The organism is Dickeya sp. NCPPB 3274 (assembly GCF_000406205.1).
Classification (GTDB): domain Bacteria; phylum Pseudomonadota; class Gammaproteobacteria; order Enterobacterales; family Enterobacteriaceae; genus Dickeya; species Dickeya fangzhongdai.
Map to the genome: position 1 here is coordinate 3,200,850 of NZ_CM001979.1, position 57,671 is coordinate 3,258,520.

Sequence of the window (57,671 nt, forward strand, 5' to 3'; positions counted from 1 at the left end):
TCGCGCCTGGGTTTAGGTACCTACCCCGATGTATCGCTGGCCGATGCGCGTCAACAGCGTGACGGCATCCGTAAACTGCTGGCGCAGAATATCAACCCCGCACACCAGCGGGCGGCTGAAAAAGCGCCCCGTTCACCAGAAAAATCATTCAAGGTTGTGGCGCAGGACTGGCACAAGAGCAACCGGACATGGTCAGAGAACCATGCCGCCCGTCTGCTTGCCAGCATGAACAACCATATCTTTCCGGTTATCGGGCACCTGCCTGTTGCGGAGCTGAAACCCCGTCATTTCATCGACCTGCTGAAAGGCATAGAGAAAAAAGGTTTACTGGAAGTGGCAGCCCGTACCCGGCAGCACCTGTGCAACATCATGCGTCATGCTGTGCATCAGGAACTGATAGAACACAATCCGGCGGCCAATCTGGACGGTATTATCGCCCCGCCAGTTAAACGTCACTACCCTGCCCTGCCGCTGGAGCAACTACCGGAATTGTTGACGCGCATTGAGGACTACCGGCAAGGACGGGAATTAACCCGACTGGCCGTATCACTCACCCTGCATCTGTTCATCCGCTCCAGCGAATTGCGCTTCGCGCGATGGTCAGAAATTGATTTCAGAAACCACATCTGGACTATTCCCGCTACCCGCAAAGCCATCCCCGGCGTACGTTATTCCGGGCGTGGCGCGAAGATGCGTACCCCGCATATCGTTCCCCTCTCCCGGCAGGCCATCGCTATTCTGAGACAGATACAGGAAATCTCCGGACATCAGGTGCTGATATTTCCCGGCGCTCACAATCCGTATAAACCGATGTGCGAAAACACGGTCAACAAGGCGTTGCGCCTGATGGGCTATGACACAAAAAATGATATCTGCGGTCACGGGTTCCGGGCTATGGCCTGTAGTGCGCTGATGGAATCCAGCCTGTGGTTACAGGATGCGGTTGAGCGCCAGATGAGCCATCAGGAACGCAATAGCGTGCGGGCGGCTTACATCCATAAAGCGGAATACCTTGATGCCCGAAAAGCGATGATGCAATGGTGGTCGGATTATCTGGATATGAACCGGGAAAATTACGTTGCGCCCTATGTTTATGCGCAAGTGACGCTGCTGACCCCTCAAGAGCAGTAAAAACGCAATGAGCCACGGGTTCATTGCCGGAGTAAACAGTGTGCGCCCCGCCGTGACTGGCGGGGCGAGGTGTCTGGCTGTCAGGCCGACGGTTTGCTGCGCGACCAGATCAAGTGGTGCTTGCCATTCTCTTCTTCGATAAGGCGAGCATAGAGGGTTGCCGGGAAGGAAGGGTCGTCGAGCGTCACCGACAGATAAGGCCGTTCGGCCTGGCTGATTTTCCGCCAGGCTGCGCCGATGTCGTAACCACCGATGGTCTGAATGCGGAAGTCAGGGGCGTGCTCGCTGCTTTTGTCGCAGGGGATAAACCTAACCTTGACATTCAGGGTCAGGGTGCGGACGGTGCCAGTGAAGCCGTTGTTTTGTGCGGTGAAGGTGCCGATGTTAGCCATGATGTTGCTCCTTTCGGATTTTTAAGGTCGCGCCTGTCGCGTCCTTTGTGGTGATCCGAATGGCAGGAGCCGAGCTGGCCGCATCGCTTGCGACCGTAACACCGTGAAGGACCGGAAGAGGCAAAGAATTTGCTGCGCGAGGAAGGCGTTTGCGCCGGGGAAATTGTTTGCTTCTTCCGGTTGCGTCCATAAAGCCCGGCTCCTGCAAGGATTCACAACGTGCTCAAGGACGCATAGGCTGACCAAGCCGAAAGGCGCATTGGCTGACCCGGCTTCCCCGCACGACGGCTTTACCGGCTCCTCTCCTGATTCGGTCAAGGCCATCATCCCCGCGACAGGCGACATGCCCTGCTGCCAGTCCCTCGGTGCAAACAGCCTATGGCGTCAACCCGGTCATCAGGCCGGACGGTATATTGGTGACGCATTCTTCATGACCGCAACACCATCATCGCCAGTGTCAAAAACGGCAAGCATCCATGCAACCTGACGCAGCAAGCTATGGCAAACGAAAACGCCCCGTCAATTACGCTGGGGCATCCTTTTAATACTGAAGGGATGCCAATTACCCTTTCTATACACTCAAAGACACCTGAATTAACACGTAATAACCAATAATGACAGCAGCACATATATTTTCATGACAAACTGCATCACCTTAAGTAAAAATTTCATTCTATAAATTCAATCTGACAGAGCAGTTCTGGGCTGTTCAGGCCAGTATGAAACGATTTGATGGCATCCATTCATAAAACTAAAGAGTGCATATCTCAGATGCTGTGGTGGTGCTGCCACAGCAGGCGGTAGCCCAATTGTGATACAGGCTACATCACTCCTTGTGGATTTGTTATTTTATTTACTGAAAAAACAAAAATAACATAAACCAGGTCATTCTAAACAACTTTTTTCATCCTATTGATTTACATATAAAATTTTAACGTCATACCCGGCAACTTTATTAACCAATAGTGACTCGCTACACACAGGAAAGGTTGTCATGCTGAGGAGATTACATCATGCAAAAACAGACCTTCCTTTTAAACACGAAAAGCAGTATGCCTGAATGGATGACGATACAAGAGGCAATCAGAATAGCTAAAAGAACAATAAAAATAGAACTGACAGACAGTGATATTTATCGCCATGCTTTATATGGCGACATCAACCTTTCCATCTACTTCCAATCACCGATCGTTTTACGAAAAATACGAACATTAGATAATAAATTGAAGCTACGGCCAGTCGGGCACTCATTCATCGACCGACTCTGTTTGCTTGATCGAAACAGTTTCCTTAGCAAAGGAAATCTTATTCTCAGTACTGAGGGAAGATATATTATCCCCTCCCAGCCAATTATCGATACGCTATTAGCGGGACATGAGTACGTTATGGTACAACGCTTGCTTGCTCGCTCCCTGCACATTCCATTGCCACACATCGGTGAGAATGAGATCAATTACGGTATATCAGTAACCCTTTCAGGAGAGATATTTCAGGTATTCGAAAAGCTCACATGGCAGGAAAGAATAAACCAGAAAATCATGCTGCTCCCTGAAAAAATGTCGACTGATATTTATCAAAGAATTTTACAACAAGGCGTGAATCCAGACCTCCGAAAGGCTTACTTTCCGGTTCATGACCTACCGCAAGATGCCTGCTTTGTCATCCGGCATACTGAACTGGAAAAGTTAATCAACATGCCGACCAAAAACCAAGCATCCTCGTCGTCTTCCACGCGGATATCCACGCCGTTATCCCGATTATTCTGGCTCGCCTGTAAACATAATGAGGCTATTAGCCCATTAATTAGGCAGCCCTATAAACTGTTGTCCATTTTTGAGCAATGGGCATCAACTGATGGTATCACCGACCATCTGAGTGGTGACACACTAAAAACGGCGCTGGAGCGCGGATCCCCCACATCCATTTCGGGATCTGGTTAATAGAGTCCGTCCTCATTCAATCCAGGCTGTGTCTCTTAATCACCTGCGTGGTGGAAAATCACATAGCGCTTACAGGTGATGGCAGTGGCAATGTACGAAATCGGCTCATAAATAAACGAATTTAATGCATTTTTCACCATCAATCAGTGAATATGAATTAAGAGACACAGCCTAATATCTGATCGTTGAATTAAACAGCATAAAAAAGCAGCCGGAGGATCGTTAGAACCGCTTCCGACCTTACATTCTGAGATTCTCCTGCCTACCGGGATTTATTTCTGCATTATGAGGTTTGAATCTCAATGGAAAAATCAAATCCAATCAAGTTCGCCTCTTCAACACGCTGTTTAAACTTATCTGTTACGAAAACTCTCCCTATATCTTCTTCTATAGAAAAAAGATAATCATCAGTAATATTTGATGAAATAAGGATTGGCTTCTCAATTATGAGGCCGTTTTTAGCTTCACGATATATAGAACGTTCCCTATCAAAACACCCATGCAAACCATTGGTGGGATAATAGCCAAAAAAATCTTTTTTCTTGCTTTCTGTTAACACCCTCAATATTTCCCCTCTCGGCCTCAATATATCATCCAGCACCTTTATAGCTGCATCACTAAATACAAAAAAAGGACTCAAGGCTCCACTAAAATCAAATTGATAATTTTTTTTACCTTTGTCATTCTTTCTCAGCTCCAACCTTACTTCGCTGTAGTCGTTAGAAAATGCTTTCCAGCGTCTCATCATTGCCCTGCCAATAATGCTGCTTTCTCCATCTGGATAGTCCTGGATAAATGAACAAGATTCCATGGAGCTTGAATGCAATAAATATATCTTCATAGTAGAACATTACTCCAACTTGCATCTCGATTAGCGGAGGAAAGAATGTCTCTAATCTTTCCGAGCTCATTAATAACTTCGTCCTTACCACCCAAGATATCAGCCTGTATAATCCTTTTATTTACCGCTGCCAAATAGTCATCTGGATGTCTGCCATTGTGAAGTATCCCTGATAATCCATCTGTATTATTTCTGTTTGGCAGGAAAACTCCGTTATCAGCTCCATTTATATCTATTTTATGCTTATTCAAAACATCTCTGGCTGGCTTAGCACCTTTGGAGGTTTCTCCAACAATATGATGCGCTGCTGAATTTACAGGCCTCGGGGTCCCTGCGTTTTCCATTTTTTTCGCCAGTTCACAGCTGGTTAGCCCAAACGGATCAACCCAAGTATTGGGGTTCGGCACATACGCATAGTTCTGCTCACCACCCAGGATGCTCAGTGGGTCTGGCGAGACATAGCACCCACCGGCCGGGTCGTAGTACCGAAAGCGGTTATAGCACAGCCCGCTTTCGCTGTCACGGAGCTGCCCGGCGAAGGCCAGGCCGGGGTCCGGACTTTCCGATTTTTCTGTTTGCCGACGCCTCTGGTCCACTGCCGGTGCGTCTAGCATGACACCGATTCTGGAACAAGTTGATAAGAAATAAAAGATTCGGTACGCGATACTGTTAATACCAATGAGATAATCTATATTATCTCATTGGTAATGATTGATTTTTTAAATTTTAATCTACCATCGAAAGAAAAGCGTTTATCATGGTTTTTTAAGCGGTTTGAATAAAGAAAAAACCAGCGTCGGTATGTTCTGAGATATCTTTTTTCAGAAAAAGATATCCTATGGCATCGGATAATCCTAATGCTCCTCCATCTTTGGATGGAATGTCTGAAGAATATATTTGGCAGATAAAATAATACTCACTCAACAATTCATTACAGCCATTAACGCCGTTTGGTAATTCCTTTGAGAAAAAGGAGAATGCAGGGAAAATATCGCTTTCTAGTTCTCTGGGTTTGAGCGAAAAACGGTTGGTTTGGCTCCCATTATCAGCTTTAAGAAATGGGTTTTCGCTGACTATTACTTTTGTGAATCCTTTTTTTATATAGTTAAATTCGACCTGGTCACCAGAGTAAATGATATCATCTAGAAAATATCTTTCTTCAGAATAAGTTGAAAAAACAGAAGTGAATTTATCTTCAGGAAGTATTACTTCGCTAATATTTTCATTAAAACGGTTATTATCAATCGTCATCAACAGTTTTAGATCTTCTCCAAGCGGATTCTGTGGCCAATCCAAGTCGGTGTTTTTATCACCTCCGAGTATAATCCCAAAATCATTATCATTTGTTGCATGCTGAAATTGATAAACAGTTTTCATCTTAGCCTCATTTTTTTGCGCATTTGCTGAGTTTTGAATAAAAGCTCTCAGATTTTTTTCTTAACTGCTCAACCCGTTCTGCTGGTACGCCAGCCCTTTTCATGGCTTCCGATGTAATATCCAACTCTCCCTTTATTGTTGATGCAAATTGGTTTGGTCCCAAACCTTTTTCAGCTCTGACTACACTCTCATGATAATGAACACCACCAATACCACGAGTATCTTTTAATGGCCCTCTGGTATGATGGTCGAGATCTAACGCTATAGAGGGATTTCCACTTAGCCGGGCATCGCCTGCTAATCCTGATTGCTTTAAAAACTCATGCCTAATAAGCTCATGTGCCTGTAATCCATCGCCAACATGGATAGAACCATTTAGGCTTCCATATGTACCAATGTCAAACAAGCCTGCTAAGCCGAAAGGATCGATCCAACTAATTGGGTTGTGTACATACCCGTAGTTACTCTCCCCCCCCAGCTATCCCTATCGGGTCTGGCGAGACATAGCACCCGCCGGCCGGGTCGTAGTACCGAAAGCGGTTATAGCATAGCCCGCTTTCGCTGTCACGGAGCTGCCCGGCGAAGGCCAGGCCGGGGTCCGGACTTTCCGATTTTTCTGTCTGCCGATGTCCCCACAGCGTGGCTTTCGGTGCCTGCCAGCGCAGTGCGCCGTCCTGTGCGAACAGTGCCTGCGGTGCGCCGTTCTGGCTGCTGGTCGACAAAATCCGTTTCCCAGTCGCCGCCGGTGTGCTGGCGCTGTTGTACCACCAGCTCCCAGCCGTTGTAGACCCAGTGACGACGGGCCACCAGTTGGCCGTGGCGGTAGTGGCGGATTTCTGCTATCTGGTCGCCGTCCCACAGGTAGCGAATTTCTTCGGCTTTCTGGTCGCAGCGTTTGCCCACCCGGCGGCCAAACGGGTCGTAACGGTACAGCCAGCGTTCGCCGTTTGGGGTATCCACCACCCGCAGCTGGTTGCGGCTGTCCCAGCGGTACTGCCACACCTGTGGGCGGTAACCCGGCTGCAGCACCTGTTTACGGCTAAGCCGTCCGGCCCTGTCGTACTGGTAGTGGGTATCATCGTGCTGAATCAGTCTGCCCGGCCTGCCATTCGGTAAGCCGTCCCGCCTCCTGCGGCAGGCCGCTGCGGGTGTAGTGGTAGCGGGCGGTGGTGTCCACGATTTTGCCCGCGCCGCCGCTCAGCACTGCCTGCACCCGGCCGGTGGCGTCCAGCCGGTAGCCTTCAGCCTCGCGGTTGTGGCGTACCCCGGTCAGGTTGCCCGCGCCGTCGTAGCGGTATTCCCGCGTCTGGGCCGCCAGCAGGCGACCGTCGTGCTGCGCGCCGCTTTGCTCTCGCGTCAGCCAGCCCATCACGTCGTATTCCCGCCGCTGCACAAACCCGCTGCCGCCGGTGCGGAGCGACTCCCGGCCCGCTGCATCCTGGGTCAGCGTCAGCTCGGCACCGTCCGGCAACTGCACCTGCCGCAGTTCGCCGGTGCGGGTGTAATGGAACAGGCTGGTGAGCGGCGCAAGGGCGTGTGTGCTGTCGTCCGCATCGCCGTCCCAGGTCAGGGTGCGGGTGACGGTGCGGGCCGCGTCATCGTACTGGCGGGTGAGCAGCGTGCCGTTGTGCCACTCGCGCACCACCCGGTCGCGCAGGTCGTAGTCCAGCTGTACGTGACTGACCGACGAGGTGATTTCCGTCAGCCGACCCACCGCGTCATAGCGGTAGTGCAGGCTGTCATCCGGCGCGGTTTCACGCAGCAGCAGGCCGCGGGCGTCGTAGAGGAAGTGGCGGGTGTCGCCTTCGCCATTGCGCACGCTGATGCACAGACCGTCTTCGTCGTAGTCGTAATGGGTGTCGGTGCCGGTCATGTCGCGCTCGCGGATGACCCGCCCGTCGGCGTCCAGCCACCACTGCCAGCGGCTGCCGTCCGGGGCGATAACCGTTGTCAGCTGCTGGCTCTCTTTATCGTACTCGTAGTGCCAGGTGCGACCTTCGGCATCGGTGCGCGCGGTCAGCAGGTCGAACGGCCCGAAGGTCTGACGCCACAGCGCACCGTTGCCGTCCACGTAGCTCAGCAGGTTGTTGTGGCGGTCGTACTGGCGCCGCTCTTCCCTGTCGTCCGGGCGCATCAGCTGCTCCGGCAGTTTCCAGCTGGCCCGGCGGTAACCGAGCCCAAAGCGAGCGCCGTCCGCCCGTTGCCACTGCACCACCCGGTCCTGCCTGTCGTAGCGTAACTGCTGGGTGCGGCTCTCGGCGTCGGTGGCGCTCAGCAACCGCTGACGGTGGTCATACTGCAACCGCGCCTGCACCTCGCCGGCGGCGTCGCTTACCTGCGTCAGCAGGCCGTAGCGGTTCCAGGTAAATCGCACTTCGCTGGCATCCGGCCCGGTCAGCCGCTCCGGGTTGCCTTCGGCGTCATACACCCAGCCCCATTCGCGCCCCAGCGGGTCGGTGACGCCGCACAGCCGCTGCGCCTCATCATAGTCGTACTGCCACTGGTGGCCGCTGGCGTCGGTAAAGGTGCTGACCCGCCCGGTATCGTCCCGATAGCCGAACTCGACCACCCGACCGGCGGGCGAGATTTCCCGCAGCAGGTTGCCGTCATCGTCGTAGTCGTAGCGGGTGACGTGACCGAGCGGGGATTTTTCCCAGCTCATCAGATGCAGGTCGTTAAAGCCGAATTCGCTGCGCTGGCCGAGGCCATCGGTCATCACCACCCGGTCGGGGTGGTAGTCGAAGCGGGCGGTCAGAAAACCGTCGGCGCAGGTGGTGTAGACGCAGCGCCCCTGTGCGTCGTATTCGTAGCGCGCCCAGGTCTGGTCGTGGTCGTGCCAGCGGGTCAGCCGATGGACGGTGTCGTACTCGTAGTACAGGTGATAGGCCTGGGTGGCGTTGGCCTCAATCAGCCGGCCCTGTTCGTCCTGACGGTATTCGGCCAGCAACGTTTTCTGGCTGCCGTCGGTGCGCTGAATCTGGTGCAGGAATTCACCCTGCCATACCAGCAGCAGGGTAACGCCGTCGCTGTGGCGCAACTGGCGCAGGTAGCCTTTCGGGTCGCGCACCAGCTCGATGCGGTTGTCGTGGGTATCGCGCAGGGCGGACAGCAGCCGGCGCTCGCCCTGTACCACGCTAAAATCGCGCCAGGTCTGCTGGTCGCGGTGCCACAGGCTGAAACCGTCGCCCCGGCGGTGCAGGGTAAATTCCGGGTAGTGCGGGCAGTACACCGCCTGCACGTCCTGATGGAAGGTAAAATCAATGTCGTAGCCCTGTGCCAGCGTGATGACCACGTGGGTGTTGAGGCCGTCGCGCGTCACCGTCGCCACCTCGCTCCCGCTGTCGTGCCAGCCGCGGCCCAGCAGCCCGACATGCACGGAGGCGGAGCGGTAGGTGCGCTGGAACACCAGCGGCAGCGTCTGACCCAGTTCGATATCGGTACGGGATTCAATCACCTCGCCGCTGGCGATGTAGACCGGGTCTTTGAGGAAGCCGCGCACCGCTTCCGTGACACGCGACAGCCCCTTGTTGCTGCGAAACCCCTCACTGGCACATTTAACGGCGCTTTTCAGTCCTTCCAGCGTTTTCAGCGCCCCGACACGCATCCCCCGCAGCACCGCCATCGGCCCGCGGGTGAACAACTTGCCCAGCCCTCTGAACATGCCGCGGCTGGGCGGCACCAGAAACTCCACCGCAATCAGCAGCGCTCGTTGCAGTGCGGTAAATTCTTCGGCTATCTCCAGATAGGTGCCCTGACCCGAGCCGAAGAATACCGTCGAGGCGCCTTCCTTGAGGGTGGCGCCGCACACCGTCTTGTCGTCAATGCGGGCGGCCGGCGCGTCGTTCACAAATACCGACTCGCTGCCCTGGGCTATCAACTGCGGACCACTGTGCCGGGTGCAGGCGACGGCATCCTGGGTGGCGCGGGCCACCGGCTGCTTTTCGACAAACACGTTGCCGGAGCCGGACGCCACCGGCCCGAACGACGGCGAGCCGCTGTCCACCATCGCCGAGACCTTGCTGGATACCGAGTCTATCAGGCCGCCCAGCAAACTGACCGCACCAAACCCGGCGGCCAGTTTCACCACCCCCACCACCAGCGCCGCGCCCATACCGCCGGTGCCGATGACGGCGACCGCCACCGCCGCCGCCGCTGCCGCTGCCACGGCAAACACGGCCGCCGCCACCAGCGCCCCGGCAATCGCCCCGAAGATGGCGCCTTTAAAACTCTTGTGCTTGATGGTCTTGCCCGGCGAGGTCGGCGGCTTGCCCTGACAGGGCTGTGGCCGGTCGGCGGGCGGGTTGGGTCGATTACCGGCGTGCATGGCCCCCACCCGGGCCACCCGGCTCAGAATATCGTTCAGCATCGTGACTCCCTTCAGGACGCGGCGGTAAACGTCTCAATCACCGCCAGCAGGGCGGTTTTCTGTTCATCCTTCAGTTCGCCGGCGGCGGTAAGGGTAAAGGTCAGCAACAGCTCGCCGCGTACCTGCATCACCACCACCTGATGCATGGGGCCTTCCGGCGAGCGCCAGCTGTACTCCAGCCCGCGTGCAGGTTGACCATCCAGCGTCAGTTCCCAGGCGGCACGCTCCTGATAGCCCTTCAGGTGGGCGGAAAACTGTGACAGCGTCTGTTCATAGACGGTGTCCGGCGACAGGCCGAACTCAATCGGCGTGCGGTTGACCACCAGATTGGCGGTATCGCCCGGCAGCACAAACACGTGCAGCGACTCGTCGCGCCAGCCCGTCGGAATAGCCAGGGTGCCTTCGTTCATCTGATACATACGTTGCGTTTCCCTTAGTTCAAATCGATACGGGTGCCGTTCAGCACCAGTCCTTTACCGGTAATGGCAATGTTGCCGTCCTTATCAATGGCGATGTAGCCGCCGGCGGTGGCAATCAGGATGTCGCCGCTCTGGGACTGGATGGCGATATTGTTTTTCACCTGCAGCGACTCGTTGTCGTTGACGGTGGTGTTGCGGTTTTGGGTGACGGCGACGGTCTGCTCGCCCTGAATCTCGGTGACCTGATTTTCCTTCACCGACACCGTCTGGTTGTGCTGCACCACCACGGTCTGGTCGCCGCCCACGTTCTCGCTATGATTGGCATTCACCGCCGTGCTGCGGTTGTTCAGCACCACGGTGTTCATGTCCTTCTGGGCGTGGATGAATACCTCTTCCTGCCCGGCCTGGTCTTCAAAACGCAGTTCGTTGAACCCGGCGCCCTTGTGGGTACTGGTGCGCAGCGAGGTGCGGGTCTTGTTCGCCGGCAGCGGATACGGCGACGGGTTGGTGGCGTGAAAGGTGCGCCCGGTGACGATGGGCTGGTCCGGGTCGCCTTCCAGAAAGCTCACCACCACTTCATGACCGATGCGCGGAATGGCAATCAGCCCGTACTGGCCGCCGGCCCAGCCCTGGCTCACCCGCACCCAGCACGAACTCTGGTCGTCGCTGGCGCCGTAGCGGTCCCACGGGAACTGCAGTTTCACCCGGCCAAATTCGTCGCAGTAAATCTCTTCGCCCGCCGGGCCGACCACCGTCGCAATCTGCGGGCCGTCCACCATCGGCTTGTACGGCATGGCCGCCCGCCAGGTGGTGGTGGCTTTTACCACTTCGAAACTGTTGCTGAGCGTGGTCGGTTCGCCGCCGCTCTCTTCTTCCAGCGCCTGCGGCTGCTGCCCGCTGTGGGTCACCGCCACCACCTGCCAGGCCAGGTTAAACGCCGGGTTCGGGTGTTCGGTGAGGGTAAAGGTGCTGCCCGGCATCAGTTCGGCGGCGTTGGATTCGCCGCTGCCGGTCATCGCCCCGGCGCGCAGTGCGTCCAGCCGGTAGCCGGTAAACGCCTTGCCGCTCGGGTCCTGCTTGAAGCGGCCGGGGTAGTCGAAGTGCTGGTAGGATTCGCGCTGATGGCCCAGCTCGCTGCTCATCCTGTTGTGCAGCAGCCCGTAGGCCGGGGTTTTGAAGCTGTAATCCTTCAGCGCCACCTCGGCGGTGCTCACCGCTTCGGCGTAGCGGAAACGGCGCACATAGGCGCCTTCGGTCAGCCCCTGCGTCGCCAGGTTGAAGAACAGTTCCGGACCTTTGGACAGCGCGCCGGCGTCGTCGGCGAACACCACCCGGTGCTTGCCGGCGTCGAACTCGTGGAAGTAGAACATCCCTTCTTCTGCCGCCAGCCGGTTGATGAACGCCAGGTCGCTTTCGCGGTACTGCACGCAGTATTCGCGCACCGCGTGGTCGTGGCGCAGGGCGAAGGCGTAATCGGTAATCCCGGCTTCCTCCAGCAGGGCGCTGATAATCGCGTCCGGTTTTTGGGTCTGGAAGATACGGGCGTTGGTGCGCAGCCCCAGCCGCCACAGCGCCGGGCGCACCTCGGCCTGATAGCGGGTGCGGCGAAAGCCGGTGTCGCCCTGGGCAAAGCGGCTGACGATGCCGCTGACCCGGCGCTGCAATTCGCCTTCGTACCACACCAGCAGCTCGCACGGCTGGTCCAGCACCGCGCCGAAGTCGATGCCGGGCTGGCTGCTGGCCAGATTCAGCGACAGGGCGAACGGCTGGTTCAGCGCCTCGCCGAGTTCAAAATCCACCACCGCGAAGGTACTCTCCGGCAGCGCGCCGATTTTTACGGTGAACTGCAATCCTGTACTGTTGGCCACCTTGCTTCCTCCTTACGTCCCCGACCTGCGTCCGCACTCAGCGATGGCTGCCGCCACGGCTCAGTACAGACTGAACACAGCACAACCCGGACCGAAGTCCGGGTTAAGGCATCATTACGCTTCGATCGGCGCGCGCCAGTCATCAGAGCCGGAGGTGCCGGCAACGGTATGTTCCCAGTCCACCTTGCGGTAGGCCAGCGACACTTCGATAAGCTGGGTGTAGTCCTGCTTGGACGGGTCCTGGCAGTGCGGCATCTGGTTGTTGATGTCGACGATGGTGGCGTCGGTCAGGGTGGTAGTGAAGAAATGCTCCTGCTTGCCTTCGACAGACGTGCGGAACCACTTCAGGGTCACGGTCGGCAGCATTTCGCCAGAGGCCAGCGCGTTATACAGCAGCGGCACGGCTTTGTTCAGCGCGACGGTGAACTTGAACGGTTTGTGCACACGCTGGCCTGAAGGCTGGCCGGACTGCGGGTCGGTCGGTACGGTAACGACGTGGTTGAATTCCTGCACCAGCATCTCGTCTTCGTGGCCCTGCACGTAGATGTTGCCGACGGAGTCGGAAGTGAAGGCACCGGCGGTGATATTGCCCTGGGTTTTCCCTTCGATGCTGATATAGCATGGAGTTGGCATAGTCTTGCTCCTTGTTGTTGAACGGTTAGTATGACTTCGCCGTTTATAAAGCAACTTCCATGCCAATTAATATATTATTGTTTTTAAACACAATTCACTTAAGTCAAATTTTCCCTAAGTCAAATTTGAGCAAAAAATTGCGCAGACCTCCCGAAAAAACGGCATCCATTGCGCAAACAGGGATTTATGCTGGAAAGTGAGCAAGAAGTTGCGCAGATTTTGTGATCATTCTGTGGAAGGATGTTTTATGAACTATTGGCGTTCAGTTTTTTGTGATTTAAATCACATTTTTTTGTGCAATCGTTGTGGGAGAGTGTTAACGAGGAAGCGAGATGATAACTAAATGCAAAGAGTTTCCGGAAAAAACGATCCTGCTCACGCCTTGCCACTTTTGGGACAAACTATCCGTCAGCGGAGAGAACTTCTTGGTTTGTCGCAGGAAAATCTGGCAAGCGCTACAGGTATTGATCGCAGCCACATGGGCCGAATCGAGCGGGGTGAACGCAACGTTACCCTGCTGAATTTGTTACGCATTGCAGATGCGCTTGAGTGGAGTCTGGAGCAGCTTTTTGCTGCCGCTAAACTCTGAAATTACAGTTGATGGCACAAGTACAACCTTAATCTGTATCCCAGCAAGGTCAACGTAGTAGCGAAGAGTGATACAGGTGGCTGAGTTAAAAAGTCACTCTCCCCTACCCTACCTGTCTTGCGTCATCCACTCCTCGACTTATGCGTTCGACGAAAACCAACCGGTACATCTATGCTCTATGAACGAAGACAGGCCCGATAACATCGGGCCACAGAGCACAAAAGACAAACCAGGTAAAAGACTAAAAAATCAAACATATAAGTGTGATTCGGACATTAATAAAGGGACACGCCTATTGCTGCCCTTCTCTACCCGGTTCGGCACAGGCGTGGCTAACTGTCGGCCGGGGGATATTTTTCCTGATCAGACCGGAGACGAGAACGTGGGGTGCGTGGAATTAACCGCCCCTGTTCGTCAAAATAGCGGCTCGGCCAAATCTCATAGGCCGGCACGCCCAGCGCCTCGGCAATTAGCAGCTCCCCTTTGGGCCACGGACGGATAAGCGCATTCCCCAGCGTGGAGGAATTCAGTCCGGCCGCCCGCGACACGGCAGCCAGCGTGGTTCCCCGTTTGTGAAGCCTGGCAATGATGTCGGCAGAATGCCAGTCGATTTTGTTCATGTCTGTTGCCCCTCCTGATAACAAGATGATGTAATTATCCCGTTTTGGGATAATTACACGAACAACTGATATTCGATCTTGGGATATTAGTCAAGGTTAACGGCATGGCATCTATTTATTCATTTGAATATCAGATAATTATAAAAACACTACGCGAGGCCAGAATTAGAAATGGCATAACCCAGGAAAATCTGGCCAGGTCTTTAGGTCGACCTCAATCCTTTGTCGCTAAAATCGAGAATGGAGAACGCAGGCTCGATGTGGTTGAGTTTGTCCACATCGCACATTTGCTGTCCGTAGATCACACCGCTGTTTTAGAGAAAATAACTCTTAAAATACATAAAGATAAATTTAGATAACCAAAACCCGCCAACCATGAAATCCCATTTTGGGATAAATCAATAAGCGACGGATATTTGATCCTAAATTTTGTGGGATCAAATAAATGGCTTCCATTTACTCGGATGAATACCAACTTGTTATCAAGACATTACGTGAAACGCGTATTGCCAGAGGGATCACACAGGAGAGCTTAGCGCAGGCGCTGGAGCGCCCTCAATCATTTATCGCCAAGGTTGAGAATGGAGAAAGAAGGCTAGACGTTGTGGAATTTATTCACATTGCCCGCTTACTTTCACTGGAGCCAGTCAGCATCATTGCCAAAATCCCGACGAAACATAAACCTCTTGGCTGAGAACTGGGCTGCTCCGCAACAGGATAAACGCGGTGCAGGCTGTAACATTCCCCGGCGGACGCCGGGCACCCCCTATCACCAACGTGCAAATAGCATTCGCTGCTAAGGGTGGTATGCGGGGTAACCCGGCAGAAACAGGCGGCCCGATGGCATCGGGCCACAGAGTACAACGTGTAGGATAACCGTTTAAAAACAACGTTGAACGGCACTCACACTGATAAGACGATCAGGTACTATCGGGACATTCCTATAACAGCCCCTTATCGCCCCGGTGAACACATGCGCAGCTAACTGTCGGCAGGAGGGTATTTTTCCTGAGTATGCCGAAGCTGAGAACGTGGGGTGCGTGGGATTAACTGTCCCTGTTCGTCAAAATAGCGGCTCGGCCAAATCTCATAGGCCGGCACCCCTAGTGCCTCGGCAATCAGCAGTTCCCCTTTGGGCCACGGACGGATAAGCGCATTCCCCAGCGTTGAGGAATTCAACCCCGCTGCCCGCGACACGGCGGCCAACGTGGTCCCACGTTTGTGAAGCCTGGCAATGATGTCGGCAGAATGCCAGTCGATTTTAACCATTTTATTTACCTCATTCAAAGACTTGAAGTCCGACAAGGATAAGTGGATGCATAATATCTTTAGTAAGTCTAAAGATGATTCATCTTAAGGAATGCTAAAGATGATGTCAATATAACCAATAACAGGAAGAGTTATGGTGCCGAAGCGTCTGAAGGCAGCAAGAGAGCGTGCAGATATTTCACAGGAAGAACTGGCGATAGCCGCCGGGATTTCTGAGGATACGGGCTACTCAAGAATGTCACATTATGAGAATGGCAGGCACAGACCAAAATTTGAGCTGATATGCACGTTTGCCAAAATATTGGATGTGCCGGAAGGATACTTCTACACGCTGGATGACAGCTTTGCTGAAGCGATGCTTGAGCTGCATGCTGGCGAATTGGTTCAGTGGAGAAAAGACACATCTAATTAATTGAAAAAATTAGCGATCCCTATAAATACCGATCATCATCTTTATGAACTCTAAAGATAAATTTTATTGAGCAATGCTAAAGATCTCCGTGAAATCCTCATTGGGAACACGGCATGATCCCCAAAAGACTCAAAGAAGCACGCTTGCACGCTAAACTCACTCAGGAAAAACTGGGTGTACTGGCTGGGCTTGAAGAAGCTACGGCTTACTCACGCTTGTCTCATTATGAAAACGGTACGCACAAGCCGACCTTTGAGCTGGTGTGCGAGTTTGCTCGCGTACTGGACGTACCTGAGTGCTATTTCTATATAGTGGATGATCAGTTTGCGCAAGACGTGCTTGAGTTATTTCGCAGCAAGAGGAGTGGTTAGGATTAGGCTCTGTCTTTTAATTTGGCAATCAGCGGTTCTCAGCGTATAGCAGGTACTGGCTTTCATCAGTCAATAGAGCATGCTGGTCACCAGTAACGAGTTCAGCACCAGGCTCCCCCAGCTTGTATTCAACCCGACTTCCGCGCCTGCCTGGCTGGCGATAGTGGCTGACCAGTCAATAAACATACCTTGTCAGATCACGTGTAATCACGGGTGGCAACAATACAACCGCCTAAAACCCTTGTCGTACCGGCACTGACCGAGATTACAGTTCCCGCTCCAGCACCTTGAATTAACTGGCTGAAATAGTGTTACCCCTCCAACGCGCTGGTATCGCGGTTAGCGGATGTCCTGAAGTAATACGGTGAAGATAAAATTTACCATTCCAATTTTAGGCTACCGCTTAAACCGACTATAAAGAGTTTGCCATAAACATCGTGGTAGCAGAAAGGTCATCGGCACCCCGCCGTCATCGGAAAAATTGCAAGGGGCAACGTAAAATACATCTTCTGGTTAAATAAACGCTGAGTTATAGAAAAACAATTCCGCGATACTGTCTAAAAACCCGTATTAAGGATGGTGATATCCGTAATACGGGTTCATCAACTTTCACTTCGTCCCTCGCTGTGTTTTTTTGTCTTCTCCGGGCATACGCCATTCTGCACTGGAGGAACCTATGTCATCTCATCAGTTATTGCGTTTGAGACAAGTGGAAGAAAAAACTGGCCTTAAGCGCTCGCAAATCTATTTGTATATGAAGTACGGAACCTTTCCGGCCTCAATAAAGATTGGTCCTGCCAGCGTGGCCTGGCTCGAATCTGAAATTGACGAATGGATTAACTTCAAATTAGCCAACCGCTTAACGCGCTGATGGAGGATATCGTCTTATGATCCCCTCACTGAATTACGCGGTATTAACACATGCCCTTGCTGCGCTCAAGGACGGTAATTTTCATTATTGTGAAACGTTAGGATTCACATTTGACGAATTAAATGCCCTCAATCAGCTCTCCCTCGACGAACTGTTTATCGTCAGCCGGGCATCGGCGCAATTTATGGCGGTAACTGTCCGCCATGACGTCCTACAGCAGATTCTGGCGTTATCCCGCAAGGAAGCTCTGCGCCAACAGCAGATTAACCGGGCCATCCGGTTAGGAGGATCAATCGCTCTCTTGCACCACTTTTTTGGCCTCACTTCAAATGAGGTCTGCACTCGCCGCCGGTTGTTGGGTGTCATCATCCCTTATGGCCGCACGCCTATCCCCGATGAAGCCACTGATGCCGAAATTTGGCGGTTATGGCAGAAAAGCCGACCTGAAAACTTTGAAACGCCTGACGCGCTGGAAGTGATGATGCAGATCACCGAAGCGTTGTCCTCACGGAAAGAAGAGCCTTCGCTCACCGTTGTCTGGAACCGTATCACCCTTTGCGAAAAGGAAGCACCGAACAGGAGGACATCACATGCCAGATGAGATCGATCGCGATCAGGAATTTAATGAGCAACGTCTGGAAGAAATGATTGAACAGAATCGTTTTAAACCAGCCAGCACACCCTCATTACATTACTGCCATCTGTGCGGTGAGCCTATTCCCGAGAAACGACGGCAGACTCTGCCGGGCGTGACAACCTGCACAGAATGCCAGACTATTCTTGAGCGCCGCCAACGCTGATAATGTGTAAATATACGCGCAGAGAATAGTGTTTCTCTGTGCGTTACTTATTGTCTTAATAAATATCATGCTTATGATAAGCGTTAAAATACTAAGCAAAAAGCCGCCGCCATTATTACCTATCTGTATGGGCTCAGACTTGATATGAAGGTGTTTTTTGTTAGAACATGATTAAACCTGACAGTCGGCAATGAGCGAGTAGCGGAAGTAATAAGGGGGCGTGTTAACGATTTGATAGCAACTCATCTAAGTCGGCTCTTAACATTTAAAAAATTTAAGAGTAATCTTAGGTGTGAGGCACTATATTTACTAAGTCTATTCAGAATTTAAGGATAACTTCATGGCATTTAACCTCACCCGTATGACTGTTTATGCTCTTCTTTGTGCGCTAGAAGAAGATCTTCGCTCAATAGTAATAACTTATATTTTGAATCCAGAAAATATAGAAAAAAAACTTCCGGTTGAATTGTTAGAAAAAGCCAAGCGGAGACTTGAGAAGGACATTGGGACTGTAATAAATGGAGTTGAGCCGATTGATTTGGTTGAATACTTTGATTTAGGGGATACGTATCAAGTCATAAACTCAAATGGAAGGGATATTCCAGAGCATATATATAAATTCATAAAATCAATTACCAAAGATTTAGATGCTCTTGTCTTGATAAGAAATAGAGTCATGCACATCCGACCTTTGGATGTCGAGGATTATCCAACATTGGTTTCTATCTGCGATAAAATAAAAAAATCAGATATAAATTGCTGGAGTAACCTTGTAGATGTCACCGATAAAATAAACATTAACCCAAGCTTCTTATTTTCGATGGAAATAAAAAATTATGACGAAGAAATAAATAATCATAATTTGCCACTCCCAGATTTTGATGAAACGGGATTAATAGGAAGGCAAGATGATGTAAAAAAAATAAAACAACTATGTTATGGAGCCTTTCCTGTAATCTCTATTGTAGGTGAAGGAGGTGTCGGTAAAACCGCTTTAGCTCTTAAAGTTGCGTATGAAATACTTGAGGATGATAATAACCCTTTCGATGCAATCGTATGGGTGTCATCAAAAACAACACAGATAACAGTTAATGAAATCAAGGAGATAAAAGAGGCAATTTCTGATTCAATAGGTATAATTCAGGAAATATCAAATCAGATAATAGGTGTAAATACTAATCAGTCTAATTTTAATGAAATAATCGATTACCTAGCAACATTTAAAATAATTTTATTCATAGATAACCTCGAAACCATTCTTGATGATAATATACGAGAGTTTGTCGGTGCTCTTCCTCAAGGTAGTAAAATAGTAATAACTTCAAGAATAGGTCTTGGTGCATTCGAGTATCCGGTTAAATTGCAGGGTATCGAGGAGTCCCATGCCTCTCAATTAATGAGATTACTGTCAAAAATAAGAGGAGTTAGTTCACTTGAGAAGATTAATGAAAAAGTGTCGAGGAGTTATGTAAACCGGATGTCACGAAATCCGAGTTATATAAAATGGTTTGTAAGCTCCGTTCAAACAGGGCTTAGCCCCGAATCTGTTCTACAGAATTCTAATATGTTTCTCGACTTTTGCATGTCGAACGTCTATGAATATCTATCGGTAAATGCCCGAACACTTACAGCAGCATTGCAGTGCGCTCCGGGATTGAAAGATGTGCCTGAATTATCATATTTAACTGGATTTGACTCCCTTCAAACACATCAATCCATCCAAGAATTGATGTCTACAAATATGTTATCACAATCATCTAAAACAAAAGGTGCAAGTGTTAAAACCACCTACCAATTATCTGAACTTGCGAGGTTATACTTAGGTAAAAATCACAAACCATCTCAAACTTATCAAAGAAGCATTCATGAAAAAAGAAATAAACTAAACGCTCTTTTTGAAAAGCAGATGATGATGAGAAATGAAGACAAGTACAACCCTCTCAACATAAAGTTTAGAGATAAAACAGACAGGGTTATCGTTAAGATGCTAAGGGATGCCCAATCCTTTATAAGAAACGGTCATCATGACAAGGCTTTTGAATTACTTACGGAAGCCCACAAATTGTCCCCTGACTACTTTGAAGTAGCGCGTGTTATGGCCTATTTGCATCAGCAAAACGGTGCAATTAGTAACGCTCGAGAACAATATGAGTTAGCAATCGTCTTATCACCTGACACCCCGCAACTACACTATTGGTTTGCAAGATTTTTATTGCGTGAAGAAGATAATACAGATGATGCCTTGACCCAAATAAATCTTGCTCATGATTTGGATCCTAATTCGATTGAAGTTTCACTAACATTGTCTAGAGTATACATGTTCCAGCACAGATTTGATGAAGCTGAAAAAACACTTATGTTAATTGAACCAGATATTGAAAACTCAAGCGAGCATAACGTAAAAATATTTAAAGACACTCAAATTCAAATTGCCTATCGAAGAGCAGATGATTCCGCTCAAAAAGGAGAGTACTCTGATGCAATGTCTTTTCTTGAAGATATGCGTAACCTATTTGATGAACTTCCCGATTTTCATAAAGACATCCACATAAGAAAAAAACTATCAAAGTGTGATTTTTTGCTGAAGACAATATCCCGCAGTGCAGACCAGTTAATCATTCATAGAGCTGATATGTTTAGAACATGGCTCGAAAGGGAATGTGCTTAACTTCTTGGTAACTCAATGAGTGTACGGGCCAGATGTTATCTGGCCCGTTTTTTTCACGCTCTTGCATAAAACCTGATTAAATTATTATTTCGAAAACAATCGACGCGGGTTTTTAACAGTCAGAAGCAATCTTGACTTGCTCTCAGTAAACTAATATAACTCGATGTAAGTAACGTCCGCTCTGGCACAAAGCTATCTGTCAGATTAGGCAGTCCCCAAGCCAAAAACGTGCCATCTCAAACCCAAGCTAATACAATCCGCCACTCAAAATAATTACCCACTACACATTTTCTCTCTTATTTCCCGTTTGATTTTTCCATTTTCCCCCCGAATGAACTATTGCACGCTAACCCTGCCACCTTCCCCTGGCGAGCGTGATGGACGTGTAGTCGTCCGGGGCCGGTATTGCTCTTTAACAAGTTGGGTCGGGCTGTCACGTAACCACAATTCAGGGTGCCGCTGAATGTTCTCGCTGACCCGTTGAAACCGGAATGTAGAATCGGGATGTGACCTATCGGTTTACCTCATCACTCTTGTTGATTAAAGGAAACACCATGCGAAAACCTACCTATCACGTGTTTGTCACGCAGGAAAGCCCGCCCGATTCACGCGGAGAAAAAAACACATTCTGGACCAAGGTCGGCGTGGCCTTCGCCCATCACGGGAAACCTGGATTGAATATCGTCCTGACACCCGGCCTTGCCGTCTCCGGTAAGCTGGTGCTTCTCGAACCCCGGGATGACAGCGACACACCACCCGAGCCCGGCACGATGAGCGCCCAGCCGTAACGCACCTTTCCCCCGCCATCGGTCTGCCTGATGGCAATCTGTAACCTGAATGACGTCACCGAGGCAATCATGCTTTCCCCGACAGCGTTTCTGGCGGCGGCGATGCAGTGTGCCGCCAGCATTCACCCGTCCACCGCGTTTGATGTGGCGAAGGTGGAATCCGGCTTTAATCCTTACGCCATCGCTGAAATCGTGCCAAAGGACGAGAGAATGCCCGGCAGCTCCGGTGTTATTTCTCATCAGCCCACCCGCCATGACACGGCCGTCAGTATCATCAACCGGATAGAGGCCAGGGGTCGCCGCTATTCAGTCGGGCTGATGCAAATCACTAGCACCCATTTTCAGCATTACGGCGTGACGGCCCAGGCGTTGTTAGACCCGTGTACCAATCTGTCTGTTTTTGAGCGCATCCTTACCGACTGCTATCAGCGCGGCGGCACGCTGCAACGCGCACTCAGTTGCTACTACGCCGGTAATTTCACTGCTGGTCAGCAGCCCGAATCCGCCTTTAGCCAGACCAGCTATCTCCAGCGTATTGGCTATGCCGTCCCGTCAACGCAGGAAGACCGCACGCGTAGTCGCGCCAGCCAGGCCACGTCAGAGACTCATTATCCAGCCACCGTGCTGCGCGGTGAGCTTGCCGACACCACTACCCCGGTTTCGACCACCCTGCGCTACCCCAACGCCGTCCTTCGCGGCGATGTATCCCCCCTGTGACCCATGAGGAGAGATGACGATGCAAAAACGTAAATACTTACCTGCCTTTTTTCCCGCCTTCATTTCCACCCAAACGCTGGCGGCAGGCGGCGGATTTACCAAAGCCAACGACACGCTGAGTAACACGTCCACCGGCCTGCTGGGGTTGGCCGCCGTCACCATCACACTGGCCACCATGTGGGTGGGTTACAAGGTGCTGTTTGACGGTAAAAGCCTGCATGACATGCGCAACGTCATTATCGGGGCCATCCTGATCGTCGGGGCATCCGGCTTTGGCGCGTACTGGGCATCCTAGGGGAAAACCGATGACCACCCTGAATAAAGCGCTCACCCGGCCCGCTGCGATTATGGGCATCCCCCTCGTCCCGTTCGTTCTCGTCAGCGGGGCCATCGTCCTGCTGTCGGTTTATGTCCGCTATTACCTTGCGCTGTTGCTGATCCCGGCCTGGCTGGAAATGCGGGCGAAGGCCCGAGCCGATATCCATTATTTCGGGTTGTTGTGGCTGGCGTTTAAAACCCGTGGTCGGTTTGCCACGAATTGCTATTTCGGTGCGACGGCGATGCTGGCAAGCCAGTATGACGCCGTCGATATTTCGGAGTTTACCGACAAGATGAAATTAAACGCGCGCATCACGCTGGATAAATACATCCCTTACTCTTCCCACCTTCACCCGCACGTCATCAGAAACCGCCACGGTGATTTCGTCGCTTCTTGGGAGCTGGGCGGCACCGTGTTTGAATGTGAGGAGGAACATCACCTGACGCTGATGGCAAGCCATCTCAACAACCTGATCCGCTCGTATGAAGGGCTGCCGGTCACGTTCTATATTCACCGCATCCGGGAGACCTATCAGGATGCCTTCGAGGCAACCTCGGGTATTCCGTTTTCCGACGAGGTCGCGGCGCGCTATTACCGGGCACTCAAAGAGAAGCCGCTCTGGCGGCATCGGCTGTTTTTCACCGTCTGTTATGCGCCCTTCTCCGCGCTGGAGAAAAAGGCCATGAAGACACAGCCTGCCGGAAAAAGGCAGGCGGCGCTGGATGAGGCGCTGAGGGTCATGCTGGAGCACCATGCCGCACTCGGCAGCGTACTGTCACGCTATATGGCGACCCCTTTGGGAACCGTATGAGGAGAAAGGACGGGTCTACTCCTCGCAACTGGCGTTCTACCATCGCCTGATCACCGGCCAATGGCAGCCGGTGGCGGTGACACGTTCACCGTTTTACCTCACGCTCAGTACACCGGATGTAGTTTTTTACCACCGATACCGCCGAATGCCAGACCGTCGGCGGCTCCCGTTTCTTTCGCAGTCTGGAAATTAAGGACTATTCGCCGGAGACCGCGACCGGCCTGCTGGATGCGCTGTTGTATGCCGAAAGCGAGTACGTACTGACGCAGTCTTTCACCTGCATGGCGCGGGATGAAGCACAACACCATATCCGGCTGGCGGAAAAGCGGCTGAATGCGACCGACGATGACGCCCTGTCACAGCGTGAAGAGCTGGTTGTCTTGCGCGATCTGCTCCAGTCCGGGCATGTGTCCTGCGGCAAATACCATTTTTCCCTGCTGGTGTCCTCGGCCAGTGCCGATCAGGTGGTCAGGGAGACCCACGCGCTGGCCCAGCCGTTTACCGACCTCGGTATCATGACATCGCTGTCCACGCTGTCGTTGCCTGCTGCGTATCTGGCTCAACTGCCCGGCATGTATCCCTTTCGCCCCCGGCTGGTGGTGGTCAGCAGCCAGAATTACGCGGATCTGGGCAGCCTGCATAACTTTCACCCTCACAAGCGCAGCGGTAACCCGTGGGGCGATGCCATCGCCATTCTGACATCGCCTGGCGGCGGGGGTTATTACCTGAACCTGCACGACAGCCAGGTCGGGCGGGATGATTTCAACGAAAAAACGCCGGGGAATACCGCCATCATCGGCAAAACCGGCTCAGGGAAGACCTTGCTGATGACGATGATGCAACACCTGATGCAGAAGTACCGCCACCCGGCGACATTTTCCGCTGCGGCCCCCGGTAAACGGCTGACCACCGTTTACTTTGATAAAGACCGCGCCGCCGAGATGTCAATCCGCCAGATGGGCGGGCGTTACTTTCGCATCCGCACCGGTACGCCTGCCGGGTTCAACCCGTTTTCACTGACGCCAACCCGACGCAACATCAGCTTTATCAAGCAATTGGTCCGCATGTTGTGCCGTCGCAACGGCAAACCGCTCGACCCACGCGATGAAGCGCGCATCAGCGCCGCCGTGGATACTCTGATGCTGGACTACCCGCCGGGATTGCGCCGTTACGGTATAACCCGGCTGCTGGAGGTGTTGCCCGAACCGTCGACCCGCGAGGCCAGAACCAACGGGCTGCGCATCCGTCTGAAACAGTGGGCGCAGGGCGGCGAATTCGGCTGGATTTTCGATAACGCGGAAGACAGCTTTAACATCGGCGAGAGCGATAACATCGGCATCGATGGAACGGAGTTTCTGGATGACGACGACATACGCGGCCCGATCACCTTTTACCTGCTGTTCCGCGTCACCAGCCTGCTGGACGGTCGCCGGTTGGTGATGTTCATGGATGAATTCTGGAAATGGCTGGCGGATGTCGAGTTTTCTAAATTCTCCCTCAATATGCTCAAGGTGATCCGCAAACTGAACGGCATTTTTATCCCCGCCACCCAGTCCCCCGATGAAATTGTCAGGCACCCTATCGCGCCCGCGATTATTGAGCAGTGCAGCACGCAAATCTTTCTCGCCAATCCCAAAGCCAGCCGGGCGGATTACGTGGAGAAAATGAACGTCCCCGAAAGCGTGTATGACACCGTCCGTCGTCTGGATCCGGGCGAGCATTATATGGTCATCGTGAAAACACCGCTGCGCGCCGGTGAAACCCGGCCTTTTGTCGCCCTGGCAAGAATGGATTTATCGGGCCTCGGCAACCTCACCACAATCCTGAGCGGGAGCGAAGACAACCTGAAACGGTTTGATGCGCTTTATCAGGAGGGGATGTCCCCTCAGGACTGGAAAGCGGTCTTCCTTGAACAGGCCATCTGAGATTCACTTCGGAGGTAAATCACCATGCAAACCCGCTCTCTCTTTCTGGCGTTCTTGCTATGGCTGTCCGCACCGGCGATAAGCGCCGGCATCCCGGTGTTTGATGCCGTCAACAATACCGAGTCGATTAATCAATGGATGCAAAAACTCAAACAATGGCAGGAAACTGTTACCCACTATAAAGACGAGCTGGATGCCTATAAGCAGCAATTGGCGACTGCAACAGGGATACGGGATATTCAGGGGTTTCTCCGCGAGGCGAAAAAGCCTGAAAGACGATATCGACGCGCTTCGCAAGAACGGTATTTCACTGGATGACCTGCTGACCAATCCAGACGGTTCCTATTCTTCCGCGCTTCAGGGGTTATATAAAAAATACCAATCGTTTGATAGCTGTAATCCGTCCCGCTCATCCCTGCGTTATCAGGACAGTTGCAAACAGCTGTTACTCAATCAGGCACTGGCGATTGAGAATACCCGTGAGGTTCAGGACAGGGTTACGAGCACGTTGAACGACATCGCAGACCTGTCTGACCGCATCGCCAATGCCAAAGATTCGAAAGAGTCACAGGACCTGGCGAATGCCGTTGCGGCCAAAAGCGTGCAACTGAACGCCCTGACCAGCCAGTGGGAGATGTCTGTCCGGCAGACGGAGCAGCGGGCAACACTGCTGGAGCAGCAACGGCAAAATGCGTTCAATGAGCAGCAACTTGCCGCACCGGTTCCCGATTTTAATCATTGAGAGGGCAAGCATGAAAACGTCACTGTGCATTTTTTCGGTTATTTTGGGCGCATTTTGCCTAACAGGATGTGATAACCCCAAATCAACACAATGGTACAAAGCGCACCCGGATGAAATGAACCAGCGATATCAGGCGTGTGAATCATCCGGGGAAGACTCGCAGGATTGCAAAAATGCGCGAACAGCGCGATTCGAACTCCGTCAGGAAAAGGCCAAGGTTCCCAATTTGAACTAAAGGGGCAATCTATGTCGGGTGGTATGTTTGTTGGAATGAACAACACGATCACTGACGGCCTACAAGCCATACTGCGGGGGCAAACCTCCGTCTATGGCGATATGGTAAGTATCATCGCCGTCAGTTCCTTCACTGTATTTGTCACTTATCGGGGTTATCAAACCCTGGCCGGAAAACGCCAAACGCCCGTCGAAGATGTCATGTGGGATATAGGGCGAATGTTATTAATCATGACATTCGTTTTAAATCTCGATGGCTGGCTGAATTTAGCCATTGCGGCCATTAACGGCTTAAAAGACGGCGTCAGTGGTGATGATAATGTCTGGTCATTGCTCGATACCGTCTGGGAGAAAGCACAGACCATTGGGCAAAAACTTTATCAACAGGATGATTCCGCCTATGTAAAGCTCAACGGCGGTATTGCCGAAATTCTGGTCTGGGGCGGTGTTATTGTCACACTGCTTTTTGGCGCTACGGTTAACCTGTTAGCCGAAATCATCATTGTATTAATGACGACGACCGCGCCATTATTTATTTTCTGCCTGTTGTATGGGTTCCTGACTCCGATGTTTAACAACTGGCTGAAAATTATTTTTACGGTCATCCTTACAATGATGTTTTCGGCTTTATCCATCAGGATCGTCATTAATTACCTCAATGGTATTTTAGATAAGGCGGTTAATTTTGCCGACAGCGCCAATATCATTACGCTTGGTGTTCAGTGTTGTGTTGCGGGCGTTATTTCCGGCGTCATTATTTGGTTTTCAGCGAAAATTGCCGGTGCATTAGGCGGTGTCGCCGTTCAGGCTGCCTTGCAGGGTGCGGCCATGAGCGGCTTACGCGGTCTGGCGAACACGTCGTCTGAGGCGGCAAAACCGGCGATGAAGACCGGCGCGGCGACGGCCCGACTGGCCGCCAAAGGCAGCCATGCCGCCGGGACACTTATCGCCAAAGGCACCGGCAACGCCATCTCCGCCTGGCAAAAGCGCGCCGCCGCCATTGAGAGTATGAAGCGCCTTAACCAACAGCGTCCTCGCTAATTTCTTTCTCACTATCCAACTCGTCACAGGGTGCCGAGGCAATCGCCGTCGGTACGGTATATCTGTATCCGTTAACAAGGGCTTTCCATGAAATCCAGCATTGTCTTTCTGATGCTGTGCATCCTCACGGGCTGCGCAGGGCATCAACACGACCTCCCGCCGGTATCCGGCGATCCTCAACCGGTCAATTCCCCCGCGATTATTCAGGAGCTGACAACACATGTCTGAAACAGAAAACCTCATTGCGTCATCCCGCACCTTTGAAGCGGTTCTGCTGGAAAAGGATGCGCGGGAAAAAAAGCGCGCGTGGCGAATGGCGGCAACCGGGTTTGCGCTGGCGGCGCTGACGATAACCGCGCTGATTATTCTGCTGCCGCTGAAAACCACCGACATCGAATTATGGTCGGTGGATAAACAGACCGGGCGCTATGAATACATGACCCGTCTCAAGGAGAAGGATATCGCGACTGAAGCAGCGCTGGCTCATGCGCTATCCGCCCAGTATGTCCGGCTGCGCGAAGGCTATAACTATTTTGCGCTTCAGCGCGATTATGACGACGTGCAGCTCTTCAACAGCGACAGCGTGAACCGGGATTACCTTGACGAGTTTAACGGCAATCAGGCCCCTGACGTCATTTTCAATAAAGCGGAATACGTCGTGTCTGTCGAGATTATTTCCAACATTCACGCCCCCGCCACCGCCCCTGACCATCTGGCAACCTTGCGAGTTAAACGCATAATCCGTCGCATTGCGGATAACACGGTCAAAACGGATATCTGGAACATCCGCCTGACCTATCGCTACCTCCCCCGCAAGCAATTGACGGACAGCCAGCGAGAAGTGAACCCGCTGGGGTTCATCGTCACCAGCTACCAGCGCGATAAAGAACTGAGGGGGGAGTGATGCTGAAGAACACCGTATTGATAGGGCTTATGCTGGCGTCGTGCGCCGTCTGGGGGGCCGCGATACCACGCGGCAGCGCGTATGACAGCCGCATCCAGCATGTCACCTATGACAGCCAGAATGCCACCGTCGTCAACACCCGCCCCGGCTACCTCACCACGCTCCTGTTTGATGACGATGAAGCGGTGCTCGACGCCCAGACCGGTTTTCCCAAAGGCTGGCGAGTGACCAAAAGCGATAACCGGGTGGACGTCAGCCCCAACCCTGTCATCCAGCCGGTAACGGAGGACAACGGCAATAACGTCAACAAGGTGTTTCTGCCGACCGCCAAAGAGTGGAAAACCAACCTGTTGGTGGTGACATCCAAACGCGAGTACAGCCTGGAGCTTAACGTGCTGGATAACGACTCGCCCTCGCAGGCCTTCATTATCCGTTTTCACTATCCCGATGAGGCACGCAGGCAATCAGCGGCCGCCGATGCCGCCCACCTGCAACGCCTGCGTGAGGCACAGGAAAAGCAACAGATTGCGGCCGCTTTCGAGCAGGCCACCACACCGCGAAACTGGCGCTATACCAAGCGGGTCGCGGCGGGCTCGGCGGCGATTGCACCGGATTTTGCCTACGATGATGGCCGCTTTATCACCCTCGGCTTTTCAGCCACCAAAATCCTGCCGTCACTGTTTCGGGTCGTTAACCGGCAGGAGCAAACCGTCACGCCTCTAATCACCACACACGGTAACTACACCGTGATGGTCGTGCGGGCCATGTCGCCGTATCTGGTGTTGCGTTATGGACGCGCCGTGGTCGGCATTGAGAATACCGCATTCGGCAACGTCGCCGTCAGCGCTGGTGACACCGTTTCGCCCGCCGTCACGCTGGAGGCCAAATGACAGACCATCCCATCCCGGATACAGCGGAAAAAACCGTGGCTGAACGGGAAGCCGAAGCCCGTGAACGCGCCAGAGCCGCGAGGGACAGCCAGACACCGGCGCACAACTCACCGCCCGGTCAGCCGGACGTTACCCGCTTTAAAAAACCCGCCAGTCGCCGAACGCTGCTGGTCAGCCTGCTCAGTCTGGGGGTGCTGATGCTGCTGGCATGGAGTGGGGATCGCTTTTTTGGCGCAGTCAAACACAGCGATGACAAGGCGGCGGAGACCCAGCCGCTACCGCCGACCGGTGTAATACCGCCTGCGCGTAAAAACCTCGGTATGGACCGTCATCCGTTCGGTCTGTTCGAGCAGAGCAGACCGGAAACCACAACGGATCATCGCCAGACGCAGGCTGCTCCGCCACCGCCAGCACCGCCCGCGTTAAACAAGGCCGCCGCCCTGGCCGACGGGTTAAGTCAGGCGTCAGATACCGCATCGGCTTCCCACGTCACCGCCTCCGGTACTGACAAGCAAAAGCCCACTACCGCGCCTGACCCGGAGATAAAAGACACCGCTCCCGGCGTGGTAACAGTCACCCACGTCCGGCGGCTCGGTCTCGATCCCGATCTCTACCTGCCGGTTGATAGCTACATTCCCTGCTCGATGATGCAGCGCTTTGTTTCCGATGTCGGCGGGCGGATTTCCTGCCTCATCAGCGAGGATGTCTACAGCGCCAGTCATCATGTGAAGCTGCTCCCGGCAGGCACGGTCGCCCGTGGCGTCTATCGCACCGGCACACTGCAACAGGGCCGGAGCCGGATGTTTGTCATCTGGACGGCGTTACGCACACCAGAGCCCGGTAGCCTGCACATTCCGCTGACCGATACCGAGGCCACCGGCCCGTTGGGAGAAGCCGGGATTAGCGGCAGGATCGATACCCATTTCTGGGAGCGGTTCGGCAACGCGTTAATGCTGAGTACGGTACAGGACGTCGCCGCTGCGGCGGCGAATACAGCACCGGGGAAAGACCGTAATACCGATTACACCGAGAATACGCGTGCTGCCGCCTCGGAGATGGCAAAAACGGCGTTAGAAAACAGTATCAATATCCCGCCCACGATGTATCTGAATCAGGGCGATGTGATCGGCATCATGACCGGCACGGATATCGATTTCTCTTCCGTTTATCAACTGCGTCTGAAAACGAGGTGGTATGAACGCTGAAAACCTGTCGCTGGATTTCATGAAACATCAGCTCTTCGGGCATTATCTCCGGCTGGATGGCCTGACCGAGGTGGCAATTAACCGCCCCGGACGAGATCCACACCAAAATAAACGGTCGATGGCAGAGGCATGAATCGCCGGTCACCTTGCGCCAGTGCCATGCCTTTGCCAACGCGCTGGCCTCATGGCATGACGATAATATTGATGACACGTCGCCGATTCTGTCCGCCACGCTGGAGTCCGGCGAACGTATTCAGGCCATTATTCCCCCTGCCTGCGAGCGGAATACCGTATCCATTACGCTGCGCAAGCCGTCATATGCGCAGAAAACGCATCAGTCGTGGATTGAGGCGGGCTTTTATCACCGCGTAACCGGTCAGGAGCAGGCTGAAAGCAAGGACGAGGAGCTGACCCGCTATTACAACAACGGGGACATCCCCCGCTTTATTGAAAAAGCTGTCGAGTACGGCAAAACGCTCTTTATTGTGGGGGAAACCGGCTCGGGTAAAACCACCTATATGAAGACGTTGCTGCACTATATTCCGTCGCATCTCAGGCTGACGACGATTGAAGACAACCCTGAAATCCGGTTTTACCACCACACCAATTATGTGCATCTGTTTTACCCGGCGGAGGCCACCGACGAGGCGATTGTCACCCCCGGCAGGCTGATACGGGCGAATTATCGAATGAACCCGGACAGAATTCTGCTGGCGGAAATTCGCGGGCGGGAAGCCTGGGATGCACTGAAAATTATCGGCTCGGGTCATGAAGGGCTTATTACCTCCCTGCACGCGGGCAGCCCGGAAGAGTGTATTGAGGGACTCATCGACCGCTGCTATGAAAACCCGGACTGCAACAATATCCCGTTCGATGTGCTGTTACGCAAGGTGCTAAAAAGCATTGATGTGATCGTCAGTATTGATATCCATGGCGACGTTCGCCGGATGAGCGATATTTATTTTAAACCGGTACACCTTCATCACATGAAGGAAATATTCAGATAGACGAACCATTTCCCCCTGCCACCCAGTAAAGGTATTCGATATGAAAACCGTCATACTCACCGCCTTTCTTCTCGGCATGAATGTATTATTTCCGGCCTCCGTGATGGCCGCTGATGCCTGTGAAGCTGTTTTATGTCTGTACGGTAAAACCACCGGAAACAGCGGTGGAAATCCCTGTCAGTCGGCTGAACGCGCCTTCTTTTCTATTGTGAAAAAGAACCGGCACGGTTTTCTCCCCGGCCAGACTGCCGATGCCAGGCAATCCTTTTTAAACGAATGTGATTCGGCTGACCCGGCCGCTATTAGCCAGATTATCGGTCAATATGGCCGCGTTCGTGGCTAATACTGACGAACCGGGCGCAAAGGCGTGACGGTTTTCAGGTTTTTACGGCCCGCCCATTTTTCGCGGGTTAAAGCGCGAAGAAATACCGGGCCGTAAAAATGAGGCAGCGGACAGAAATATTTTCGCGGATTCCGGCGCGAAAATATTTCAGGCACCGCGCCTCACCGGCAAACAGCCGCGCCCACGCGGCTTTTGCCGGCCGGGGGGAGCCGCAAAAAATTTGCCGCCCCAGCGAGCAAATAGGCGCGCCCACGCGCCGGTTTTTTGTGGGGGGCGTGCCCCGCACACCGTCGCGGCTAAGTCTCCGGCCCAAAGCCGGTAGCGTGGCGCGACCACCCACTTTGAAGGCGTTTTCCCATTTTTTTCGCTGGCCGGAACGGACAACAGAAAAAATAGGCGAAAAACGGCGTCTCAAAGGGGGTGGTCGCGCGTAGCGGGCGACGGTGTGCCGCCTTTGACCCTGGGGGTTTTGGTGTGGCGTCCAGCCACGACATTACCCCCATGAGCCAGGCAATAAGGGCGTCCAGCCCGCATGACCTGGCGCACGCCGTTCCGTGCCGGGAAGTGAACTTTCCGGCGCATGGCTGCGAAGAAGCCACCGCATTCGCCTCACCCGATCGCCTCATGACATCGACTCATACGCTGAGGCGAAAGGATGAGGCAATCTCATGAGGCGAGAGCCGACACCGGAGGCACTATGCTGTTAAATAAGCTTGCCGTTTCACTGTCGCCGATAGTGAACGGGATGCTGGCACTGCTTGTTTTTACGCAACAGCATCAACTGATGCTGGCGTTATTATCGGGGCTGACGTTACCGTTTTTCGCATCAATGAAAAGCGGTGAACGACAATCAGCCCCGTTCTGGAAAAAGGGAATTATCGCTTTTTCCCTGCTGTGTTTTCTGTTTGGCACCATGGCTCCGGTGATCATCAGGTTCTTTCAGTGGGTCTATCAGACCAGAATAGCCACCCGGTATTCGCTGGCAACCTGGCCGATACTGATTATCCTCACGGCAACAGGGATTATCTTCCATATTATGCTGCGTCGGGCATTAAATCCTGAACTGGATAAAATAAAGAAACGCCTGGTTAAAAAAACCACCCTTGAGCGGGAATTACGCACCGATGTGCGCACCGTGAGATCATTGCTGCCGGAAACGCTGCATTATGATCCGCTGGATTATATTGATTTGAATAACGGTATTTTTCTCGGCATGGACCGGGATAAGCAACCGATGTATCTCCCGTTAAACGACTGGCAAAAACAGCACGCGGATATTATCGGCACCACCGGGGCTGGAAAAGGGGTGGCTGCCGGGATGTTGCTTTATCAAAGCATCCTGGCGGGTGAAGGGGTATTTATTATGGACCCGAAAGACGATGAATGGGCCCCACACCTTTACCGCAAAGCCTGTGAGGATGCAGGCAAACCGTTTGCCTTAATTGACTTGCGAAAACCGCATTACCAGCTAAACCTGATTGAAGCGATTACCGCCGATGAACTGGAAGCGCTTTTTGTCGCCGGGTTCAGTCTGGCAGAGAAAGGCCAGGAATCTGACTTTTACCGTATCGGCGACAGAAAAGCGGCACGTATAGCGGCGCAATTTGTCAGCAACCGCCCTTCTTCGACTCTCCGTGATATTTATAACAGCGAGTATGTTCAGAGTATTGCTGAGAAGATCAACGCGTTTTTCGGCAAGCTTGAAGAGCTGGCGTTTCTCAATGCCATCAACGCGCCGACAGGGTTTTCACTCCAATCGGTTTTTGATGAAGGTGGCTGCTGTTATGTCATCGGCTCAATGCGTAACAGCAAGATAATTACCGCACAACGCATGTTGCTGGTTCGCCTTTATCAGTTAGCGGAGCGGCGCGACCGGGTACACGTCGCGCCTCGCCCTGTGGCTATTTTTCTTGATGAGCTGAAATACCATTTATCCAAACCTGCGTTGGAAGGCTTGGGCGCTGCACGGGATAAAGGCGTGCATATTATTATGGCCCACCAGTCCGTGGCCGATTTAAAAGACTGCCCGGCGGATTTAAACGGCGACGCCGTTGTCGGGGCTATCGTTGAAAATGCTAAATTCAAGTTGGTTTACCGCGTTATGGACCCGGATACGGCGGAATGGGTGGCAAGAATGTCCGGCACCATCTTAGTGGATGATGAAATCCGCAAGGCGAAAACCGATGCTGTTCTGACGGAAACTATCGACAACGAGCGAACGATCAGGCAGGCCGAGCGTTTCTTTATTGACGGCAATATGATCCTCAACCTGCCTGATTTCGTCAGTTTTATCTTCACCACGAAAACACTTCCCTCCGCCTCGTTGATCTCCCCCATCAAAGTGCAAAAACGCGAACTGGAAACGTTCACCGTTTCGCCTGATATCGCTGCATCAGCGGCACCGGTAAAACGAGTGCTGGATTTCAGCGAAGAAGACAACGTGCCTCAGATCGATTTTTAGGAGACGCCATGTTGATATCAACGTATCGTGAGCGCCACAAACGTAATAACGAGAAAATAAAGATACTGCTGAATTTCCTGAAAGAAGAAACCTACAGTGACTTTAAAACACTGATGCTGCTTTTTGATTTTAAAAATCACAAACCACTTTATCTGTTGCTTGCCAAAGTCATCAAAATGGGATGGGTACAAAAACATGAATTTGATACCCGCACGGGGAAAATTTCTTTGTGGGGGATCACCAGTGACGGGTTAGCTGTGGTAGTAAAACCCAATGACGATATTTTCCCGGCACGGTTTGAACCTTCCAGACTCACCGGCTGGACGTTGGAGCATCATCTGGATAATCAGGCAGCCCTGCTTATTCTGGAGAAAAAAGGCGCTACCGGCTGGATAAATGGTGATCGTTCAACCTTCCTCAGTCAATATCAGGTCAAACACCGCCCTGATGGACTCATCACCCTGCCTGATGGACAGGTCATTGCGGTAGAAACCGAGCGCCGCCTGAAAACCAAAGCCCGCTACCAGTCGATTATCGCCAGCCACTTACTGGCCCGTACCCACAAGCACTGGATGTACGTTTTCTATATCGTGCCGGACCCGCAGAAAAAACGGGCTCTTGAACTGCTGTTCGCCAGCATCAAACATGTCATCGTTAACCATCAACCCATCCCGCTGGAAGTGCGACATCAGAATGTTTTTCGTATTTATACTCTTGCCGAGCTGCGACAACTTGAGCCTAGGCAATAATTCCTACGCTGGATCTGGCGTTGCTAAATCTCATGGTCTGCTAAGTGCGAGGTTTTGTTGTGTTCATAGCTGTGGGAGCTACTGGGTCACAGAGGTCAAAGCTAAATAGTTATTTAGCTCTCTGGTGTTCAGCGATTCTCAGTTCTTGTTCAATAAAACCCTTCAGTTTTTTGTTGCAGATCGTAGACTATTTTATTTCTTAATGCTAGGCATAAAAAACCGCTGATTAAAGCGAGGGTAAATATCATTGAGTAATTAAGTACGGAAGTTAAAAAGTTAATTCTCATTTAAACTTTAAAAATCACTCCTCACTATTGTAATGCTTGAAATAATCTTTTTCTTTTTTACTAAAATCATCATCTACCTTAAGTAGGTTAAGCATAGCCTCCTTTTCTGCATTTTTCTTCCGTCTAACTATGATAGCTGCTTTTAACTCTGATAGCGAGACATCAAAATCACGAAGAGAAATAGATGATAAAAGAGCAACAAATAAAAATGAAACAGACAAAGCCCCCAAATAACGTGAGTGAACAACATCATCCTTGATTACATTGAATAAAAATATAACAGCGCCACTGAGTATGTAAAAAATCATCCATAACCATATCTTTTTAATAAATGAAGATATATTTCCACTTAACCTATCAGTCTCAACAGAGTTCAATCCATCACTATCAATTAATTTTTCGAACCGACTTTTCAAACTCCATGCATAGGTAATTAGAGGAGTTAAAACCCCTCCACTAACGAGCAATTGTAACCAGCCATTCAGATTCTCTATTCTTTCCGGCTCTGAGAAATAAAAAAATGAGCAAAAAAAGATAAAGAGAAAAAGAATAGCCCTAAAAATATTACTCAGCTTCAGCATCTAATTCGCCCAACTGGATCTGTTCAATCAACCACTCGCGAATTTTTATATATAACTCCTCAGGATCGGCTATGCCGTTAATAAACTTCAATTTTATTTTTCTGCTAATAATTAAGTTATCGCCTTTTATCTTTCCAACTTTATCGAGTGTTAACTCAACATCCTCTGGATGGCTATGTCTAAGTGCCTGGCTGATATTGTTAATTATTACCTGAGATGTTTTTTTTGCTTTGTAATTATAGCTAATCTCCACAGAAACATTAATATTACCTTTATCTATTGCATCTCCAGAAAATATTTCATCTGTGAGTCCATAATTTTCACGCTCCCTATCTGTAAATAGCACTTTAATAATATCAAGCCCCATTCCCTTTGGTGTTACTTTGACATGATTAGCTTTAATCGTTTCAGACGTTACTAAGGCTCTTGCACTTTCAATAGGGGTATTCCCTAAAGTATCAACTAACGGAGTACCAATCCTGACCTTCTTTATATTATTATTCATTATTTTTTCTCTTTGCTGTTTAGGTAATTCAGCATTGAGCATTACAGAACCTTTGTTAATTACGCCAGCTGCCTTTAATAACCATGTGATATATTTTTCAAGCTCTCTTGTTCTAAGTATAGGGGATTGAATCAAAACAACATGGTTTTTTAAAAATGCCATATGCATTATGGAATCTAAAAACTCACGTCTTTTACCATCATCTGATGCCGGCGGAGCTATTTGATCGATCGATAAAAATGAAGCATTCTCATCAATTGTTATAATGCTCTTATTGGTGCCATCGCTATAGCGAACTAACTCGTTGAAAAGTATATTCCATCTTTCAATTTTATTGTTCATGAATTGGCGTGCCTGTTGGACATCGCCATCTTCACCGTCATGACTATCTACGCTTACAGTTTGATAGCGATCCTTAACAGCCGATAAGCGGCTTAGGGCTGTAGCCACCATCTCTTGCAGCGTCTGATCGACGTTTTCGCCAACCACTTTCCCGATACGATAATGAAGAGTCTTGTCTTTGTATTCAATGACGGGTTCTTTAATTGCTGTGATTTTTTGAGACATGAATAAAATCCTTGTTTTTTTTAAACAAGTTACTACATATGGAGAAAATCACAACTAAACCCACACCATTAATACCCACAACCAACGTTTATCTCACTTATTACCATCTCGTTTTTGCACATATTGCTCATATTTATCAACAATCCTCCCCACACAGCGCTATCTTCTGAGAGGTCTCGAGTTTCGGACCTCACCTAATGCCATAGTGTCGTCCCTCCAGTTTTTAGCACCTTCGCAATAACTTTTCCATGTATATACATACAGTATTTTTGTTGGGTATATTTGTCAACTCTTTTCATTCTGCGCCTACGAGGAGTTACTGGTAACCTGCCCCACGATTTAGATATAACCACCAGTTAGTAACGTCGGTTTGTTGACCCTGACCCAAAACCGCTCTCATCAGGCTGTTTGACAGTATCAGAACGGTGGCAAGGAACGGTATTCCGGTTCCGTTTGACGCCAAAAACCGGGAGATGTTTCTGTTCCACACGATAGACGAACTGGAACAGGCTCCCGACAGCCTCGATTAAATGCCGTCAATGAGGAAATCTATTGCGGTTTTTACCTGATTACGGTACTGCGACGCATCACAGAACACCGCACCCAACGCCTGCACAGGGATACTTGCCAGCTCGTGCGTCATTACGGCGTATTCTTTGCCGTCCGTCAGCCTGACGACGGGGACAAGGCGATCCGGTCGGCGGCCTGCCGGGTACTTTTCAACCGGGAGCAATGGGATCACTATCCGACGATTCAACTGCCCAATAATATCGCTCGTGACATCGAGCAACAGCGGGTAAATGGTGCTTTTCCCGGTATTACCGTATACGGTGAATTGCATGGTTAAAACGTCCTGTATTCGTCACTGAAACAGCCGTTTTCATCATGAAAGCGATTTAATGCGTCGATGGCTTCCCTGTTCTCTTCCTGCCATTTTTTCGCTTCATAACGGCGAAGCTCTGCATCCAGTGCGGTTGACAGCGTGGCACTCAGGTTAATGCCCGCTTCACGCGCCCGGACCAGTAAGGCACGCTCTACCGTCATGGTCACGCTCTGCGTGTTGCGTTGTTTCGCAGTCATGATTTCCTTCCTATATGAGATACGTGTGCATTACACGGCACAATACACTTATCATAACACCAAAAACAGGCTCGGCTACCGTTGCCGTCCTGCAAACGTCATCGTCAGCCGTCATACCTGAGCCATCGTTTACAGCAATCACCGGTGTAAAAATGCCGTTTGCGGGATGCGCGGGCTCTTTGCCGCCCGCACCCGCAGCCTGAGAATTTTACGGACATTCAATGCCCAGGAACATTCTCAGGGAAATTGAAACATCCGTCACGCTGGCTGCCCCGATATCAGGTTAACGCCGCCTTCCTTTGCGGCGTCTTGTCATTCAACTCAAACCTTATCCATCAGATAACGATGCGCTTTCGATGCTGCACTAGTCGCTTTGAAAATATAGCGCTTGTCGTTCTTCAACGCTTTCAGCCAGGAAGCGATATAGCTTTCATGCTGAACCTCTCCGACAATCCCCAGATCCGCCATCAGGAACTGCGCTTCCCAGCTCGGCGATCAACTCTTCAAAGGCGTAACCTTCACTGCCAAACTTCCCTTTCATTTCACGGTTAAGACGTGCTCTTGCTCCGCTCCAGTGAACCAGCTCATGCAGGCCGGTGGCGTAGAAATTAGCGGCATCGGAAAAAAGATGGCGTTCCGGTAGCCAGATTTCATCCGTTGACGGTTTGAAGAAGGCATTTTGACCTTTCTCTACGATGCGGGCACCACTGCGGCGCAGCAGGTTTTCAGCCTGTGGTAACGGCTCGAACGTCTCAGCGGGGCTAACCGCCTCAGTTGTCAGCGGAAGGCCGTCGATTTGTTCAACGTTAAACACGTTGAAGGTTTTCAGCATCGGGATCTGGTCGATTTCTCCGTCTTCGTTTTCCTTTTCTCTAGGGTTGTATAGAAAATGGCTGTCGTGCCGTGCTCGCCTTTGCGAACCTGCCCGCCTACTGCCTGTGCTTGTTTGTAGGTCATCCAGCGTGAATCACCGAAGCTCTGTTCTGACGCACTGCCCCACAACAACATGATATTCATTCCGCTATACGCGATACCGGTTGCGAAGTTGGAAGGTAAACCGGACATGCCCGGCACTCGCTGCCATGGGCACGTCCAGGGTTTCACACCAGCCTCCAGCGCAGTGATGATGCTGTCGGTGACAGTCTGATAAATATCGGTTTTGGTTTTGGTTTTGGTTTTGGTTTTGGTTTTGGAAAATTTCGTTTTTGAGGAGCCTGACTGCTCCAGCGGGGATACGCTGGTCGCCGCTGCGGTGTTAGGGGCGCTAGTCTGGGTATGCAGGGAAATGGTCATGGTTTTTTCTCCGTCAGTGGTGTGATTTTCGTCTTCGTATCGCCTGACGGTTCGCTTTCCCGGCATCGTTCCGGCACGCAAGGGCGCAGAATGCGTGCCATTTACCCTTGCGGGACGGGTTGTGTTGGGAAACGATTAACCGGAAGCTGATACGGGAACGGAAATCACGCGGGAGAAAAAACTGCCCCTGCATAGCCGGGCGTAGCGCCCCTTAGGCCGCAGTGGTGAAATGGGTTTGGGGATGTGAGTTGGATTAGATATTGATAACAATACCTCTGAACAGGATAATCGGATGTAATAATCAAAGATCACATCTCAAACACATAGATAGGTGATGTTACACTTCATATTAGGATATTGCGTCGCGGTCTGCCCCCTTGGCAATAGAATCGAAACCACTCACCAGTGAGGACAAGACGGAATGCATCAACAATTAGACATAGCAGACAGCGTTCGCCGTGAGATCTCTTCACGAACTTCTGCAAAGCACAAAGCTGACTTCGGTCAATTTATGACCCCCTCAACTGTGGCGACATTTATGGCCGGGATGTTTCCCAACAGAAACCTACCTACTTGTCGTTTGCTAGATGCCGGAGCCGGTGTGGGGGCACTCTCCTGCGCGTTTTTGGATCGATGGATTGCGGGTGGCTTCGAATTCAACACCGTAGAAGCCACAGCCTACGAAATTGACAATGACCTTTGCAGTCGTCTCAAACAACATATTGAGAGCTATAGTCAGGTTAAAGCTAACGTCATTACAGGAGATTACATCGAGTTAACAGCCAAAAATTATGGGCAGCCTAAAGATTACACACATGTAATTCTTAATCCTCCCTACAAAAAGATAAACAGTAACTCCCCCCATAGGCTGGCCTTACGTTCTGTCGGTATTGAAACCGTAAATCTCTATTCTGCCTTTGTAGCATTAGCTGTATTACAGGCCGCGAATGAGGGACAGATTGTGGCTATTATTCCGCGTAGCTTCTGTAATGGACCATATTACCGCCCATTCCGTGACTTTATCATTAAACATACGGCTATTCGCCACATACACCTTTTTGCTTCTCGTAAGAAAGCTTTCAAGGATGACGATGTCCTACAAGAAAACGTAATCATTCGGCTTGAGAGAGGTGGTAAACAAGGGCATGTAACGATTACCACATCAACTGATGATAGCTTTTCAGACCTTGTCACTCATGAATATCCATTTGATCAGATCATAAACCTTGATAATCCAGAGAGATTCATCCACATACCCACATCTCCGGAGAAAAGCATCATTGAGTTATCTTCTTCTGTTCGCTATACGCTCAGTGACCTAGGTATTAAGGTTTCAACAGGGCCAGTGGTAGATTTCCGTTTGAAAGAACACCTCCGACACATGCCTGAAGAGAACACTGTTCCATTAATTTATCCAGGGCATTTGAGTATCAACGGAGCCGTGTGGCCAATAGGCGACCAGAAGAAGCCAAACGCCATTTTACGTAACGAAGCGACCGAGAAATGGCTATATCCAAATGGCTTCTATTGCGTAGTGCGTCGCTTTTCATCAAAAGAGGAAAAACGACGTATATCAGCCAGCGTTGTTGAACCTACAGCTTTTGGGGAACATTCCGTATTGGGTTTTGAAAATCATCTCAATTTATTTCACGATAATAAAAATGGCTTACCCGAATTGTTAGCAAGGGGCTTAGCCGTATTCCTCAATTCAACAGCAGTGGATGAAAGCTTTCGTCGTTTCAATGGCCATACACAAGTGAATGCTACCGACCTTAAAACAATGAAATACCCAAGTCATGAAACATTGGTTGAACTAGGAAAGTGGGCCCAGAAACAGCGTAACCTCACTCAAGAGACTATCGATACACAATTTGGAAAACTGATTTCATGACCGACGAACAGAAAGAATATATTGAAGCGGCACTACAGATTATAGCCTCTCTCGGTTTGCCAAAAACTCAGCAAAACGATCGTTCTGCACTTTCCTTACTCGCCCTATTAAATCTTACACCGGGTAAAGCATGGTCTAAAGCAGAGAACCCACTCATGGGCATCACTCCGATCATGGAGTGGGTTAGAAAGAATTATGATAAAGAATATGCCCCGAATACACGTGAAACATTTCGTCGCCAAACGATGCATCAGTTCTGCGATGCTGGCATATCTCTCTACAATCCAGACAAACCTAACCGTCCAGTAAATAGCCCAAAAGCAGTTTACCAAATTGCACCAGAAGCACTGTCACTACTGCATACTTTTGGTACGCCACAGTGGTCTGACCATCTCGCAGTCTACTTAGCGGGAAGAGAAACGTTAGTTGCTAAATATGCAAAAGCACGTCAGCAAAACCAAATACCGGTGGAAATTGCACCGGGTAAGGAAATCATTCTCAGCCCAGGAGCTCATAGCGAGCTAATTAAAGCCATCATAGAAAACTTTGCACCTCGCTTTGCACCAGGCAGCATACTCATCTATGCTGGTGACACAGGTGAAAAATGGGGATATTTCGATTCCGGTATGCTAGGAAAATTAGGTGTAAATATAGATTCACATGGCAAAATGCCAGATGTCGTTATTTATTTTACCGAAAAAAACTGGTTGCTACTGGTTGAATCTGTGACCAGCCATGGCCCTGTCGATGGTAAACGCTATACTGAGCTCACTAATTTATTTTCCAATTCAAAGGCTGGTTTGGTATATGTGACAGCCTTCCCGAATCGCTCCATCATGAGTCGTTACGTTGGAGAAATTGCTTGGGAGACAGAGGTGTGGGTAGCTGATGCACCTTCACATTTAATTCATTTTAATGGTATTCGTTTTTTAGGTCCTTACCCGAGCGAGGTTGAATGATATGGCAAACAGTTATATACACCCGCAAGGGTGGATTTCTGTTTCGGTGCCAGAAAGACATGAAAAGCGTGCTCAACAGATACGCGCCGAGCGAGATCAACAATACGGTAATATCTACTCTGAGACTGAAACTGATGAACGCTGGGTCGGTGACTTGGGTGAAATGGTTTTCAATTCTTGGTTAAAACATGAGGGAATTAAGAATTTCGAATGGATTCTGGACAACACGGCAGGCCAACCAGATTTCGTCACTGAATTAAACACCCGTATAGGTGTTAAAACCGTTAAACGCAAAGTTCCTCCCCTTGAAAACTATACAGCCCAAATAACTGCTCGCCACGCTAACGAGCCTATCGATCAGTTTTTTTTCATGACCTATGAGCTTCCTAAACGCCGTATGTGGCTATTGGGTGGGATCGAACGTACTAGTTTTTTACAAGAGGCACGTTACTACAATGCTGGTGAATGGGTACACGAACACTACCAAATCCGAAAAGGTCACGAAATTTATAATATCGGGCTTGAAAAACTAGTTCCGCCTAAAAACTGGCTTGAATGTGTAGCAAGAGAAGAATATAAAACTCAAGCGAGCTAAAAATTATGAGTTATTTACCTCTGTACTATATTAGTATAAGAACCTCACTTTAGCTTAATGGATTCAAAGGCGCGATAATCCTTTTTTTGGTGAATCAAGTATCCATATATAGATCTACTCTGGTTGGCATATTCAATGTGTTGGAAGATCTCTAAAAGTGAATAGTGTGGTTTACTGGGATACTTACACTATGATCGGCATCGCTCAGTCCGGTTGGTGATTTTGGTTGGTTTGGCGATTGATCAGATCGCACAATCCGGGCTGAGTTCCCTAAAGTGATCTACTATTCCGCACAGCTATTTAGGCAGGTCAGCACGGCATTGTTTTTGTCCAAGGTCACATAAATTGAACTTTTTAAATGTGAAATAGCATGGTGATGGTATAGAAAATAGCCATCATCATACATGCTCCCCATATTGATGCTTTGTTAATGTACAATCGAGGTTATTATGAGCAAACGTTTTCTAGGGAAACTCTTTGGTGTTTCCTTTTACAGCCCTATTAAATTGGATAGTATTATTCAGTTAGTCGGGATTTTTCCAGAGTTGATCTTGAAGCAAACTGAAAAAGGTGAAAAAACGATAAAAGAAGCTACCGACGATATTATCGTGAAAGTTTTTAGTTTCTCTGAAGAACTCCAAGAGCCTGACTCATCCACGTTTATTGAACTATTTGAAAGCGAATTACTGAAGAAAGAAGAAGAATCATCTAAGGGATATATTCCGGATCCAAGTGAAATAATGTGGAATTTTTATATCCGATTCAAAACATCAGAACCCTTAGGCTCAGATCAAAACACTCTGCATTTTTTAGATAAATACACCATTGAAGCCGATGCAAATCAGACCTTAAAAGATGCTAAAACTTTAGTTTTAAAAAACTCAGAATTTCAAAGTTACAGAGAAACTTTTATTGCGTCAAAAAAAGTTGAGCAATCCTTGATATTGGCTTTTTCAGAATTAGGAATTGGAATAACCTACCCTAAGAATTTAGCTTCAGAAGCCATATTTGAAAAAATAAGAACGATAATTGAAGATGATTTTTTTACCAAGCATACAACTACATACGACACTTATTATGAAAGGCCGCTAATTCACTTTAGTGACAAATTCGGTATTGTGATGTTTCAAGAGGGGTCAATTCCCTTTGATAGTAAGGTTTCAGAGGAAAAAGAACCTGCGGACACAAATAAACTTCATTCTTTTTTTAATGATAATTACAAACAGCTTAATAAATTATATATTAGCGACTATAATTTCAAAAAATTTGAAGTGGCCACATCGATATTTACAACATCAATTTTCGAGGACTCACTAATTAATAAGATAATACTTTCAATGACAGTCATAGAAGTCTTATCAAATAAAGTCAGAAAATCCGATGAAGAGCAAAAAGGCATAGATTATTTAGTGAATATTGTTGATGGAAATAATGACATTGATGAAAACACCAAGAAAAAACTCATACAATCATTAGAATCAGCCAGAAATGAATCCATAGGAAAAAGCTGCAAGACATTGGTAAAAAATTTACTAGGAGGGAAGGATGCGAAGTTATTCTATAATCTTTATGAGTATAGATCTCAATTAGTTCATGCCGGTGTTTTAAAAGACGATAAAGAGGAAATGTACAAAATATATTATGACGCCTATAGCTTATCTAAAAGGCTGCTAGCTGCATATCTAAAGCAACTAAATAGCTCGACTTAGTGAAACGATCTATTTATTAATCTTGAGAGTTAGGGATTCTTTTTAGCATGTATCCGTATCTGGAGAGATAACATCGCAGCCTAGTCACTAAAGGGTAATCTAAGCAGCTAACTGGTTACGTAACTGGGGCATGGTGAGCCCCTTGCTCAAAAAAAGTGCTATACAATGTTGATAGAGCGAAGTGATAGTGAACAACTGCCCCATCATGTTAACAAAACAGGTATGGCGGTTAGCCTACTAGCAGGATAACCGCCTTTGTTTTCAATTTCAGCGAGCCTTTTTCTATATGTCCCTTCCGCAAGACACCAGTAATACACCAGACATTTCAGATACTCTTAAAGGTCAAAATGCCGCCCGGCTTATCATTGATAATGATCCCGCAGCAGTTCATATCCATGATCCCAGAACCATCGAGTTTGCAGATGCCATGATCGACACTGCTGCAGGCGAACTTAAAAACGCCGCCGGTATACTCAAAAAAATGGTTAAGGGTGCGGCTGCAAGCGCAGAAGATCTAGCAGTGGCAACCTTCCAAGGTATCATCGAAATTATTCAGAACGCAGATGATGTAAGGGCGACTAAGGTATGGTTTGGACTAAGATCAACTGAAGCAGGTAAACAGCTACTGCTTGTCCACAATGGCACTCCAGTAACCTGCCTCAACGTTCTTGGGATGGTTCTTCCTTACCAAACTTCCAAGACCAATAGAATAGACCAACGTGGCCGATTTGGGATCGGGATGAAAACTCTTTTGCGCATTGCCGACTCAATTTCCGTACACTCTGCGCCTTACCATTTTTCATGTAATCAACTAGATTTTAACCGCTTGCCACCTGAACCAGCTCTTCCTGGTTTTTATGACCCGGGACACCATACGCTGATTGTCGCAGATCTTAATTCAGCCTTTGATGATGCTGAGCTCATTGAATGGTTTGATTCATGGCGCCATGAAGGATTACTGTTTCTAAGTTCGGTAAGCCAATTAAAATGGTGTGAACTAGATGGCAGTATAAAAAGCGAACGCTCGCTGGATTTTTCAAGCTGGAAGGATACTGGTTATGAGCTGCAACACCCGGGAATCAGAAAGCTGCAATATCGATACGCTAAAAGTAAAGAGGATGACTGGACTGTCTGGCGAGCATCGGTAGCCGTTCCTGAACATTTACACCCAGCTCATAAAACACGTAGCGAAGAAACAGATATTTCAATCGCCATTTCGTCACAGCCGGTTAACTCAGGAATCTTCATTGGCTTTCGTACCGATATTCCCTCAACGCTCCCTTTTTCATTAGATGCACAATTCGATCCTAGTACGTCACGTGAGTCCATTATAGAAAATGACTGGAATCGATGGTTAATAGATCGAACTGCAGAAGTCGTTGGAAATATAGCCGCTGGGATGCTAATTACCAGCCCCAAAACGGCATGGAATCTCATTCCACTCTCTATTGAGGGCGTAGATCCAGGCCGTAGCTCAATTCTTAACAAGCGTTTTTTAGCCGCGCTAAAAACAACCAGAACATGGTTATCTCAGCATGCCCTGATACAACTACCTTTAGGTAATTATCCTTTTTCTGATCTCAGTTACGAAGAAGACATACTAACTGGTTTTCTGACCGAAGAGGATGTCGAACTCATTCATAAAGGTTTGCATGCTTTACATAGAAGTACCCGGGATAGCCAGGATCGCTGGCGTAGTGTTATGAATGAACTCAATGTGTCAAGACTTGTCGATACAGGTGAATTACTTGATGCCATGGAAAACCGGATATTCAATTTTAAACCTGCGGCATGGTGGGTCAATGCAGGGGCATGCCTTGTTGAGAATCATGAAAATACCGAATTATTTGAACGTCCCTTCCTGCTTTCTCATCTTAATGAACCAGTTTCCTGCAAACCGAAAGCGCAAACTTCAATCCCTCTGGTTTTGAACAGCCCTTCTGATTTTTCTTTACACTGGGGGCTGATGGAACGACTGCATTCAGATTATGCTGATAAGAGTACTGGCGAACCAGTCATTGCATGGCTGGATAACCACGCCGCTTTTGTCAGCCAAACCGACACAGCTATCGAACTGAATGCCTTTGCAGAGAAATTCGAAAAAAGCAGCATTGAAATATCTGAAGATGAGCTCCGCTTACTTCGGGACAAATTTGATTATCTACGGGACACCGAAGCAAAGGTTATAGGGACTAAAATTGGCACTATTCTCAAACTGGATGGATATGTCTATGATGGTGTTCGGATGCTCCGACAAAAAGTGCGCCTCTCAGAAAGCTATCTGTGTAAAACCCTAGATGGTGAAAACTCAACGTGGCCTGATGCCGCCGGGAAAACAAATGGTATTCAATGGGTTGGAGCCAAATATGAAACCATTTTGAAAACCAACATCACCAAAGGAGCAAAACGGAAACGCGAGGATGGAACACAATCTCGGGGACCCAGAAAGTTTCTATTCCTGCTTGGGGTTGAATCATCACCTCGTATAGAGAAAGTGAATGAAAACCTCTATTGGGGAACAGAGCTCCGTAAAAAAGAACTCAGGGAACATGGAGCTGAGCTGGTTGATTACGACTATGAATCACCAGATCTTGAGCATGTCATTCAAAATATCAAGGAAGCCACTAAGCAGAACGCGAAACAGCGAAGTCCTGCGCTGGTCCATACCCTTTCCAAAAACTGGCATCGCCTGTATGCCCATGTCTCAATGGTCCCCTCCCTTCACAAAGCGATTAAGTACTTTTATAAAAAGGGAAATGTCACAGCTGCGTGGCTGAATACACTAAGAAGTGTCGATTGGGTTGCCGTCGGTAAAGGAGAAACTGTTTTTTCTAATATTGCTGTGTTGAAGACCCCAGAGACTCAAACGCTTTACCAGACCTTCATCTGCGGGGTAAATGCCAAGGATATTGATCTCGATTTTTTAACCGCATTAGGCATCATTACTGATGTCAGAATCAGTGACCTACTAACTCAACTTAAGGCCTTACGTGACAGCCCGAGAATGGTAGATCAGACTCAAACACAGTCGATTTACCGTGCAATTGCAAAACGCTGTCCTTCTTCCGAGTCATATTTTTCATCGAAAGTGGGCGAACTCACTATCCAGGAGCTCAGGAGCCGCTTTCTAGAGGGAAAAGGACTCGTTTATGTTCCCTCAAAAGGATGGGCTAAACCAAACGAATTACTTAGAGGGCTAGATATTTTCCATGGCCAGCGACTTTTTGTGCCTGGAGGCTCGTCGTCCAATTGCCAAAACCTTTGGCGTACACTGAATATCCCCGAACCAGGCATTGATGACTGTATCCAATGCTGTCGGGAACTGACTCGTGAACAGTATGATTCAAGAATAGAATCTCAGCTTATGGATGTTTATCGTTACATGGAGAAATTGCTGGAGCATGTAGAGCGCTACCATAAAGATAAGTTACGGGTACTACCACTGTTCTGCTCGACTGGCTGGGTAACTCAACGCCCAATTCACTACGTGGACAATCCAGAGCTTCGACAGCAATTAAGTAAGAGGCTTCCTACCCTTCATTGCTGGATACCGCCTTGTGATATACAGGATTTCCCTAGACTGGTTAAAGCACTTAGAGTAAAAGAACTGAATCCTGAACTTCAGATTCTCGGTAATAATCCCTACGCTAAAGAGCGTGGTGACCAGGAAAGATTACGTTTTGGGCATGCTGTTGAACACCTGTCAAATGAGCTTGCCAGAAGTACCCCTGAATTACGTGAAAAACTCGTTATAAGCTGGGATACGCTTAGGAATACTCAGCTCTATGTTTACGAGCACCCCATCGCAATCCGTGCATTGTCTTCAGAGTTCCCTGCTGGATTTATTGAAGTTGCTCTTAATGCCGTGAGTTTGAACCAATCCGAAGTCTTCCATTTTTATAATGACGCAATCGGCAATCGTGATTCTGGAGGATGGCTTATTGCTTCTCTGTTTCCTGCAAAAGAACGTCGGCGAATTGATGGCGAATGGGTTCTTGCTTGGCAAAAAAGCTGTCACTCAGCGGCAGAAGCAATCCGCCTGGCGAGTGACGAGGCTCGTACTGAAGCCATGGAAGATATAATCACCAATATTAACGGTTCGGTAAAACACAAAATTAACGTTACTCCACCGAAGAGCCGATCAGTTGGAGCGAAGCCAAGAACACTGAAGCCATCGGTAGGTGCTATGGTCGGAGCTTCGCTGCAGACCAAGGCTGCACCCTCAAAATCTACAGCCACCCGTGGAGGATCCCGAGGACTGAAAAATACCCCACCAGTGCCCCAACGAGGTCCAAGTTCATCAGTTCCCGCACCGGTTGCCTATACCAACGCAGATCTTGAGCAGAGAGCCTGGGAGCTACTTTCCCAAGCACTGGACACAACCGACGATCAGAGGATTATTGATTTCAGACGCAACCATGGCGTGGGCGCCGATGCCGTCATTGACTGGAAACAGTTTATCGAAATGAAAGCCACTGGCCGTGGTCCCCAGAACCAGATAGAGATGTCTAACAATGAGTACTTACGAGCTAAGGAACGTGGAAGCAACTTTATTCTGGCTCTCGTGTCAGGACTTGAAACAGGTCAGTCGGATGAAATCAGGCTCATAATTGATCCTGTTAATTGTGCCAATGTCATCCCTACTAATGGGGTCAGATTAGGTGGGTTACTTGATGCCCCCTCCATTGTTATTGAGTTTGAGAGCAGTAATGATGAATAGATAATCCGTGGCGATTCACCACATTCAGAGCGGGGAACTCAAACTAGTTTATGTTACCTGTGTCATCGGTGGTCATTCTGGTGGTCTTGACAGAGAAGGAATTCAGGTTTAGCTTGCTTATTAGCCAGTTACTGGCAAAGGCGATCCCAGTCAGAGGAGCCAAATTTATCAAGGGGTTGCGTATGCAGCCCTTTGCATTTCAGAATACTTTCAGAAAACCATTTCAGAATATCCCTTCGTCATACTGCATAAAAATCAGACTTAACTCTCTCACAGAAAAGCATCACTCCGGCTGTAAGCACACCCGTTTTAGTTCCACACACTTTTTGAGGTTTCCGGGAGAAGGTCAATACGCCGTTGATTGACCCGAAGCCGTATCGGTTTGCTCGTTTCTGACAGCGTGCGCGATTTATCGCGTACTACCAGTTAAACGAAAAGGCTCAGGAGTGTAATGGCAAAACGTAGTTTTTCTGTGAAGTAACAAGGGCAACTCAAATCTTATACAAAAACAGTGACCTGCCCCACAATTTAGATATAACCACCAGTTAGTAATGTCGGTTTGTTGACTCTGACCCAAAACCACTCTCATTAGGCTGTTTGACTGTATCAGGACGGTGGCAAGGAACGGTACTCCGGTTCCGTTTGACGCCAAAAACCGGGAGATGTTTCTGTTTCGCACGATAGACGAACTGGAACAGGCTCCCGACAGCCACGACTAAATGCCGTCAATGAGGAAATCGATTGCAGCCTTCACCTGAATACGGTACTGCGACGCATCACAAAACACCGCCCCCAAGGCCTGCACAGGAATACTTGCCAGCTCGTGCGTCATTACGGCGTATTCTTTGCCGTCCGTCAGCCTGACGACGGGGACAAGGCGATCCGGTCGGCGGCCTGCCGGGTACTTTTCAATAGGCAGCAATGGGATCACTATCCGACGATTCAATTGCCCAATAATATCGCTCGTGACATCGAGCAACAGTGGATAAACGGCGCTTTTCCCGGTATTACCGTATACGGTGAATTGCATGGTTAAAACGTCCGGTATTCATCGCTGAAACAACCGTTTTCATCATGAAAGCGATTTAATGCGTCGATGGCCTCCCTGTTCTCCTCCTGCCATTTTTTCGCTTCATAACGGCGAAGCTCCGCATCCAGTGCGGTTGACAGGGTGGCACTCAGGTTAATGCCCGCTTCACGCGCCCGGACCAGTAAGGCACGCTCTACCGTCATGGTCACGCTCTGTGTGTTGCGTTGTTTCACGGTCATGACTGCTCTCCTGTATGAGATACGTGTGCATTACACGGAACAATACACTTATCATAACACCAAAAACAGGCCCGGCGACCGTTGCTGTCCTGCAAACGTCACCGTCAGCCGTCATTCCTGAGCCATCGTTTATAGCAATCACCGGTGTAAAAACGCCGTTTGCGGGATGCGCGGGCTCTTTGCCGCCCGCCTCCGCAGCCTGAGAATTTCCCGGACATTCAATGCCAGGAACATTCGCAGGGAAATTGAAACATCCGTCACGCGGTCTGCCCGATATCAGGTTAAAGCCGCCTTCCCTTGCGGCTTCTTGTGCTTCAACTCACACCTTATCCATCAGATAACGATGCGCTTTCGATGCTGCGCTGGCGGCTTTGAAAATATAGCGCTTGTCGTTCTTCAATGCTTTCAGCCAGGAAGCGATATAGCTTTCATGCTGAACCTCTCCGACAATCCCCAGATCCGCCATCAGGAACACGCTACCCAGCTCGGCGATCAACTCCTCAAAGGCATAATCCTCACTACCGAATCGGCCTTTCATTTCACGGTTAAGACGATTTTTCGCACCGCTCCAGTGGACCAGCTAATGCAGGCCGGTGGCTTAGAAATTAGCGGAATCGGAAAAAAGATGGCGCTCCGGTAGCCAGACTTCATCCGTTGACGGTTTGAAGAAGGCATTTTGACCTTTTTCTATGATGCGGGCACCACTGCGGTGAAACAGATTTTCAGCCTGTGGTAACGGGTCGAACATCACGGCGGAAGTTGCAAGGCAAACCGGACATGCCCGGCACTCGCTGCCACGGACACGTCCAGAGTTTCATTCCAGCCTCCAGCACTGTAATGATGCTGTCGGTGACAGTCTGATAAATATCGGTTTTGATTTTGGAAAATTTCGTTTTTGAGGAGCCTGACTGCTCCAGCGGGGATACGCTGGTCGCCGCTGCGGCGTTAGGGGCGCTAGTCTGGGTATGCAGGGAAATCGTCATGGTTTTTCTCCGTCAGTAGTGTGATTTTCGTCTTCGTATCGCCTGACGGTTCGCTTTCCCGGCATCGTTCTGGCCTGCAAGGGCGCAACATGCGTGCCATTTACCCTTGCGGGACGGGTTGTGTTGGGAAACGATTAACCGGAAGCCGATACGAGAACGAAAATCACGCGGGAGAAAAAACTGCCCCTGCATAGCCGGGCGTAACGCCCCTTAGGCGCAGTGGTGAAATGGGTTTGGGCATGTGAGTTACCTCTTAATTGAGCGTTTACTCACTTAGTCGCGTGTCCAATATTTCACTATGAATCCCCCATCCTAAAGATGACGATCTATCTGCTATTATTCATCAGAGCAAAATCAAAAAATAAGTTAACCAACCCATTTTAAATAACACTCTACAGAAAATTTTTCCTTTCTTAATTACCAATATAAATCACATTCAGTGAAACATTTTCAAACAACTTCTTTTCTGTTTGGAATATTTAATTTGAAAAAAATTTAAAAAAACAAATAAAAACTCAATGTGAAAAATTACAAAAAATTACCAAATAAACTTACTCAGACATAGCATTATCCATTTGGTCATAAAAACACACTCCTCGCAAACGTGACGCCATATCAAATATCGAATTGAAATGTCCAGACCATATCACCACCAGCACCGTCACGATCGCAGAGAGTATTTAGTTAAAATCACGTTCGTTACTATTTGTTCTATGTGAGCCGCCTAATCATTCCGTCATATTTAATAAACCTCCGTTGTATTTAATAATGGGATTGTTAGTATGCAACACGAGCGTTACCGCTTTTTGTTTTGATTTACGTTCCTGCACCTTTATCAAAACAGGTAACTCTGAATTTTTCAAAAGGATGTGTCAGATTACAATAGGAACTAATCATATGAGTAACAACAAAAAGCGTCGCCCATCAAACTACTCCCACTCGTTTCCATTATCAACCGCTCAGCAAGGCATCTGGTTAGCACAGGAAGTGAATCAGGATGCCCAACCCAACGTATTCAAGGTTTCCAAATATACCGATATTGGTGGTCAGGTAGATGCCAATATATTAAAGGTGGCTATTGCTCAGGCAATCGAAGAGACCGAATCGTTCCGCTCAGTCATTGATGCCTCTGGCTCCACGCCGGTGCAGAGGGTGTCGGAAGCACCGCGTTGGGCGTTTCCAACACTGGATTTCAGCACTGAACAGCATCCTGAGCAATGTGCCCGCCAATGGATGCAGGAAAACCTGAACCAGCATTTTGATATTGAGCAGGGGCCGCTTTTTTCATTTGCCTTGCTACGCATCGCCCCGGAACGGTTTTTCTTTTATCAGTGCGCTCACCATATGGTGATCGATGGTTACAGTGGAACCCTGATGACACGCCGCATCGCTGATATCTACTCGACCCTGATGCAGAGGCAGCCGGTGTCAGAGCACACCTTTGGCGGCATTCAGGAGCTGATGAATCTGGAGCAGGATTACCACACATCCAGCCATTTTGAGCGTGACCGTCAATACTGGCTGGCGTTGATGCAAAACGCACCGACACCAGTCAGTCTGGCCAACCAGCAGGCGCGTTGCTCTGATATTGTCAGACGCGCGCGGGCCATGAACCGTCAGGAAAGCCAGCGCATTCGTGACCTCGCCCGCCAGCACGATGCCAGCCTTGCACAGTTATTTACCGCCCTGACCGCCATTTATCTATACCGGATGACAGGCCAGAACGACCTGGTCATGGGGCTGCCGGTCACGGCGAGGATGACGCGTCAGCATCGAAGCCTGGCTGGCATGTCCTCCAATATCGTCCCGATGCGCTTAGCCCTGTCAGCCGATCTGACCCTGAGCCAGTGCCTGCAACAGGTGAAAGGCCAGTTAAGTAGTGCGCTGCGCCACCAACGCTACCGGGGCGAGCAGTTAAGAACCGATCTCGGCCTGGCGACAGAAAACCGGACATTTTATGCCACCGCGTTCAACTTCCTGCCGCTGTCAGGCGAGGTAACTTTCGACGGTCTGAACACCGCCGAGCACAATCTGGCCTTCGGCCCAGTGGATGACCTGTCCGTCACCGTCTCCGACCTCGGTGAGCATGGTCTTGAATTTTACATGGATGCCAATGCAGCTTTGTACAGCACCGCGGATCTGGACAGTCATCTCCATCGTCTGCTTTGTTTTATCGCTGAGGCCGACCAGCATCAGGAGAAGCCTGTCGGCGAGCGGGAGCTGTTTGTCCCCGGCGAGCGAGCCAGAATTCTGGAGCACTGGAATGCCGCTCAGCTCACGGGCCCGGTCAGCGACTATATCCACCTGCCGTTTGAAGCGCTGGCTCGCCAACAGCCAGAAACGACAGCGCTGTCGTTTAACGGTAAGACGCTCAGCTATGGTGAGCTGAACCGCCGGGCCAACCAGTTGGCCTGGTGGCTGCGGCAACAGGGCGTGGGGCCGGACAGCCGGGTCGGTATTGCTCTGGAGCGCAGCCATGAACTGGTTATCGCCCTGCTGGCAACCTTGAAAGCCGGGGGCGCTTATGTGCCTCTGGACCCGGATTATCCAGAGGAGCGGCTGTCCTATATGATCGATGACAGCCAGCCTGCGGTGCTGATCACCAGCCAGTCTATCCACGCCCGGGTCAGCCTCCTGTCTACACAGCCCAGCGCTATTCACCTGATCGAACTGGATGGCGAAACCACGCCGTGGCAGCAATGTCCGACAGACAACATCAACCCGAGCGACATCGGTCTGGAACGTCATCATCTGGCGTATGTTATCTACACCTCCGGCTCGACCGGTCAACCCAAAGGCGTGATGAATGAGCACCGGGGCGTGGTCAACCGTCTGGCCTGGATGATTGAAGACTACGCCTTCAACGCGCAAGACATTATTCTGCAAAAAACGCCCTTCAGTTTTGATGTCTCCGTGTGGGAGTTTTTCTGTCCGTTATGGGTCGGAGCCACCCTGCTGCTGGCTAAACCGGAGGGCCATAAAGACCCGTATTACCTGAGCACACTGATTGAGCAGGCGCGGGTGACCATCGCTCACTTTGTCCCACCGATGTTGAGCCACTTTCTCAGCGTGCTGAAACCCGGCCAGTGCCCGAGTCTGCGAGCAATATTCTGTAGCGGGGAAGCCCTGCCTGCCGCCACCATCAGGCAGACGGGCAGATATTTGCCCCACACTGAACTGCACAACCTCTATGGGCCGACAGAAGCTGCCGTGGACGTCACCGGCTGGGCTTGCGCCTATGACGCCGACAACGTGCTGGTCTCCATCGGTCGGCCCAAAGCCAATGTCCGCCTGTATATTCTCGACCCGCAGGGGCACCCGGTTCCTGTCGGGGTAGTGGGTGAACTCCATATTGGCGGGGTACAGGTTGCGCGCGGCTATCTGAACCGGCCAGAACTGAGTGCCGAGCGTTTCATTCCCGACCCATTTTTATCCACACCCGGCGCATGCCTGTATAAGACGGGTGATCTGGGGCGCTGGCGCGCCGATGGCACCATTGACTATCTTGGCCGTAATGACTTTCAGGTCAAGATCCGCGGTTTTCGCATCGAGCTGGGTGAAATCGAGTCCTGCGCACGTAACTGTGCCGGTGTCACCGACGTCATCGTCATGGCCCGACCGGATCAACACCATCAGCCACGGCTGATTGCCTGGTTTACCGGTCATGCCGAGGTAGCCGGGCTGCATACGCATCTTGCCGCTCAGTTGCCGGTTCACATGTTGCCGGGCGCGTATATTCATGTCGATACACTGCCGCTGACGCCGAATGGTAAGGTCGATCGCAAGGCCCTGCCGGACCCCACAGAGCGTGATGTGGTGCGCACCGAATACGAAGCCCCACAGGGTGAACTCGAACAGCTTCTGGCCGCGCTCTGGCAAGATCTACTCGGTATCGAACACGTCGGTCGTCAGGATCATTTCTTCGCGCTGGGCGGCCATTCGCTGCTGGTGATTACCTTGCTCGAACGTTTGCGCCGGGCCGGTTATACGCTCTCCGTCAGCGAACTGTTCAAACAGCCGACACTGGCCGCACTGGCGGCCGCACTGACCAAGACCATCACGACCGACGCCGTACCGGCTACGCTGATCCCCCCACATGCTGAAAAAATCACCCCGGCAATGCTGCCTTTGGTTGCTCTAACACAGGCGCAGATCGATACCGTGGTGGCTACCGTGCCGGGCGGTGCCCGTAATGTACAGGACATCTACCCACTGGCACCGTTACAGACTGGTATTCTGTTCCACCATCTGCTGCAACCGGTGGGCGATGCCTACATTACGCGCTCTATCCTGAGCTTTGAGGCGCAGGCCGGGCTGGATAACTTTGTTAGCGCATTACAGGCGGTGATCCAGCGCCACGACATTCTGCGCACCGCAGTCGTCTGGGAAGGGCTCGACGACGCCGTTCAGGTGGTCTGGCGCGAGGCACGGATGCCGGTGGAAACACTGGAAATCTCCGCCGACGATGTCACCGGGGCGTTGCACCAACAATTCGATCCGACCCGGTTATCCATGAACATCGCTCAGGCACCGATGATCCAGGGGTATCAGGTCGCCGACCCGGTCAATAACCGCTGGCTACTGTGCCTGCTGCACCACCATCTGTGCATGGACCACACCACGCTGGAGCTGCTGCTCGAAGAGGTTCAGGCACACCTTGAAGGCAAGGCCGACCAGTTACCCACCCCGCTGCCGTTCCGGCAGTTTGTCGCCCTCGCCCGTCAACAAACGGCTATACCAGCACAACAATCGGCGCAGCAGGACTATTTCCGTACACAGCTCGGTGATATTGACGCGCCCTGCGCCCCGTTCGGGCTGCTCGATATTCAGGGCGACGGTCAGAACATCGGGCGCATTGAAGAATGTCATTTACCGCTTGAAAGCGAACTGGCGCAACGGCTGCGGGTGCAGTCACAACAACGTGGCGTCACCGTAGCCAGCCTGTTCCATCTGGCCTGGGGTCGCGTGGTCCAGGCCACCACCGGGCAGGATGACGTCGTGTTCGGCACCGTGCTGTTCGGCCGTATGGCGGGCGGTGAAGGCGCTGACCGGGTGCTGGGCATGTTCCTGAACACCCTGCCGTTGCGCCTGTCGCTGGGACAGGTCAGTGTCCAACAAGCGCTGCGTCAGACTCAAGACAGCCTGGCCGACCTGCTGAACGTCGAGCACGCCTCGCTGGCTGAAATTCAGCAATGCAGCGGCGTTGATGCACAAAGCCCGCTGTTTACCAGCCTGCTCAACTACCGTTACGACGGCGGCAGTCAGCAACTGGGCGCTGCGGAGCGGTCCGGCATCACCGGGATGAATATCCTGTTCAGTCAGGAACGTACCCACTACCCGGTTAATATCTCGGTCAATGACCACCGTGGTGTGGGCTTCAGTCTGGATGTTCAGGTCGACCAGCGCATTGGCGCAGAACGCGCCGGTCAGATGATGCTGGCGGCGCTGGCAGAACTGGCTAATGCATTAGAACAGACACCAGAACGGCCCGTACCGGCGCTGAATATCCTGCCGGACGCCGAACGGCAGCAGGTGCTGCACGACTTTAATGACACCGCGGCGGACTTCCCGGCGGACCAGTGCATCCATGAACGGTTTGAACAGCAGGCAGCGCGCTCGCCGGATACCATCGCCGTGGTCTTCGAAGGGCAGTCATTGAGCTATCGCGAGCTGAATGAACAGGCCAACCAACTGGCGCACTGGCTGATTGAATTGGGGGTCAGACCGGATCAACGCGTAGCGATTGCACTGGAGCGCCGCCCTGAGCTTATCGTGGCACTGCTGGCGACACTGAAAGCCGGTGGGGCCTATGTGCCGATTGACCCAGGTTATGCCTCACAACGATTGAGCGACATGCTGGCCGACAGCGCACCGGTGGCGCTGATTACCACCCGCACGGTACGCACGACGCTGATTACGCAGACCACCGCTGACCTGGCGGTGATCGAACTAGACAGTGACGTCCAACCGTGGGCAACCTGCCCGACTGACAATATCGCACCGGCGACCCTCGGCCTGACACCGCGTCATCTGGCCTACATCATCTACACCTCCGGCTCCACCGGGCGGCCCAAGGGTGCCATGATCGAACATCGCAGCCTGATGAACTACCTGTACTGGAGCCTGCAAACCTACCCGAACACCGCCGGTGACCGCATCCCGATGAACTCATCCATCGGTTTTGATGCCACCATTACCAGTGTATTTGTACCGATTCTGGTCGGTAAGACGCTGTATATCGTCGATAGTCAGGATGAAATCGCGTCGCTGTACCATGCGCTGGTGTCCGGTGAGCCGTTCAGCTTTATCAAACTGACGCCATCCTATCTGGATGCATTAAGCCGTCTGCTGATCAGTGATCCGAACGGTGTCGACATCGCCACGCTGCCCGGTTTGCAGCAATTTATTCTCGGCGGGGAAGCCGTGCTGGAGCGCCACGTGAGTTTCTGGCGGCAGCATCGGCCCGATGTGCGCATAGTGAACGAATACGGCCCGACCGAGACCGTGGTTGGCTGTTGTATGCATACAC

Annotated in this window: 46 protein-coding genes and 8 pseudogenes (1 of these 54 only partly in view); 33 read left to right on the forward strand and 21 right to left on the reverse strand. The window is 50.6% G+C overall.

Annotated features, from left to right (window positions below):
* Window positions 1-1,131, forward strand: a 1,131-nt coding sequence (locus tag DXX3274_RS14385) for a tyrosine-type recombinase/integrase (RefSeq protein WP_042860359.1), incomplete at its 5' end; no start/stop codon positions are given.
* An 80-nt stretch (window positions 1,132-1,211) separates the two neighbouring features.
* On the opposite strand, the gene DXX3274_RS14390 is transcribed toward DXX3274_RS14385, so the two are convergent.
* Window positions 1,212-1,523 (reverse strand): DUF736 domain-containing protein, encoded by a 312-nt coding sequence (locus DXX3274_RS14390; RefSeq protein ID WP_042860361.1) that lies wholly within the window; start codon window positions 1,521-1,523, stop codon window positions 1,212-1,214.
* 1,013 nt (window positions 1,524-2,536) lie between these two features.
* Between DXX3274_RS14390 and DXX3274_RS14395 the strand changes: the two genes are divergently transcribed.
* The gene (locus tag DXX3274_RS14395) at window positions 2,537-3,463 is read left to right on the forward strand and encodes a hypothetical protein (protein WP_042860362.1); all 927 of its coding nucleotides are present in this window, start codon (window positions 2,537-2,539) and stop codon (window positions 3,461-3,463) included.
* Between the two features lie 283 nt (window positions 3,464-3,746).
* On the opposite strand, the gene DXX3274_RS14400 is transcribed toward DXX3274_RS14395, so the two are convergent.
* From DXX3274_RS14400 to DXX3274_RS14430, 8 genes and pseudogenes are all read right to left on the reverse strand, one after another.
* The gene (locus DXX3274_RS14400) at window positions 3,747-4,304 is read right to left on the reverse strand and encodes a hypothetical protein (protein WP_019845674.1); all 558 of its coding nucleotides are present in this window, start codon (window positions 4,302-4,304) and stop codon (window positions 3,747-3,749) included.
* Window positions 4,301-4,888 (reverse strand): annotated as a pseudogene (locus tag DXX3274_RS22945) (RHS repeat-associated core domain-containing protein); the annotation flags it as partial. The gene DXX3274_RS14400 and the pseudogene DXX3274_RS22945, both read right to left, overlap by 4 nt.
* Window positions 4,889-5,069: 181 nt before the next feature.
* Window positions 5,070-5,681, reverse strand: a complete 612-nt coding sequence (locus tag DXX3274_RS14410; RefSeq protein WP_042860364.1) for a hypothetical protein — start codon at window positions 5,679-5,681, stop codon at window positions 5,070-5,072.
* Window positions 5,682-5,688: 7 nt separating this feature from the next.
* Window positions 5,689-6,087, reverse strand: a complete 399-nt coding sequence (locus DXX3274_RS24275) for a hypothetical protein (RefSeq protein WP_238556129.1) — start codon at window positions 6,085-6,087, stop codon at window positions 5,689-5,691.
* A pseudogene (locus DXX3274_RS14415) lies at window positions 6,088-10,047 on the reverse strand (RHS repeat-associated core domain-containing protein); the annotation flags it as partial.
* A gap of 11 nt (window positions 10,048-10,058) precedes the next feature.
* Window positions 10,059-10,466, reverse strand: a complete 408-nt coding sequence (locus DXX3274_RS14420; protein ID WP_038920648.1) for a DUF1795 domain-containing protein — start codon at window positions 10,464-10,466, stop codon at window positions 10,059-10,061.
* Between the two features lie 14 nt (window positions 10,467-10,480).
* Window positions 10,481-12,334 carry a type VI secretion system tip protein VgrG gene (gene tssI / locus DXX3274_RS14425; protein WP_042860367.1) on the reverse strand — a complete coding sequence of 618 codons (1,854 nt, stop codon included), beginning with the start codon at window positions 12,332-12,334 and terminating at the stop codon, window positions 10,481-10,483.
* A gap of 114 nt (window positions 12,335-12,448) precedes the next feature.
* Window positions 12,449-12,967, reverse strand: a complete 519-nt coding sequence (locus DXX3274_RS14430; RefSeq protein WP_022633128.1) for an Hcp family type VI secretion system effector — start codon at window positions 12,965-12,967, stop codon at window positions 12,449-12,451.
* Between the two features lie 343 nt (window positions 12,968-13,310).
* Here DXX3274_RS14430 and DXX3274_RS14435 point away from each other — a divergent pair, with 343 nt between their 5' ends.
* A complete protein-coding gene (locus DXX3274_RS14435; RefSeq protein ID WP_012769232.1) occupies window positions 13,311-13,556 on the forward strand; it encodes a helix-turn-helix domain-containing protein in 246 nt (81 codons plus the stop codon).
* A 332-nt stretch (window positions 13,557-13,888) separates the two neighbouring features.
* On the opposite strand, the gene DXX3274_RS14440 is transcribed toward DXX3274_RS14435, so the two are convergent.
* Entirely contained in the window at window positions 13,889-14,176 is a 288-nt protein-coding gene (locus tag DXX3274_RS14440) for a helix-turn-helix transcriptional regulator (RefSeq protein ID WP_042860370.1), read from the reverse strand.
* Window positions 14,177-14,280: 104 nt separating this feature from the next.
* On the opposite strand from DXX3274_RS14440, the gene DXX3274_RS14445 reads away from it, so the two are divergent.
* Both DXX3274_RS14445 and DXX3274_RS14450 read left to right on the forward strand, forming a co-directional pair.
* On the forward strand, window positions 14,281-14,535 hold the full coding sequence (locus tag DXX3274_RS14445; protein ID WP_042860373.1) for a helix-turn-helix domain-containing protein: 255 nt from the start codon (window positions 14,281-14,283) through the stop codon (window positions 14,533-14,535).
* 86 nt (window positions 14,536-14,621) lie between these two features.
* Complete coding sequence (locus DXX3274_RS14450) at window positions 14,622-14,870, forward strand: helix-turn-helix domain-containing protein (RefSeq protein ID WP_042860375.1); 249 nt, start codon at window positions 14,622-14,624, stop codon at window positions 14,868-14,870.
* Between the two features lie 287 nt (window positions 14,871-15,157).
* Here DXX3274_RS14450 and DXX3274_RS14455 read toward each other — a convergent pair whose 3' ends face one another.
* On the reverse strand, window positions 15,158-15,445 hold the full coding sequence (locus DXX3274_RS14455; protein WP_042860376.1) for a helix-turn-helix transcriptional regulator: 288 nt from the start codon (window positions 15,443-15,445) through the stop codon (window positions 15,158-15,160).
* A 133-nt stretch (window positions 15,446-15,578) separates the two neighbouring features.
* Here DXX3274_RS14455 and DXX3274_RS14460 point away from each other — a divergent pair, with 133 nt between their 5' ends.
* The 20 genes and pseudogenes from DXX3274_RS14460 to mobC all read left to right on the forward strand — a co-directional run bounded on the left by DXX3274_RS14460 (window position 15,579) and on the right by mobC (window position 34,703).
* Complete coding sequence (locus tag DXX3274_RS14460; protein ID WP_042860377.1) at window positions 15,579-15,857, forward strand: helix-turn-helix domain-containing protein; 279 nt, start codon at window positions 15,579-15,581, stop codon at window positions 15,855-15,857.
* Between the two features lie 113 nt (window positions 15,858-15,970).
* Entirely contained in the window at window positions 15,971-16,228 is a 258-nt protein-coding gene (locus tag DXX3274_RS14465) for a helix-turn-helix transcriptional regulator (RefSeq protein WP_012769229.1), read from the forward strand.
* Window positions 16,229-16,904: 676 nt separating this feature from the next.
* Complete coding sequence (locus DXX3274_RS14470; RefSeq protein ID WP_042860379.1) at window positions 16,905-17,099, forward strand: AlpA family transcriptional regulator; 195 nt, start codon at window positions 16,905-16,907, stop codon at window positions 17,097-17,099.
* A gap of 16 nt (window positions 17,100-17,115) precedes the next feature.
* Window positions 17,116-17,700 carry a DUF2857 domain-containing protein gene (locus DXX3274_RS14475; protein ID WP_042860380.1) on the forward strand — a complete coding sequence of 195 codons (585 nt, stop codon included), beginning with the start codon at window positions 17,116-17,118 and terminating at the stop codon, window positions 17,698-17,700.
* A complete protein-coding gene (locus tag DXX3274_RS14480) occupies window positions 17,690-17,899 on the forward strand; it encodes a TraR/DksA family transcriptional regulator (protein ID WP_042860382.1) in 210 nt (69 codons plus the stop codon). The genes DXX3274_RS14475 and DXX3274_RS14480 overlap by 11 nt, the downstream gene beginning before the upstream one ends.
* A 340-nt stretch (window positions 17,900-18,239) precedes the next feature.
* On the forward strand, window positions 18,240-20,567 hold the full coding sequence (locus DXX3274_RS14485) for a M48 family metallopeptidase (protein WP_042860383.1): 2,328 nt from the start codon (window positions 18,240-18,242) through the stop codon (window positions 20,565-20,567).
* A gap of 554 nt (window positions 20,568-21,121) precedes the next feature.
* Complete coding sequence (locus DXX3274_RS14490) at window positions 21,122-21,355, forward strand: hypothetical protein (protein ID WP_042860384.1); 234 nt, start codon at window positions 21,122-21,124, stop codon at window positions 21,353-21,355.
* Window positions 21,356-21,424: 69 nt separating this feature from the next.
* Window positions 21,425-22,072 carry a lytic transglycosylase domain-containing protein gene (locus tag DXX3274_RS14495; RefSeq protein ID WP_042860386.1) on the forward strand — a complete coding sequence of 216 codons (648 nt, stop codon included), beginning with the start codon at window positions 21,425-21,427 and terminating at the stop codon, window positions 22,070-22,072.
* A gap of 13 nt (window positions 22,073-22,085) precedes the next feature.
* Window positions 22,086-22,367 carry a TrbC/VirB2 family protein gene (locus tag DXX3274_RS14500; protein ID WP_371206783.1) on the forward strand — a complete coding sequence of 94 codons (282 nt, stop codon included), beginning with the start codon at window positions 22,086-22,088 and terminating at the stop codon, window positions 22,365-22,367.
* A gap of 10 nt (window positions 22,368-22,377) precedes the next feature.
* Window positions 22,378-25,127, forward strand: a pseudogene (locus tag DXX3274_RS14505) (VirB3 family type IV secretion system protein).
* A gap of 24 nt (window positions 25,128-25,151) precedes the next feature.
* Window positions 25,152-25,869, forward strand: a pseudogene (locus DXX3274_RS14510) (type IV secretion system protein).
* 10 nt (window positions 25,870-25,879) lie between these two features.
* The gene (locus DXX3274_RS22950; RefSeq protein WP_071603964.1) at window positions 25,880-26,104 is read left to right on the forward strand and encodes an EexN family lipoprotein; all 225 of its coding nucleotides are present in this window, start codon (window positions 25,880-25,882) and stop codon (window positions 26,102-26,104) included.
* Between the two features lie 11 nt (window positions 26,105-26,115).
* Window positions 26,116-27,144 (forward strand): type IV secretion system protein, encoded by a 1,029-nt coding sequence (locus tag DXX3274_RS14515; protein WP_042860388.1) that lies wholly within the window; start codon window positions 26,116-26,118, stop codon window positions 27,142-27,144.
* A 220-nt stretch (window positions 27,145-27,364) separates the two neighbouring features.
* Window positions 27,365-28,048 carry a virB8 family protein gene (locus DXX3274_RS14520; protein ID WP_042860390.1) on the forward strand — a complete coding sequence of 228 codons (684 nt, stop codon included), beginning with the start codon at window positions 27,365-27,367 and terminating at the stop codon, window positions 28,046-28,048.
* The gene (virB9, locus tag DXX3274_RS14525; RefSeq protein ID WP_042860391.1) at window positions 28,048-28,938 is read left to right on the forward strand and encodes a P-type conjugative transfer protein VirB9; all 891 of its coding nucleotides are present in this window, start codon (window positions 28,048-28,050) and stop codon (window positions 28,936-28,938) included. The genes DXX3274_RS14520 and virB9 overlap by 1 nt, the downstream gene beginning before the upstream one ends.
* Entirely contained in the window at window positions 28,935-30,143 is a 1,209-nt protein-coding gene (gene virB10, locus DXX3274_RS14530) for a VirB10/TraB/TrbI family type IV secretion system protein (protein ID WP_042860392.1), read from the forward strand. Before virB9 ends, virB10 begins: the two co-directional genes overlap by 4 nt.
* Window positions 30,133-31,150, forward strand: a pseudogene (gene virB11 / locus DXX3274_RS14535) (P-type DNA transfer ATPase VirB11). The gene virB10 and the pseudogene virB11 overlap by 11 nt, the downstream one beginning before the upstream one ends.
* Before the next feature lie 40 nt (window positions 31,151-31,190).
* Window positions 31,191-31,493: a TrbM/KikA/MpfK family conjugal transfer protein gene (locus DXX3274_RS14540; protein WP_042860393.1), complete on the forward strand. Its 303-nt coding sequence runs from the start codon at window positions 31,191-31,193 to the stop codon at window positions 31,491-31,493.
* 697 nt (window positions 31,494-32,190) lie between these two features.
* Entirely contained in the window at window positions 32,191-33,954 is a 1,764-nt protein-coding gene (locus tag DXX3274_RS14545) for a type IV secretory system conjugative DNA transfer family protein (protein ID WP_084478792.1), read from the forward strand.
* 8 nt (window positions 33,955-33,962) lie between these two features.
* Window positions 33,963-34,703 carry a MobC family replication-relaxation protein gene (gene mobC, locus DXX3274_RS14550; RefSeq protein ID WP_042860394.1) on the forward strand — a complete coding sequence of 247 codons (741 nt, stop codon included), beginning with the start codon at window positions 33,963-33,965 and terminating at the stop codon, window positions 34,701-34,703.
* Between the two features lie 301 nt (window positions 34,704-35,004).
* Here mobC and DXX3274_RS14555 read toward each other — a convergent pair whose 3' ends face one another.
* Both DXX3274_RS14555 and DXX3274_RS14560 read right to left on the reverse strand, forming a co-directional pair.
* Window positions 35,005-35,571, reverse strand: a complete 567-nt coding sequence (locus tag DXX3274_RS14555) for a hypothetical protein (protein ID WP_042860395.1) — start codon at window positions 35,569-35,571, stop codon at window positions 35,005-35,007.
* Complete coding sequence (locus DXX3274_RS14560) at window positions 35,555-36,643, reverse strand: hypothetical protein (RefSeq protein WP_042860397.1); 1,089 nt, start codon at window positions 36,641-36,643, stop codon at window positions 35,555-35,557. The genes DXX3274_RS14555 and DXX3274_RS14560 overlap by 17 nt, the downstream gene beginning before the upstream one ends.
* 386 nt (window positions 36,644-37,029) lie before the next feature.
* On the opposite strand from DXX3274_RS14560, the pseudogene DXX3274_RS24280 reads away from it, so the two are divergent.
* Window positions 37,030-37,173: pseudogene (locus DXX3274_RS24280) on the forward strand (molybdopterin-guanine dinucleotide biosynthesis protein MobC); the annotation flags it as partial.
* Here the strand turns inward: DXX3274_RS24280 and DXX3274_RS14565 are convergent.
* The 5 genes from DXX3274_RS14565 to DXX3274_RS24415 form a co-directional block, all read right to left on the reverse strand.
* Window positions 37,170-37,484, reverse strand: coding sequence for a CcdB family protein (locus DXX3274_RS14565; RefSeq protein ID WP_042860398.1), 315 nt, complete (start codon window positions 37,482-37,484; stop codon window positions 37,170-37,172). The pseudogene DXX3274_RS24280 and the gene DXX3274_RS14565 sit on opposite strands and share 4 nt — an antisense overlap.
* A 2-nt stretch (window positions 37,485-37,486) precedes the next feature.
* A complete protein-coding gene (locus DXX3274_RS14570) occupies window positions 37,487-37,723 on the reverse strand; it encodes a type II toxin-antitoxin system CcdA family antitoxin (RefSeq protein ID WP_016941021.1) in 237 nt (78 codons plus the stop codon).
* A 321-nt stretch (window positions 37,724-38,044) separates the two neighbouring features.
* Window positions 38,045-38,191, reverse strand: a complete 147-nt coding sequence (locus DXX3274_RS24405) for a zincin-like metallopeptidase domain-containing protein (protein ID WP_256379561.1) — start codon at window positions 38,189-38,191, stop codon at window positions 38,045-38,047.
* Window positions 38,154-38,555, reverse strand: coding sequence for a zincin-like metallopeptidase domain-containing protein (locus DXX3274_RS24410; protein ID WP_256379562.1), 402 nt, complete (start codon window positions 38,553-38,555; stop codon window positions 38,154-38,156). The genes DXX3274_RS24405 and DXX3274_RS24410 overlap by 38 nt, the downstream gene beginning before the upstream one ends.
* Window positions 38,549-39,016 carry an ArdC-like ssDNA-binding domain-containing protein gene (locus DXX3274_RS24415; protein ID WP_256379563.1) on the reverse strand — a complete coding sequence of 156 codons (468 nt, stop codon included), beginning with the start codon at window positions 39,014-39,016 and terminating at the stop codon, window positions 38,549-38,551. Before DXX3274_RS24415 ends, DXX3274_RS24410 begins: the two co-directional genes overlap by 7 nt.
* 421 nt (window positions 39,017-39,437) lie before the next feature.
* Between DXX3274_RS24415 and DXX3274_RS14580 the strand changes: the two genes are divergently transcribed.
* The 6 genes and pseudogenes from DXX3274_RS14580 to DXX3274_RS24285 all read left to right on the forward strand — a co-directional run.
* Window positions 39,438-40,907, forward strand: coding sequence for an Eco57I restriction-modification methylase domain-containing protein (locus tag DXX3274_RS14580; RefSeq protein WP_042860399.1), 1,470 nt, complete (start codon window positions 39,438-39,440; stop codon window positions 40,905-40,907).
* Complete coding sequence (locus DXX3274_RS14585) at window positions 40,904-41,866, forward strand: BsuBI/PstI family type II restriction endonuclease (protein ID WP_042860401.1); 963 nt, start codon at window positions 40,904-40,906, stop codon at window positions 41,864-41,866. The genes DXX3274_RS14580 and DXX3274_RS14585 overlap by 4 nt, the downstream gene beginning before the upstream one ends.
* A gap of 1 nt (window position 41,867) precedes the next feature.
* Entirely contained in the window at window positions 41,868-42,461 is a 594-nt protein-coding gene (locus tag DXX3274_RS14590; RefSeq protein ID WP_042860403.1) for a hypothetical protein, read from the forward strand.
* A gap of 449 nt (window positions 42,462-42,910) precedes the next feature.
* Window positions 42,911-44,170 (forward strand): HEPN domain-containing protein, encoded by a 1,260-nt coding sequence (locus tag DXX3274_RS14595; RefSeq protein ID WP_042860404.1) that lies wholly within the window; start codon window positions 42,911-42,913, stop codon window positions 44,168-44,170.
* Between the two features lie 286 nt (window positions 44,171-44,456).
* Complete coding sequence (locus tag DXX3274_RS14600) at window positions 44,457-48,890, forward strand: sacsin N-terminal ATP-binding-like domain-containing protein (RefSeq protein ID WP_042860405.1); 4,434 nt, start codon at window positions 44,457-44,459, stop codon at window positions 48,888-48,890.
* A gap of 575 nt (window positions 48,891-49,465) precedes the next feature.
* Window positions 49,466-49,609 (forward strand): annotated as a pseudogene (locus DXX3274_RS24285) (molybdopterin-guanine dinucleotide biosynthesis protein MobC); the annotation flags it as partial.
* Here DXX3274_RS24285 and DXX3274_RS14605 read toward each other — a convergent pair.
* From DXX3274_RS14605 to DXX3274_RS14615, 3 genes and pseudogenes are all read right to left on the reverse strand, one after another.
* Window positions 49,606-49,920 (reverse strand): CcdB family protein, encoded by a 315-nt coding sequence (locus DXX3274_RS14605; RefSeq protein WP_042860407.1) that lies wholly within the window; start codon window positions 49,918-49,920, stop codon window positions 49,606-49,608. The pseudogene DXX3274_RS24285 and the gene DXX3274_RS14605 sit on opposite strands and share 4 nt — an antisense overlap.
* 2 nt (window positions 49,921-49,922) lie before the next feature.
* Window positions 49,923-50,159 carry a type II toxin-antitoxin system CcdA family antitoxin gene (locus DXX3274_RS14610; protein WP_042860409.1) on the reverse strand — a complete coding sequence of 79 codons (237 nt, stop codon included), beginning with the start codon at window positions 50,157-50,159 and terminating at the stop codon, window positions 49,923-49,925.
* Window positions 50,160-50,478: 319 nt separating this feature from the next.
* A pseudogene (locus DXX3274_RS14615) lies at window positions 50,479-51,142 on the reverse strand (zincin-like metallopeptidase domain-containing protein).
* 897 nt (window positions 51,143-52,039) lie between these two features.
* Between DXX3274_RS14615 and DXX3274_RS14620 the strand changes: the two are divergent.
* The coding region annotated (locus DXX3274_RS14620) for a non-ribosomal peptide synthetase (RefSeq protein WP_193747035.1) crosses the window boundary (this coding region is incomplete at its 3' end): on the forward strand, window positions 52,040-57,671 show 5,632 of its 13,606 nt. The annotated region continues 7,974 nt past the right edge of the window.

What these genes read in the sequence shown, in the direction of transcription:
- DXX3274_RS14585 (WP_042860401.1), top strand. Translation starts at nt 40,904, where the DNA reads ATGACCGACGAACAGAAAGAATATATTGAAGCGGCACTACAGATTATA.
- DXX3274_RS14465 (WP_012769229.1), top strand. Translation starts at nt 15,971, where the DNA reads ATGATCCCCAAAAGACTCAAAGAAGCACGCTTGCACGCTAAACTCACT.
- DXX3274_RS14560 (WP_042860397.1), bottom strand. Translation starts at nt 36,643, where the DNA reads ATGTCTCAAAAAATCACAGCAATTAAAGAACCCGTCATTGAATACAAA.
- DXX3274_RS14555 (WP_042860395.1), bottom strand. Translation starts at nt 35,571, where the DNA reads ATGCTGAAGCTGAGTAATATTTTTAGGGCTATTCTTTTTCTCTTTATC.
- DXX3274_RS14480 (WP_042860382.1), top strand. Translation starts at nt 17,690, where the DNA reads ATGCCAGATGAGATCGATCGCGATCAGGAATTTAATGAGCAACGTCTG.
- DXX3274_RS14580 (WP_042860399.1), top strand. Translation starts at nt 39,438, where the DNA reads ATGCATCAACAATTAGACATAGCAGACAGCGTTCGCCGTGAGATCTCT.
- DXX3274_RS14430 (WP_022633128.1), bottom strand. Translation starts at nt 12,967, where the DNA reads ATGCCAACTCCATGCTATATCAGCATCGAAGGGAAAACCCAGGGCAAT.
- virB10 (WP_042860392.1), top strand. Translation starts at nt 28,935, where the DNA reads ATGACAGACCATCCCATCCCGGATACAGCGGAAAAAACCGTGGCTGAA.
- DXX3274_RS14445 (WP_042860373.1), top strand. Translation starts at nt 14,281, where the DNA reads ATGGCATCTATTTATTCATTTGAATATCAGATAATTATAAAAACACTA.
- DXX3274_RS14475 (WP_042860380.1), top strand. Translation starts at nt 17,116, where the DNA reads ATGATCCCCTCACTGAATTACGCGGTATTAACACATGCCCTTGCTGCG.
- DXX3274_RS22950 (WP_071603964.1), top strand. Translation starts at nt 25,880, where the DNA reads ATGAAAACGTCACTGTGCATTTTTTCGGTTATTTTGGGCGCATTTTGC.
- DXX3274_RS14515 (WP_042860388.1), top strand. Translation starts at nt 26,116, where the DNA reads ATGTCGGGTGGTATGTTTGTTGGAATGAACAACACGATCACTGACGGC.
- DXX3274_RS24415 (WP_256379563.1), bottom strand. Translation starts at nt 39,016, where the DNA reads ATGACCATTTCCCTGCATACCCAGACTAGCGCCCCTAACACCGCAGCG.
- DXX3274_RS14590 (WP_042860403.1), top strand. Translation starts at nt 41,868, where the DNA reads ATGGCAAACAGTTATATACACCCGCAAGGGTGGATTTCTGTTTCGGTG.
- DXX3274_RS14605 (WP_042860407.1), bottom strand. Translation starts at nt 49,920, where the DNA reads ATGCAATTCACCGTATACGGTAATACCGGGAAAAGCGCCGTTTATCCA.
- DXX3274_RS14395 (WP_042860362.1), top strand. Translation starts at nt 2,537, where the DNA reads ATGCAAAAACAGACCTTCCTTTTAAACACGAAAAGCAGTATGCCTGAA.
- virB9 (WP_042860391.1), top strand. Translation starts at nt 28,048, where the DNA reads ATGCTGAAGAACACCGTATTGATAGGGCTTATGCTGGCGTCGTGCGCC.
- DXX3274_RS14495 (WP_042860386.1), top strand. Translation starts at nt 21,425, where the DNA reads ATGCTTTCCCCGACAGCGTTTCTGGCGGCGGCGATGCAGTGTGCCGCC.
- mobC (WP_042860394.1), top strand. Translation starts at nt 33,963, where the DNA reads ATGTTGATATCAACGTATCGTGAGCGCCACAAACGTAATAACGAGAAA.
- DXX3274_RS14610 (WP_042860409.1), bottom strand. Translation starts at nt 50,159, where the DNA reads ATGACCGTGAAACAACGCAACACACAGAGCGTGACCATGACGGTAGAG.
- DXX3274_RS14600 (WP_042860405.1), top strand. Translation starts at nt 44,457, where the DNA reads ATGTCCCTTCCGCAAGACACCAGTAATACACCAGACATTTCAGATACT.
- DXX3274_RS14490 (WP_042860384.1), top strand. Translation starts at nt 21,122, where the DNA reads ATGCGAAAACCTACCTATCACGTGTTTGTCACGCAGGAAAGCCCGCCC.
- DXX3274_RS14570 (WP_016941021.1), bottom strand. Translation starts at nt 37,723, where the DNA reads ATGACTGCGAAACAACGCAACACGCAGAGCGTGACCATGACGGTAGAG.
- DXX3274_RS14440 (WP_042860370.1), bottom strand. Translation starts at nt 14,176, where the DNA reads ATGAACAAAATCGACTGGCATTCTGCCGACATCATTGCCAGGCTTCAC.
- DXX3274_RS14435 (WP_012769232.1), top strand. Translation starts at nt 13,311, where the DNA reads ATGCAAAGAGTTTCCGGAAAAAACGATCCTGCTCACGCCTTGCCACTT.
- DXX3274_RS24405 (WP_256379561.1), bottom strand. Translation starts at nt 38,191, where the DNA reads ATGGCGGATCTGGGGATTGTCGGAGAGGTTCAGCATGAAAGCTATATC.
- DXX3274_RS14500 (WP_371206783.1), top strand. Translation starts at nt 22,086, where the DNA reads ATGACGATGCAAAAACGTAAATACTTACCTGCCTTTTTTCCCGCCTTC.
- DXX3274_RS14470 (WP_042860379.1), top strand. Translation starts at nt 16,905, where the DNA reads ATGTCATCTCATCAGTTATTGCGTTTGAGACAAGTGGAAGAAAAAACT.
- DXX3274_RS14410 (WP_042860364.1), bottom strand. Translation starts at nt 5,681, where the DNA reads ATGAAAACTGTTTATCAATTTCAGCATGCAACAAATGATAATGATTTT.
- DXX3274_RS14520 (WP_042860390.1), top strand. Translation starts at nt 27,365, where the DNA reads ATGTCTGAAACAGAAAACCTCATTGCGTCATCCCGCACCTTTGAAGCG.
- DXX3274_RS14595 (WP_042860404.1), top strand. Translation starts at nt 42,911, where the DNA reads ATGAGCAAACGTTTTCTAGGGAAACTCTTTGGTGTTTCCTTTTACAGC.
- DXX3274_RS14545 (WP_084478792.1), top strand. Translation starts at nt 32,191, where the DNA reads ATGCTGTTAAATAAGCTTGCCGTTTCACTGTCGCCGATAGTGAACGGG.
- DXX3274_RS14460 (WP_042860377.1), top strand. Translation starts at nt 15,579, where the DNA reads ATGGTGCCGAAGCGTCTGAAGGCAGCAAGAGAGCGTGCAGATATTTCA.
- DXX3274_RS14450 (WP_042860375.1), top strand. Translation starts at nt 14,622, where the DNA reads ATGGCTTCCATTTACTCGGATGAATACCAACTTGTTATCAAGACATTA.
- DXX3274_RS14565 (WP_042860398.1), bottom strand. Translation starts at nt 37,484, where the DNA reads ATGCAATTCACCGTATACGGTAATACCGGGAAAAGCACCATTTACCCG.
- DXX3274_RS14390 (WP_042860361.1), bottom strand. Translation starts at nt 1,523, where the DNA reads ATGGCTAACATCGGCACCTTCACCGCACAAAACAACGGCTTCACTGGC.
- DXX3274_RS24410 (WP_256379562.1), bottom strand. Translation starts at nt 38,555, where the DNA reads ATGCTGAAAACCTTCAACGTGTTTAACGTTGAACAAATCGACGGCCTT.
- DXX3274_RS14400 (WP_019845674.1), bottom strand. Translation starts at nt 4,304, where the DNA reads ATGAAGATATATTTATTGCATTCAAGCTCCATGGAATCTTGTTCATTT.
- DXX3274_RS14485 (WP_042860383.1), top strand. Translation starts at nt 18,240, where the DNA reads ATGGCATTTAACCTCACCCGTATGACTGTTTATGCTCTTCTTTGTGCG.
- DXX3274_RS14455 (WP_042860376.1), bottom strand. Translation starts at nt 15,445, where the DNA reads ATGGTTAAAATCGACTGGCATTCTGCCGACATCATTGCCAGGCTTCAC.
- DXX3274_RS14540 (WP_042860393.1), top strand. Translation starts at nt 31,191, where the DNA reads ATGAAAACCGTCATACTCACCGCCTTTCTTCTCGGCATGAATGTATTA.
- DXX3274_RS14420 (WP_038920648.1), bottom strand. Translation starts at nt 10,466, where the DNA reads ATGTATCAGATGAACGAAGGCACCCTGGCTATTCCGACGGGCTGGCGC.